This is a genomic window from Streptomyces fradiae ATCC 10745 = DSM 40063, assembly GCF_008704425.1.
In the GTDB taxonomy this organism is placed as follows: Bacteria; Actinomycetota; Actinomycetes; order Streptomycetales; family Streptomycetaceae; genus Streptomyces; species Streptomyces fradiae.
Map to the genome: position 1 here is coordinate 6,174,986 of NZ_CP023696.1, position 56,879 is coordinate 6,231,864.

The following is a 56,879-nucleotide window of genomic DNA, read 5'->3' on the forward strand; positions in this document are numbered from 1 at the left end:
GGGGCTGGCCGAGGCCGTCGCGGCGGTGGAGTCGGCCGTGCGCGGATGACCCGCCCCGACGCGGGTACGCGGACGTGGCGCCTGGCCTCGCCGGGCGGAATGTGCTCGGGTGGGCGTCGTGCGCGCTCCGTCCCCCCGCCACGCGTCACGGCGCGCCGCGTGCGGCGTTCCCGGCGGTGCGGCGGAGGGACGGCGGGCGGTGCGGTCGCCGCGCCCGCGCGCACGGCGACCGCACCCGCCTCCCGCTCGGCCCTCACCGGGGCCGGTGCCGAAGGAAGAGGACATGACCAGTCATCACCACGCCGCCCCCGACACGGTCGTCGTCGGAGCGGGACTCGCCGGACTCGCCTGCGCCCTGGACCTGTGCCGCGCCGGGCGGCGCGTCGCCCTGCTGGAGGCGTCCGACGGCGTGGGCGGCCGGATGCGGACCGACCGCCGGGACGGCTTCCTCCTGGACCGGGGCTTCCAGGTGTTCAACACCTCGTACCCGCAGGTCAAACGGCGGATCGACCTGAGGAGCCTGCGGCTGCGGCCGTTCACCCCGGGCCTGCTCGTCCACACCCCGGCGGGGCCCGTCCGCCTGGCCGACCCGACCCGGCGGCCCGGGGCCGCGGACTCGCTGCTGCCCGGCCGCGTCCTGTCCGCGCGCGACCTCGCCGCGCTGGCCGCGCTCACGGCCAGGGACGCCCTCCTCCCCGCCGGCCTGCTCAAGCGCGCACCGGACCGGACCACGGCCGCCGCCCTCGCGCGCGCCGGGGTGTCGTCCGACGCGGTCGACCGCCTCCTGCGGCCCTTCCTGGCCGGGGTCTTCCTGGAGGACCGGCTGGAGACCTCCGCCCGCTTCTTCCACCTGGTCTGGCGCAGCATGGTCAGGGGGACGCTCTGCCTGCCCGCCGCCGGAGTGGGCGCCGTGCCCGCCCAGCTCGCCGGGCGCCTCCCCGTGGGCGTCCTGCGGCTGGAGACGCCCGTCGACGCGCTCACCGCCGACGGGGTCCTCCTCGCGGACGGCGCCGAACTGCCCGCCCGCACCGTGGTGGTGGCCACCGACGCGGTCACGGCGGCCCGCCTGCTCCCGGGCCTGGCCGTCCCCGGCGGACGGACCGTCACCACCTACTACCACGCGGCCGAACGCCCGCCGCTGCACGAGCCGACCCTGGTGGTGGACGGCTCCGGCGCAGTCCTCAACACCTGCGTCCTCGACCAGGCGGCGCCCACGTACGCGCCGCCGGGCACCGCGCTGGTCTCCACCTCCGTGCTCGGCCCGGACCGGCCGGGCGCGGCCGAGGCGGTGACGCGGCGCCTGGCCGAGCTGTACGGCACCGACACGAGCGGCTGGCGGCAGGTCGCGGCGTACACCGTCGAAGGGGCCCTGCCCGCCATGGTGCCGCCGTGGCCGCTGAGCCGTACCACCCGGGTCGCGGCGGGCAGGTACGTCTGCGGGGACCACCGCGCGACCGGCAGCGTCCAGGGCGCGCTGGCCTCGGGCACCCGCGCGGCCCGCGAGGTCCTCGCCGCCCCGGCGCCCCGGTGACGGCCCGCCCGTGCGCGCCCCGGCGCCCGCGGTCGGGTGCCCGGGCCGCGCCCCGAGCTGGAGCGACGGCGCGGGGCCGCGCCCTTCCGGCCGTCACGGCGGTGCCCCGCCCCGGCCGCGCCGGTCCGCTCGCTCCGACGGCCGGACTGCGACCCGCCGGTCCGCACACCTCGGCGCGGCCGTGGGGAACGTGCCGGTCCGCGGGCCCCGGTGCGGCTGCGGTGACCGGTCCGCCGGTGCGTCCCGACGCCGGGGCCGCCCGCCGGCCCGTGCGCTCCGGCGTGCATGGGGGATCGCACCCGCTCGTACGGCCCGACGGCGGGGCCCTGCCGCCGGGCCGCGCGCCCCGGCGCCCCGGTGACGGCCCGCTCCGGCGCTCCGTCCGGCGCCAGGGCCCCCTCCGCCCGTGCGCGCCCCCGCGACCGGGCCCCGGTACGCCGGTCCGCGCCGCCCCGCGTCCGGGTGACGGCCGCCGCCCGGCGCGAGCCGCATCCGCGGACGCCCCGCACCCGGAACACACCATGGAAGCCAGGCGACCCGCCTGTGCGGACGACCACCCCCGACCGCTGGAGCGGACAGTGAGACTCGACGGCGCACGCGTGCTGGTGGCCGGAGCCACCGGCGTCCTCGGCGGTGCCCTCACCGCCGAGCTGGCCGGCCGGGGGGCGCGTCCCGCGCTCGCCGGACGCGACCCGGCCCGCCTCGCCCGCGCGGCCGAGGCCCATCCGGGCGCCCCGACCGCCGTGTTCGACGCGTACGACCCGGCCTCCTGCGCCCGCGCCGTCCACGACGCGGCGGCGGCGCTGGGCGGGCTGGACGCCGTGGTGACCGCCTTCGGGACGGTGGCGTTCGGCCGGGCCGCGGAGGTCGGCGACGAGGTCGCCGAGCACCTGTCGGCGGTCAACGCCCTCGCGCCCGCCGCCTTCCTCCGCGCCGCCCTCACCGTCATGGGCCCCGGTTCCGTCATCGCCGCCTTCACCGGCGTGGTCGCGGAGCACCCGCAGGCGGGCATGGCCGACTACAGCGCCTCCAAGGCCGCGCTGAGCGCCTGGCTGCGCGCGGTCCGCCGGGAGGCGCGCGGCAGCGGCATCCGCGTCCTGGAGGCCAGGCCCGGACACCTGGAGACCGGCTTCGCCGACCGCCCCGTCGCGGGCACGGCCCCGCCGCTCCCGCCCGGCGGCGACCCCCGCCGCGTGGTGGCGGCCCTCGCCGACGCCATGGAGGCAGACGCCGAACTGCTGCGCACCGCCCCGGACGGGACGCCCGTCGTCGAACGGCGCGCCCGGTGAGCCGCGACACCGCCGCCACGGCCGCCGACGTGGTCATCATCGGCGCCGGCGCGGCCGGACTCAGCCTCGCCCACCGGCTCGCGTCCCCCGCCGCCCCCACCGTCACCCTCGTGGAACCCCCCGACGGCCCGCTGCGCCCCGCCGAGCGCACCTGGTGCTACTGGGACCGCGGCGCCGGGGAGCTCGACGAGGCGGTCAGCGCCTCCTGGTCCCGGCTGCGCGTACACGGCGCCGACGGCCGCTCCGTCACCGTGGACCCGGCGCCGCTGACCTACCGCATGCTCCGCTCCGCCGACTTCGAGCGGCTGGTCCACACCCGGCTCGCCCGCTCCCCGAACGTCACCGTGCTGCGGGCCACCGCGCACACCGTGCGGGACACGGCCGGCGGCGCGGAGGTGCGCTGCACCGGTCCCGGCGGCCGGACGCTGGCCCTGCGCGCCCGCCACGTCTTCGACTCCCGCCCGCCGCGCGCCCTGCCCCCCGCCCGCACCCGCCTGCTCCAGCACTTCCGCGGCTGGTTCGTGCGCACCGCGACCGACCGGTTCGACCCGGCCGTCGCCGACCTGATGGACTTCCGGGTGCCGCAGCCGCGCCACGGGCTCGCCTTCGGCTACGTCCTGCCCCTGGCGCCGGACCGGGCCCTCGTCGAGTACACCCAGTTCTCCCGCACCCCGCTGACCACCGAGGCGTACGAGGCGGCGCTGGCCGGCTACTGCCGCGACGTCCTGCGGCTCGGCGCGTACACGGTCGAGTCGGCCGAGCAGGGCGTCATCCCCATGACCGACGGGCGCTTCCCGCGCCGCACCGGGGCCGCGGTCTTCCGCATCGGGACCGCGGGCGGCGCCTCCCGCCCGGCCACCGGGTACACCTTCGCCGCCGTGCAGCGGCAGAGCCGGGCCATCGCCGCCGCCCTGCGCGCCGGCCGCGCGGCCGTGCCCCCGCCCCACGGCCGGCGCGCCGCGGCCATGGACGCCGTGCTGCTGCGGGCCCTGGACACCGGGCGGATCGACGGCCCGGAATTCTTCACCGGGCTGTTCCGCCGCGTCCCGCCGGAGCGGCTGCTGCGCTTCCTCGACGGCGGCACGTCCCCCGCGGAGGAGTGGGGCGTCGGCCTGCGCACCCCCGTCGGGCCCATGCTCCGCACCGCGCTCGAACTGCCCTTCCTGCCCCGCCGCCCGGCACCCGCCGGCCCACCCACCGGAGAGAAGCACCGATGACACTCCTGCGCGACCACGACCTGGCACGCGCCTTCGACCACGCCTCCGACACCTACGACCGCCTCACCGCCCTGAACCCCGGCTACCGCGCCGACCTCCAGCGCTCGGCGCGCCGCCTCCTGCCGTCCGGTGACGGGGCCGGGCTCCACGTCCTGGACCTCGGCTGCGGCACCGGCGCCTCCACCGAGGCACTGCTGCGGGTCGCGCCCCGCGCCCGGATCACCGCGGTCGACGCCTCGGCGGGGATGCTGCGGCAGGCCCTGGCCAAGCCCTGGCCGCGGAACGTACGCTTCCGGCACCTGTCCGCCGAGCGCGCGGCGAGGGCGGGGGAGGGGCCGTACGACGCGGTGTTCGCCGCCTACCTCTTCCGCAACGTCGCCGACCCGGACGGCGTCCTCGGCACCGTCCGCTCGCTGCTGCGGCCCGGCGGCCGGCTCGCCGTCCACGAGTACAGCCTCAGCGGCTCCGCCCTCCACCGCGCCCTGTGGACGGCCGTCTGCCGCGCCGTGGTCGTCCCCGCGGGCACGCTCACCGGCGACGGGGCCCTCTACCGGCACCTGTGGCGCAGCGTCCTCGACTTCGACACCGCACCCGAGTTCACCGCGCGCTTGGCGGGCGCGGGCTTCACCGGCGCACGCGCCCTGCCCGTGGCCGGCTGGCAGACCGGGATCACCCACACCTTCCTCGCCCGCCGCGCCGCCGTCGCCGAGCGCGGCGCCGCCGCCGGCGGAGCCGGTGGCGTCGGGGGCGGCACGGCCGCGGACGGTGCCGCGGCCGCCGGGGGCACCGAGGGTGCCGCGACCGCCGGGGGCGCCCGGTGAGCGCCGCCCGGCAGGCGGCCCGGCGGGGCCGCGACCGCAGAGCCGAGATCATCATGCCGCCGCCGGGGCGGGACCGCTTCGCCCCCGGCGACACGCCCCGCGTCGCCGTGGCCGGCGGGGGCATCGCCGGTCTGGCCGCCGCCGTCCTGCTCGCCGAGCGCGGCGCCCGCGTCACCCTCTACGAACGCGAGGAGGCGCTCGGCGGACGGCTCGCCGGCTGGCGCACGCGCCTCGCCGACGGCTCCCCCGTGACCATGAGCCGGGGCTTCCACGCCTTCTTCCGCCAGTACTACAACCTGCGCGGCCTGCTGCGGCGGACCGACCCCGGACTCGACCGCCTCCGCCCCCTGCCGGACTACCCGCTCCGGCACAGCGGCGGACTCACCGACAGCTTCGCCCGCGTCCCGCGCACACCACCGCTCAGCGCGCTCGGCTTCGTCGCCCTCAGCCCCACCTTCGGCTGGCGCGACCTCGCCCGCATGGACGCCCGCGCGGCGCTGCCGCTCCTCGACGTCCGCGTGCCCGAGGTCTACGAGCGCTTCGACGGCGTGGGCGCCACCGCGTTCCTGGAGCGCGTCCGCTTCCCCGAGGCCGCGCACCACCTGGCCTTCGAGGTGTTCTCGCGCAGCTTCTTCGCCGACCCGCGCGAACTGTCCGCCGCCGAACTGCTCCTGATGTTCCACATCTACTTCCTGGGCTCCGCCGAGGGCCTGCTCTTCGACGTGCCGGACGAGCCCTACCCGCAGGCCCTGTGGGACCCGCTGGGCGACTACCTCCGGCGCCTGGGCGCCGACCTGCGCACCGGCACGCCCGTGCGCGAGGTCCGCCCCGGCGCCGACGGGCGGGTACGGGTGCGGACCGACGCCGCCGAGGACCTCCACGACGCCGCGGTGCTCGCCCTCGACCCCGGAGCGCTGCGCACGGTGGTCGCCGCGTCCCCGGACCTCGGCACCCCGCAGTGGCGCGACGACGTCGCCGCCCTGTCGACCGCCCCGCCGTTCCTCGTCTCCCGGCTGTGGCTCGACCGGCCGGTCCGCGCCGACCGCCCCGGCTTCCTGGGCACCAGCGGCTACGACGGCCTGGACAACGTCAGCGTCCTCGACCGCTACGAGGGGGAGGCCGCCCGCTGGGCCGCCCGCACCGGCGGCTCCGTGGTGGAGCTGCACGCCTACGCGGTCCCCGCGGGGGAGGAGCCCAAGGAGGTGCAGGACCGGCTGCTCGACGGCCTGCGCCGCGTCTACCCCGAGACGCGCGACGCCCGGATCGTGGACGCCCGGCACGAGTGGCGCGCCGACTGCCCGTTCTTCCCGGTCGGCTCCCACGGCCGGCGGCCCGCCGTGCGGACGCCCCACCCCGGCGTGGTGCTGGCCGGCGACGCGATCCGCTGCGACCTGCCCGTGGCGCTGATGGAACGCGCCGCCACCACCGGCTTCCTGGCGGCCGGGGCCCTGCTCGCCCGGTGGGGCGTGCGCGGGCAGGTGCTCTGGACCGTGCCGCGCTCGGGCCGGTCGGCCGCCCTGCGCGCCCTCGGCGGGCTCGCCCGCCGCTGAGCCCCCGCCGCGCCGTGCCGGGACACCCGGCACGGCGCGGCACTCCTCGGACGGACCGGCCGCACCGGTCGACCGCACCGGTGGATCGGACCGGCCGCACCGGTGGATCGGACCGGTGCGGCGGGCGCACAAGCGGCGGGGGCGTACGCCTTCTCGCGCACGCCCCCGCCGTACCGCCGTACCACCACGCGGTGTCCCCGCCGCGCCGCCGCCGGCCGTCCGCGCGACCCGGACGGGGCCGCGCGGCCCGTCCGGCGGACCGCCGCGGCCCCTACCCCGGGAAGCGGCCCGTGCCGCGCAGCTCCCAGCGCCGCTCCGCGTACGCCAGGTCGTCGCGCCACAGCCGGCCCGCGGTCCGCTTCATCAGCGGGCGCAGCACGGGCGCCGCCGCCCGCGCCAGCGCGAAGCCGCGCCGGTCCGAGGCGGCGACGACCGCCTCCACGACGGCGGTCCGCGGCCGCGTCGCGGACGGGCCGGTCAGAGGCGTGGCGTGGGTCTCCACCACGGACGTGACGCCCTCGCCCTCGGTGATGCGCATGACGACCGTCCGGGGCCCGGGCGCGGTGAACTCCGCCCGCACCGGCACCACCAGACGACCGGTCACCCGGAAGGACACGTCGACCACGAACGCGTCGTCGTCCTCCTCCCCGCCGGGCGGCCGGGCCACCGTCAGGTCGACGAACGAGTACGGGTGGAACCACGAGCCGTGCCACGGGTCGAGCCGGTTGGCGACCACGTCCTCCGGCTCGCACCGCCCGACGGCGGTGAAGACGGCGTCCACACCCTCGCCCGCCCGCGGGCGGACCGGCACCGCCGGGCGCTCCGACGGCTCCTCCCCGCCGACCGCGTCCAGCCGGACCCACAGCAGGACCCCGTCGTCGTGCACCGGGTACGGGTCCCACCCGGCGAAGGGCCGGCCGTCCAGGGCCAGACCGTGCCAGTGGCACACCAGGGTCCCGCACACCACCCGGCTCTCCCGCAGGGGCGCCCCCAGGTGCGGGCAGGCGCCGGGGCCGGCGTGCGGCTCACCGGTGTCCGACCGCCACAGCACCACCTCGACCCCGCCCACCGTCCTGCCGCGCGGGGGGCCGCCGGCGCGTACGTCGCGCGAGGCGCCGACCACGTACCAGTTGCCCGTCGGCCGCGCCGACGCCCGCTTGAGCGCGTCGGCGATCAGGGACGGCCGCGCCTCCCGCCACGTCGGCGCCTGCGCCGCCCAGTCGTGCCGGGGCCGCCGCCGCAGGGGCGGCGTCCAGCCGGTCCGGTCCGCTCGGTCACTCACGTGGCAGGTCCCTTCCCCTGGAGCGCGGGTCCGCCCGTGCGGGCCGGGCCGCGTTCGGTGCCGGAGCGCCGGCGCGCCCGGGCGATCTGTACGAGCCCGGCCGCCGCGACGGCCGCCCGGCGGCGGCGCGGCACCACCGCGCGGCGGTGCAGCACCGGGTAGTCCTGCTCCGCGATCGCGTCGAGGATGCCGCCGTAGAGGGCGTAGGCGGCGCGGATGCAGGGGCGCGTGCGCGGGTCGAGCATGGCGATGCCGGGCTCGGCCGTCCGGTACACCTCCCGCGTCAGGGCCTCCGCCGCGACGAGCGCCGAGCGGACCCGGGGGTCGGCGCGGCCCGTGCGGCGGCTCCACTCCAGCAGCGGCCGGTCCACGCCGTGGGCGGCCAGCAGGTCCGCCGGCAGGTAGACGCGCCCCCGGTCCAGGTCCTCGCCCACGTCCCGCAGGAAGTTGGTCAGCTGGAACGCCACCCCGAGGGCCGCCGCGTGCGGGGCCGCCTCCTCGCGGGGGACGACCGTGCCGAGGACCGGCAGCATCTGCAGCCCGATCACCGCCGCCGAGCCGTGCATGTACGCCCGCAGGTCGGCGTAGGTCGGGTAGTCCGTGACGTGCAGGTCGCTGCGCATCGACGCCATGAAGTCGGCGAACAGCCCGTGCTCGACGGCGTACCGCTCGGCGGTGTCCGCGACGGCCCGCACCACCGGCTCGCCGCTGCGCCCGGTGCGCAGCCCGTCCGCGAGGTCGCCCTCCAGGCGCCGCAGCAGGCGGTCGCGCTCCGCGGGGGTGAGGCGCCGGTCCAGGTCGTCCACGATGTCGTCCGCCCAGCGGGCGAAGCCGTACAGCGCGTGCACCGCGGACCGGCGCTCCACCGGCAGCAGCCGGGTGGCCAGGAAGTAGCTCTTGCCGTGGCGGGCGTTGAGCCGCCGGCACTCGGCGTAGGCGGCGCGCAGGGCGGGGTCGGTGATGCCCGCGGCGTCCAGTTCACGACGGCTCATGGGCGCCTTCCGCGGTCGGTGCGACGGGCCGGGTGGTGTCGCGCGGCACGGGCCGGGGGCGCGCAGGGCGCTCGCGTCCCGCGCGCCCGCCCGGCCCGCGGGCCGCGGAGGCCCCGCCGGTCACCCGGGCGGCGGCGAGCTTGCCGCTGATGAGCACGGTCGGCACCCCGACCCCCGGCGTGGTCCCGCACCCCGCCAGGACGACGTTCTCCACCCCGCGCACCAGGTTGCGCGGGCGGAACGGGCCGGTCTGGGCGAAGGTGTGGGCCACCGAGAAGGGACCGCCCGCCGCGTGCCCCTGCGCCGCCCAGTCCAGCGGCGTCACCAGCAGCTCCTCCTCGACGCTGTCCGCGAACCCGTCCAGCCCCCGGCGCTCCAGCTCGGCGACCAGGCTGTCGCGGTAGCGCGGGCCCAGGTCGCGCCACTGCGCTCCGGACGGGCCCACGTCGGTGTTCGGGCAGGGCGCCAGGACGTAGTGCAGGTGCCTGCCGGGCGGGGCCAGGCCGGGGTCGTGCGTGGTCGGCCGGGTGATCAGCAGGGAGGGGTCGCTCATCAGCCGCCCCGAGCGGGTCAGTTCGTCGAAGGTGCGCTCCCACGCGTCGCCGAAGGACAGGGTGTGGTGGGCGAGGCCGTCCCACGTGCGGTCGGTCCCGGCGTGCAGGATCACCGCCGACGGCGAGTGCCGCAGCCGCACCGGGCGCCTGGGGGCGCGCCCGAGCAGACGGTGCGCCGTGGGCAGCTCGCAGGTCAGCACCACCGCGTCGCAGGGGATCCGCTCGCCCGACGCCAGCCGCACGGCGCGGACCCGGCCCCCCGACCGCTCCAGCGCGGTCGCCTCGGCCGACCAGCGGAACGCGGCGCCGGCCCGCTCCGCCGCGTCCGCCATCCCGCGCGGCAGCGCGTGCATGCCGCCCTGCGGGAACCACACCCCGGCCACGGTGTCCATGTACGAGATCACCGCGTACGCCGCGAGGGCCCGGGCCGGGGCGACCCCGGCGTACAGGGCCTGGAACGAGAAGACCCGGCGCAGGCGCGGATCGGCGAGGAAGCGGCCGATGCGCCGGTCCAGCCGGCCGAAGCCGCCGAGCGCCGCCAGCCGGGCGAGGTCCGGATGGAGCAGCTGGAAGGGCGAGTCGAAGTTGGTGTCGATGAACCGCCGCATCTGCGCCCGGTACAGCCGCTCCAGCCACCGCCGCAGCTCCCGGTAGCCGTTCGCCTCGGCCGGCCCGGCGAACCGCCTGACCTCGTCCTCCATGGCGTCGCCGTCGGTGTGCACGTCGAGCGAGGTGCCGTCGGCGAAGCTCGCCCGGTAGGCGGGGTGCAGGGGCGTCAGCGTGACGTGCCGGGCCAGGCTGTCGCCCACCGCGGCGAACGCCTCGTCGGCCAGGTGCGGCATCGTCAGCACCGTGGGCCCCGTGTCGACCTCGTAGCCGCCCATGCGGACGCGGCCCGCCCGGCCGCCCGGCCCGGCGTCCCGCTCGACCACGGTCACCCGGCGGCCGGCGCCCAGCAGGTGCAGCGCGCACGCCAGCCCGGAGAGCCCGGCGCCCACCACGACCACGTGGTCGGTCGGTCCCTGGAGCGTCCTCACGCCGCCTCCCCGGTGCACTCGGGGCCCGCCCCGGAGGCCCGTTCGACGAGCGCCTCGAACTCCCGCCGGACGGCCTGCTCCGCGCCGGTCCGGTGGAAGTGGCGCAGGCTCGCCGCGGCCAGTTCCTCGATCTTCGACTCCACGACCGCCCGCGCCCCGGTGCGCTCCAGCACCGCGCGCATCCGCTGCACGCCGTCGTCGGACGCGGACGGGCCGCGCGGAGCCAGCACGTCCGCCGCCTCCCGGTCGCCGGACGCCTCGGCGAGCCGCAGCCCGACCGCCAGCAGGTAGGTGAGCTTGCGCGTGCGCAGGTCGTCGTCGGCGGGCTTGCCCGTCAGCGCGGGGTCGCCGAAGGTGCCCAGCAGGTCGTCGCGGAGCTGGAAGGCCAGCCCGGCGCACCGCCCGGCCGAGCGCAGCGCCTCCAGGACGGCGGGGTCGGCACCGGCCAGCCGCGCTCCCAGCGCCAGCGGGCGCTCGACCGTGTAGAGGGCGCTCTTGAGCGTGGCGACGACCACCGCGTCCTCGACGCCGGACGCGCCGGTCGCCTGCGCGCGGATGTCCCGGTACTGCCCGGCGACCATCTCGCCGCGCATCGCCTGCCACTCGCGGTGCAGCAGCTGACCGTGCGGCGAGCCGAGCGCCGTCTCGGTCAGCAGGTCGTCCGCCCACGCCAGGGCCAGGTCCCCGGCGAGCACGGCGGCGGACGTCGCGAACGCCTCGGCCGGGCCCGCCATGCGGGCGGCCTCGTGCATCCGGGCGAACTCCACGTGCACGGCCGGGGCGCCGCGCCGCAGCGGCGAGCCGTCCATCAGGTCGTCGTGCACGAGGGCGCACGCCTGGACCAGTTCGAGCGCGGCGCCCGTGCGCACGACCTGGGCCGCGCACCCCGATCCGCCGGCGGCCCGCCAGCCGCACCACGCGAACGCCGTCCGCAGCCGCTTCCCGCCGCGCCGGACCAGGGCGGCGACGCGCTCGGCGACGTCGCGGGCGAACACCGGGTCGGTGTCGCGGGCCCGGCGCAGGTTCTCGTCGAGGACGCGCAGCAGCTCCGTCTCGACGGCCCGTGCGGCGTCGCGGGCTGTGAGCGGACCGTCGACCGGCCTGACCGGTTCAGCCGCGGTGGGCCGCAGTCCCAGCATGCACAACCTCTTCTCCCTGTCGGTCACTCGCACAGCAGTGCTTCGGCCGTGTGCCCGTGAACGGATGCGCTGATTCCTGCCCGGTCCGCGGGCGATCCGAAGAACCGTCACCCCGACGGAGCAACGGCGGCACTGCCATGGCGGTGCGCCGCCCCCGGTGTGCGGGAGGGGCCGCGGACGGGTCCCGGGGGCCGGGGACCGGGGACCGGGTGGCCCGGAGCCGGGTGGGCGGGGAGCCCCGCGGGCCGGGCGGCGCGGCGGCGCGGCGGCGCGGAAGCGCCGGGAGCGCCCGGAGCGCCCGCGCCGCCGGGGGCGCCCGGCGTCAGTCGCGGCCCCGGGCGTGCTTGAAGCGCGCCAGCCCGTCGGAGAGCGCGATCAGCGGCTCGGGGTAGTCGAGACGGGCCCGCCGGTCTGCCGGAAGGCGCCACGGCTCGTGCACGCGCGCGTCCTCCACGTCCCGCAGCTCCGGCACCCACCGCCGTACGTAGACGCCCCGCGGGTCGAAGCGCTTGCCCTGCACGACCGGGTTGAGGACCCGGTGCGGCCGGGTGTCGGTGCCCGTACCGGCCACCCACTGCCAGTTGAGCTGGTTGTTGACGATGTCGCCGTCGACCAGGAGGTCGAGGAAGTGGCGGGCGCCGATCCGCCAGTCGACGTAGAGCGTCTTGGTCAGGAAGCTCGCCACCAGCAGGCGGGCCCGGTTGTGCATCCAGCCCTCGTGGCGCAGCTGGCGCATCGCCGCGTCGACGACCGGGTAGCCGGTGCGGCCCTCCCGCCAGGCGGCGATGTCCTCCGCCGCGTCCTCCTCGCCCCGCCACCGGTCGCCGCGGCTGCGGTAGTCGCGTACGGACGCCTCGGGGCGGGCCGCCAGCACCTGGTGGTGGAAGTCCCGCCAGCACAGCTGCCGCACGAACGCCTCCGCCCCGGGGCCGCCCCGCTCCCTGGCCAGCACCACCAGTTCGGCCGCCGACAGGGCGCCGAAGTGCAGGTAGGGCGAGAGCCGCGACGTCGCGTCGCCCCCCAGGTCGTCGTGCCGCTCCTCGTACGCCGGCATCCCGGACCGCGCCCAGCGCAGGAACCGCTCCCGGCCGGCCGTCTCGCCGCCCTCGGGGAGGTCCGGCGAGACCCCCGGCACGGCGTCGCGGGACGGCAGCGGCTCGCCGCGCACCCCACCGGGCACACGCACGGAGCGCGGCGGGGGCAGGGGGTCGCGCAGCCGCTCGGCCGACCAGCGGCGGAAGTACGGGGTGAAGACCGCGAAGTGGTCGGAGCCCGCCGGCGTCACCCGGCCGGGCGCCACCGCGGTGACCGTGCCGTCGTGCACGTGGAGGGCCACCCCGCCCGCGCCGAGGGCCTCGCGCAGCCGCTCCTCCCTGCGGTGGGCGTAGCCGCTCACCGGCGCCGCCATGTGCACCTCGGACGCCCCGCACTCGGCGGCCACCGCGGCCACCTCCCGCGCCACCGGGCCGTCGCGCACGACGAGCCGGCCGCCGCGCCGGCGCAGCGACGCGTCCAGGTCCGCCAGGCAGTCGGAGAGGAAGGCCCGCCGGTTCGGGGCGTCGAACCCCGCTCTGCGCACGCCCGGATCGCTGACGAAGAGCGGCACGACCTCGTCGGCCGCCGCGAGCGCGGCACGCAGCGGCGGGTGGTCGTGCAGCCGGAGGTCGGAGGTGAACAGGACGACCGCGCGGGTCATGTCGTCACTCCTGTCGGGAGAGGAGGGGAGGGGAGGGGACGGGGGCGGTGGCGGTGGCGGATTCCGGGCCCGGACCGCGCGGGACGCCGCGGCACGGGCCGTCCCGCCACGCGTGCGCCACCGGCGCGAGCGCGCCCGGCCGGTGCGCGCCGGGGGCGCGCGAGGCGCACGGGAGAGGTCCCGCGCCCGCGGCCGGTACGCCGGGCGGCGCCCAGGGGGCGCGTACCAGCACTACCCGGGACGGGCACCGCCCGGCGCCCGCGGCACACACGCGAGCACTTCACCGCCGCGCCGGCCCGCGGATGCACCGTCACCCGGACGGCCGCCGCCCGGACGGCCGCCGCCCGGACGGTCGCGGCGCGATCGGCGGGCACCGGCCCCGCACGCTCACCCGCGAGGGCGCGAGGCCGCCCGCCCGCCGGCGCCGAGCAGACCGGTGGGCTCGAAGGGGTGCACGGCCGCGAGGCGCGGCAGTTCGCGCCGGGACACCATCGTCACCACCGCGGGCAGCGCGGCGCGCACGAGCTGCGCCGACCGCAGCCAGCGCGGGACGTAGACCGTGGGGCGCCGCCGCTCGATCGCGGTGACCAGCCGCCCCGCCACGTACGCGGCGGGGAACACCCTGCGCGCCGGCGGGGGCATGTGGCCGCGCAGCTCGCGCAGCACCGCGTACCGGTCGACGTCGCGGACCATGTCGGTGTCCGTCCAGTTGATGTAGGCGATGCCGACGCCCACGCGCCGGTGCGCCACCTCGGCCCGCAGCGCGTGCGCGAACGACTCGACCCCCGCCTTCGAGGCGCAGTACGCGCTCATCATCGGCGCCGCGCCGATGGAGGCGAGCGACGCCACCTGGAGGAAGTAGCCGGAGGTGGCGAACAGGTCCCCGAGGAACGTCCGGGCGGTGGCGGCGCTGCCGACGAGGTTCACCTCGATGACCCGGCGCCACACCTCGGGGTCGGACTCGGCGAACGGGCCGCCCTCGGCCACGCCCGCGTTGGCGACCACCACGGAGGGGGCACCGAGGCGCACCCGGATGTCCTCGCCGACACGGGCCAGTCCGCGGTCGTCCGTGACGTCGACCTCCCAGCACGCGCAGTCGCCGGGCAGCGTTTCCGCGACCCGCGCGAGCGTCCGCTCCTCGCGCCCGAGCAGCGCCACCCGCGCGCCCCTGAGGGAGAGTTCCCGCGCCACCGCCGCGCCCAGGCCGCGGGCCGCCCCGGTGACGACGGCGGTCCGCCCGCGCAGCGGGCTCTCGACGACCGGCATGGGCGGCTCCTCTCCCCGGCGGCGATCTCCTCGCTCACCGTAGGCACGGCGGGCCGCCCCCGGCATGTCGAGGCCCCCGACGACACGGAGGCGGCAGTCAGGCGGCCCGGCGGCGGCCGGCGTCAGCGGGGCGACGGCCCGGCGACGGCCGCCCGCCGCGGGCGGCACGCGGCCGGAGCGCGCTATCGGGCGGCCGTGCGAGCCCTCATACCAGAGCGGGACGTTCTACGGGCGAGTTTGACGACAGCGCCGCACACAGGAACCGTGGACGACTACCGTGTGTTGCCGGTCATCAACGGTCGGCTGATCGGACGAGCGGCCCGGCCCCCTCCCTCCGATGCCGTACACCCGTTTGATACCGAAACACGCCGATTCCCTGGGCCCCACGTACCAAGGACACCGATGTCTCCACTTCGCGCCCCCGCCGCGCGGCCCGACCGCCGAGAGGGCGGCGGACGCCACGGCCGGACGGGCCCCCGTCCCCAGCCGCAGCACGGCAGGCCGCATCCCGTGCCGCCACCGCCCGACGCCCGCATACGACCGGGGCTCCGGCGCGTCGCGGTGCTGCCCGCCGCCGTGACCGCGCTCGGCGGCACCGGCGCGGTGCTGTTCACCCTGTACTCCACCGGCGCCCGGCCGACCCCCGCGCTCTGGACGGTGCTCACGTGCGCCGCCGCCCTCGCGGTGGCCGCCGTGACGGCCGCGGCCCTCGGCGCCGACCGCGCCGCCCGCTCCGTCCTGGACCGGTGCAGCGCCCTGCGCCGCAGCGCCGCGCGAGGCCAGAGCGAACTGCGCGACCTCGTCGAGCAGTTGCGCCGCGGCGAGCGCCCCCCGGCCCGGCAGGCCCCGCCGGCCGCGCCCGCCGGCGACGACCTCGACCTGCTCGCCCACGAGCTCGGCCGCGCCCAGGACGCCGCCGTCGCGACCGTCGTCCAGGCGTTCCGCCTCTCCAGCAGCGTCGGCAACGCCCAGAAGGTCGAGGTCTTCGTCAACCTCGCCCGGCGCCTGCAGTCCCTCGTCCACCGCGAGATCCAGCTCCTCGACGAGCTGGAGAACGCCGTCGAGGACCCCGAACTGCTCAAGGGCCTCTTCCACATCGACCACCTCGCGACCCGCATCCGCCGCCACGCCGAGAACCTCGCGGTCCTGGGCGGCGCCATCGCCCGCCGCCAGTGGTCGAACCCGGTCAGCATGACGGAGGTGCTTCGCTCCTCCATCGCGGAGGTCGAGCAGTACCCGCGCGTGAAGCTGGTCCCGCCCATCGACGGCACCCTGCGCGGCCACGCCGTCGCCGACGTCATCCACCTCCTGGCCGAGCTGGTCGAGAACGCCACCCTGTACTCGGCCCCGCACACCTCGGTCCTGCTGCGCACCCAGTACGTCACGGCCGGCCTCGCCGTCGAGGTCGAGGACCGGGGCCTGGGCATGGCGGTCGCCGAGCAGGAGAAGATGAACGCGCTGCTCTGCGACCCGGACCAGGTCAACGTGGCCCGCCTGCTCCAGGACGGCCGGATCGGGCTGTACGTCGTCTCCGCCCTGGCCCGCCGGCACGGCATCGCCGTGCGGCTCCAGTCCAACATCTACGGCGGGGTGCAGGCCGTCCTGGTCATCCCGCAGGGCCTGCTGGGCGCCGACCCGGCCAACCCGCACCAGTCCGGCCGTCCGGCGGCCACGGACGCCGCCGGCGCGCAGCCCGGCCCGGAAGCCGGGCCGGTACCGGGAGCCCCGGCTCCGGCCGCGATCCCGGCCCCGCACGAGGCCCCGGCCCCGCACGAGGCCCCGGCCCCGCACGAGGCCCCGGCCGCGTACGAGCCCGCCATCGCGCACGAGGCCCCGGCCGCGCACGGGCCCGCCGCCGCGCACGGGCCCTCCGCCCACCACCAGGCCCCCGACCCCGTACGGGCGCCGCTCACGGCGGGTCCGGGTGCCCGTCCCGCGGGAGGCCCGCGCCACGCCGCCCCCCGCCCGGCGCCCGAGCCCCTCCCGGTACGCGGAGGACGCACCGGACCCGCCGAACGGACCGGCCGCCCCGAGCCGCCCCGCGCCCCCGCCCCGGCCACCCCCGCCCCGGAGCCCCACCCCGCCGCGTCCGACCGGCCGGCCTCCGCGGACCGGGCGCCGCGGGCGGAAGCGGACCACCGGGACCGCACGCCCCCCGAGCCGACGCGGAGCACCCCGCGGCAGGCGGGCCCCGGCGCCCTCCCCGGCCCCCGGCAGCCGGACGGCCCCGACCACCCCGGCCCGGCCGCCGCCCACCCCGCGCACCACCCCGCGCACCACCCCTCCGGGCCGCCGCAGCCGCCGCCGCGGCACGCCGCCACCGACCACCCGCCGCTCCCCGGCGCGCACCCCCATGGCGACCCCGGCGCACCACCCCCCGCGGAGCCGAGCGCCCCGGGACCCGGCACACACGCCCCCGGCCCGCACACCCCCGCCGACCCGGCCGTCCCCGACCCGGTCGCCCACGACCCGGCCGTCCCCGACCCGGGCACCCTCGCTCCCGGCGCCCCGGACCCCGGCACGTACCACCGGGGAGCGCGGCCCGCCGGGCCATCCGTCGAGGACCCCGGCGCGGGCCGGGGCGCGCGCCCCCGGCTGCCCAAGCGGCGCGCCCAGGAGCACCTCGTGCCGCAGTTGCGCGGCGAACCGGTGCGGCGCCGCCACGACGACGACACCCTGCACGATCCGGGGCTGATGGCGGCCTTCCAGCGCGGCATCGGCCTGGCCGAGTCCATGCCGGAGCCGCCCCCGCCGCCCGCCGCCCTCGCGGACCCGCCCCCGCGGCCCTCCCCGGCCACCGCCCCGCAGCCCTTCCCCGCGGCCCTCCCGCTCACCTCCCCGGCGGCGGGCCGCGATCTGCCGCGGACCCCGGCGCCCAGCCCCGCCGCACCGCGGCGCCACCACGACGAAGCCCACAAGGAGTAGATGCACCATGGCGAGCGATGTGCCCAGCGGCCACGCCCCCGATCTCGACTGGCTGCTCACCGGCCTGGTCCAGCGGGTCCCGCACACCCGCAGCGCGGTTCTGCTCTCCTCGGACGGCCTGGTGAAGTCGGTGCACGGCCTCGACCCGGACAGCGCCGACCACATGGCCGCCCTGGCCTCGGGCCTCTACTCGCTCGGCCGCAGTGCCGGGGCCCGCTTCGGCGAGGGTGACGAGGTCCGCCAGGTGGTCGTGGAGCTCGACCGCACCCTGGTGTTCGTCTCCACCGCCGGCTCGGGCACCTGCCTCGCCGTCGTCGCCGGTCGCGAGGCCGACGCCGCGGTCCTCGGGTACGAGATGGCGATGCTGGTCAAGAGCGTACGGCCGTACCTCGTCACCCCCGCCCGGCACGCGGCGGCGCCCGGCCCGCTGGGGCGCTGAGCCATGCCGTACCGCCAGGACAGGCCGTGGCTCGACGACGCGGCCGGCCGCCTGATCCGCCCGTACACGGTCAGCGGCGGCCGGACGCGGCCCACCGCCGCGCTCGACCTGCTGTCCCTCGTCATGGCCACGGGAGCGCCGCCGCCGGCGCCCCTCGGGCCCGAGCACACCACGGCGCTCGGCCTCTGCCACGGACCCACGTCCGTCGCGGAGATCGCGGCCCACCTGCGGCTGCCCGCGGTCGTCACGAAGGTGCTGCTCTCGGACCTGGTCGACTGCGGCGCCCTGACCGCCCGCCAGCCCCGCCACCACCACGACTCGACCGACCGCTCCCTGCTGGAGGCAGTGCTCGATGGCCTACGACGACGGCTCTGAACGCCGGACCGCGGCCGGGGACGTCTTCCCTACCGCCCTGAAGGTCCTGGTCGCGGGCGGTTTCGGCGTCGGGAAGACGACGTTCGTCGGAGCCGTGAGCGAGATCGAACCGCTCAGCACCGAGGAGGTGCTCACTCAGGTCAGCGCCGCCACCGACAGCCTCGACGGGGTCGAGTCGAAGACCACCACCACCGTCGCCATGGACTTCGGCCGCATCACGCTCGACCCGCGGCACGTGCTGTACCTGTTCGGCACCCCCGGCCAGGAGCGCTTCTGGTTCATGTGGGACGAGCTGTCCGAGGGCGCTCTCGGCGCGGTCGTCCTGGCCGACACCCGCCGCCTCCAGGAGTCCTTCTCGGCGGTCGACTTCTTCGAGCGGCGCGGCATCCGCTTCGTCGTCGCCGTGAACGAGTTCGACGGCGCCCACCGCTACGACCCCGAAGAGGTCCGCGCCGCCGTCGACCTCAGACCGGAGGTGCCGGTCGTGCTGTGCGACGCCCGGATCGCCGTCTCCGGCGTCCAGACCCTCGTCACCCTCGTCCAGTACCTGCTGGCCACCAACCCGGCCCCGGCACCGGCGCCGAGCTACGGAGCATCCGCATGACGTACGACCCGACCGGACACCTCCTCCTGACGCCCGTCGACCGGGAGGCGCCCGCCCGAGTGCGGCGGCTGCGCGAACTGGGCCTGGGGGAGCACCCGGATCCCGCGTTCGACGCGTTCGCCGACCGGCTCGCCGAGGTCACCGGTGCGCCCTACTCGATGGTCAACTTCATCGACGAGAACCGGCAGTTCTTCGCCGGGCTGCACACCCCGACCGGCACCCACTCGGGCACCCGCTCCGGTGCGGACCTCGCCGCGCAGGGGGCGGTCGGCCGCTACATGGCCCGCGACCACGGCTACTGCCCGCACGTGGTGGTGCGCCGCAAGGCGCTCGTCCTGGAGGACGTCTGCGACTACCCGCGGTTCGCCGGGAACCCGGTCGTGGACGAGATCGGCATCCGCTCGTACATGGGCGCGCCGCTCATCGACCGCACGGGCACCACCCTCGGCACGGTCTGCGTCGTGGACACCGAGCCGCGCCCGTGGGGGCGCCCCGGCCTGGAGACCATCAAGTCGCTGGCGGCGGAGCTGGTGGAGCAGATCCACCGCAGGGAGGACGCCCGCCGCCTCTGAGCCCCAGCGCCGAGCCCCCACCGCCGAGCCCCCGCCTCCGGACCGCCCCCGCCTCGCGGCGGCGGTCCGGAGGCGGGGGCGGCCGCGTCCCGCTACGGCACGGACTCCAGGCGTACGGCGTCGGCGAGCCGTTCGGACCACTGGCCCTTCGCCGTGCCGAGCGCCGCCTCCGCGAGCCGCAGCAGCTGCACGTCGGAGGTCCCGGCGGGGGCGAACATGTGGTGGGCGTCCCGCAGATAGCGCTCGACCGGCCGGTCCGTGAAGAGGCCGGCCGCCGCGTGGATCTCCATCGCGTCGCGCGCCGAGTCCATCGCCCACTCGACGTTGACGAGCTTCGCGTTCATCAGCTCCGCGTCGCACGGCAGCCCCCGGTCCAGCAGGTGCACGGCGTGGTAGGCGGTGAGGCGGGCGGTCATCAGCCGCGACTGGAGCCTGCCCAGCTTGAGCCTGACCGACGGCAGCGCGTGCAGCGGCTCGCCGTACCGCGTGCGCTCCTCGCAGAAGCGGGTGGTCTCCTCCAGGATCGCCTGGTGCAGCCCGAGGGAGACGGCCGTCAGGTTGGCCCGCCCGTACAGCACGCTGGAGGAGTAGGCGACCGCCAGCCCGTCGCCCTCCTCCCCGAGCCGGTTGGCGGCCGGCACCCGGCAGTCCTCGAAGAACAGCTCCCCGAAGCCGAAGCCGTGCAGGCCCATCGTCGGCTGCTCGGGCCCGACCCGTAAGCCCGGCCGCCCGGCCTCCACGAGGAAGGCGCTCAGCCCCCTGGCGCCGGGTCCGGTACGGACGACGACGCCGTGCAGGTCGCCCACGTGGCTGTTGCCGACGAACACCTTGCGGCCGTTGAGCACGTAGTCGTCGCCGTCGCGTACGGCGGTGGCGGCCATGCCGAGGACATGGCCGCCGGACTCCGGCTCGGTCACGGCGATCGTGGGGAGGCACTCTCCGGCGGCTATCGGCGGCAGCCAGGTCTTCTTCTGCACCTCGCTCCCGAAGTGCAGGATCTTCGCCGCGCCGAGCTGGGACGCCTGCACCATGGCGCCCATGGCCGCGCTCACCCGCGACAGCTCCTCGATGATGACGGTCTTGCCGAGATGGCCGATGCCCATCCCGCCGAAGTCGGTGCCGATGGTCGCGCCCAGCCAGCCCTGGCGGGCGATGAGCCGGGACAGCTCGTGGTGCACGGAGCGGGACTCCTCCATGGCGGGGACGCGCGGTCTCACCTCCGCCTCCGCGAAGTCCCTCACGTGCTGCCTGAGTCGGTGGTGCGGCTGAGCGGCGAAGTAGCCGTCCATGCGAGCCCTCCTCTGCGGAACGCCTGCTCGGGCGGGTGTTCGAGCAGGTGGTGCATCGGTAGTGGTTGCGTCCCGAGTAGACGGACACCCCATGGTGTGGATCTCCCGGAAGCGGTTCAACACGGTTCTGTGACGTTGTCTCAAAGAGCGTTCAGGGGGTCTGCTGAGACTGTGCGGCGCCTCGCGCCGCCTGGCCAGCCCTCCGAAGCCGTTCCTCCCGTACAGCTGCGCTCCGCGTGCCGCGGGCGTGGTCCGGTGGCCGCGCGGGGCGGATCGGGCCCCGCACGCCGACCCCCCGTCCGACCAGCCGCAGGGCGGCAGGAGCGGGGGATCATGGCGTACGACGCGGACGGCGCCCGTCCGGATGCCGGATGGCCGAAGACGGGCCCGGCGCCCGGTTGCGCCGAGGGGTGCGAACGGTGAGGCAAGCGCCCGGGGCGCACGCCCCTGGCGCCCGGACACGCGCCCCGCAAAGCGGTTAGTGATCATCGCCGGGAGTGGGGTATTGTTCTCATGCACGCCGGGCCGGGGGAAACCCCAGGTCAGACGGGCAACGGGACGTGGCGCAGCTTGGTAGCGCACTTGACTGGGGGTCAAGGGGTCGCAGGTTCAAATCCTGTCGTCCCGACTTTTCGAAGTCGCAGGTCAAGGGGCCGTTTCAGAGCAATCTGGAACGGCCCCTTGATCATTCTTGGGGGCCAGTCTCCAGGTCCTGCGACGCTTCTCGGCCCAGTCAAGGCACGCCACAGGTCACAAGCCGGCAACGTGGAGGGAGCGCCTGCCGATGGTGGCCAGGTGGGTTCGGCCTTGTCCAGCCGGCGGCAGCACGGGATCCATGCCTTTCAGGGCGGCGGTGAGGAACGGCTGCGCGGTGTGGTCGGCCTCGGCGCGGGAGAGCCAGGGAGCAACCAGTGTGTTCCCTGCAGAGCGGTCGAACCCTTGCCAGGGCCGACTCGTCACCATCGTGAGCAGCGCCTGGCCGCCGTCGTCACCGGCGCCCGCCAAGAGGTGGCCGAGCGTATCCATGTGGGCCGTGAGCCAGGGCATGCTGCCTCCCGGTCGCCCGGGGTGCCCAGGCGGGCGGCTGCGCGCGTTCCGCCGGCGCGTGACGTCCCGCGAGTGAGCGGCCCCGTGTGACCTCCACGGTGCCCGGTCCCGGCTCAGCGGCCCCCTGCCGGCTGCTGAGCACCCCCATGGCCGTGAGCGCGCGGGGACGGCGCTTCCCACCGTGCGGCCCATGGAGGTGGCCCCCGCCGTACTCCGGTGCCGGCCGCCGTCTCCTCGCGGGCCGTGTGCGGCGTACGACGGGTCGACCGGATGGGCGGGGCACCGGAATCGAACAGATACGCTGCTCGGCGTGCGGGATCACCCTGAGGGAGGGCACCAGGTCATGGGGCATCAGAAGGCGGCGTGCAGAGCGGGTTTGGCGGCGGCCCTGTTGCTGCTGGCTGTGGCGGGATGCTCCACGGAGGGCGGTGCCACGTCCTCTGGCACCGGGGACGCGAAGCCCTCCCCGGCGCGCAGTGCCGCGTCCGGCGGTGCCTCGGCGTCGGACGGGACGCTGCCCGGAGTGCCTGCCGCCGGGCAGGCGCGTGCGCAGCTCGCGGGGCTGAAGGTCGCTGCGCACGGTTCGATGTCCGGGTACAGCCGTGACCGCTTCCCGCACTGGGTCTCTCAAGGGGAGAACTGCAACACCCGTGAGACGGTGCTGCACCGCGACGGCGCGGACGTCCGGCGAGACGGCCAGTGCCGGGCGGTGTCCGGGACCTGGACCAGTGCCTACGACGACCTGACGTTCAAGGACGCGGCGGACCTGGACATCGACCACGTCGTGCCCCTGGCCAACGCGTGGCGGTCCGGGGCGAACCGGTGGACGCAGGAGAAGCGCAAGGAGTTCGCCAACGACCTCACCCACCCGCAGCTCATCGCCGTCTCGGCCGGCTCCAACCGTTCCAAGGGGGACCAGGGCCCCGACGAGTGGCAGCCACCGTCCAGGACCTACTGGTGCACCTACGCCCGGGCCTGGACTTCGGTCAAGGCCACGTACGAGCTGTCGGTGACCGTGGCGGAGAAGGGCATGCTGGGGCGGATGCTGGACACTTGCTCCTCATGACCCACACTTCCCTCCCTGGCCCGGACGCCCACCTGGACGACGTGAAGGCCGGTCCCGGCGGCGCGATGACCGATGAGGTCGGCGTCATCACGGGTGAGCTGACGGTCGCCACCCGCCCTCTCGCGGACGGCCGGGCCGTCGTCCTGGTCCAGTACAAGGACGCGGACGAGTGGTACACCCTGACCGGAAGCCCCGTGTCCGTGGCACCGGGCGGCATCGCGCAGCTGCACGCCGCCGTACTCGAGCGCGTCCGCGCGGGCGGCGGGGCCCGCGTAACCGGCGGCGAGACGTCGGCGTAGCCGCCACGCGCTCTGGCCGTCCACGCCCGCGGCAGTGGGCGGGATCCCCTGCCCGCCGCCGCCCGTGCGGTCCCCGTCCGGCGTGCCCCCGGGTTCCCCGGCCCGCGGAGGAACCGGACGCGTTCACGAAGATCGCGGCTCCGTGCACGGTCCTCCCGCCGGGCGGCTGCCGTCACCCGATGCGTGCTCGGATGGGGACCACGCCCACTCGGGCGACTCCAACCGTGTTCTGCGAGGCAGTCAGCAACGAGCGAACCGGGTACGCGACGTCCGCTGCCGCACGACTTCCACCCGCCCGTCCCCGAACTGGTCGTCGGTAGCCAGGACCTGACGGACGGCGGGCCACTGCCGGACGAGCACGTGTACGCGAAGGGCAACTCCTCGCCCCACCTGAGCTGGTCGAAGGGGCCGGCGGGAACCCTTGGCTACGCGGTCACCTGCTACGACCCGGACGCTCCGACCGGCAGCGGGTTCTGGCACTGGACGGTCTTCGACATTCCGGCACACGTCACGGAACTGTCGTCCGGGGCTGGGACCGGGGACTCCGGCCGGCTGCCGAAGGGTGCCCTGACGGCACGGAACGACTACGGCAGCAGGGGCTTCGGCGGGGCGGCGCCGCCGCCGGGCGACGGTCCGCACCGCTATGTCTTCACGGTCTACGCCGTGGACCGGGAGAAGCTCGGACCGGACGCGGACGCGGCGCCGGCCCTCGTCGGCTTCCATCTCCGCTTCCACGCCATCGCCCGCGGTCAGCTGATCGCCGAGTACGAGGACCCCGGAGAATAGGAGGTGCCCGCGGTTCGCGGGCGTCCCTCACGCGCCACGGGGGCGTCCACACGATCTGCGCGGGCCCTTGCACGATCCTCTCTCCCGAGGGCGGGAGCGTGCCGGTCCGTGGTGAGGTGGGGGCATGTCCCTCGACGAGCTGCGCGACCTGCTGGATCGGCATGCGCAAACTGGAGCCGGCCGTCATCGCGGAGCTGATGCTGCGGGCCGGGCCGGGCGACCTGCCGCGGTCGAGTGGGCCGCCCCGGCCGGGGATCACGGTCAGCGAGGCATCGGCCGAGTTGATCGACGCCGTCGTCCGCCTGCTGCGTCTGCTGGACCGGCCGCGCGACCGCCGGGTGCTGGTCCCTTTGCTCAAGCGGGAGATCCTCTGGCTGCTGATGACGGGGGAACAGGGTGAGGCGGTCCGTCAGCTGGGCCTCGCCGACAGCGGCTTGAACCACGTGACCCGGGCGGTCGGCTGGATCAGGGACAACCACACCAAGGCCTTCCGGGTGGAGGACCTGGCGCGTGCCTCCGGGATGAGCGTCTCCGCGTTCCACCGGAACTTCCATGCGGTGACGGCGATGAGCCCGATCCAGTTCCAGAAGCAGATCCGGCTGCAGGCGGCGCGGCTGATGATGGCCAACCGGCCGCACGACGTGACCGGCGTCGGCCACCGGGTGGGGTACGACAGCCCCTCGCAGTTCAGCCGGGAGTACAAGCGCCAGTTCGGTGTCCCGCCCAGTGTCGACGCGGCACGCCTGCGCCGGCGCGTCGATCACGCAGCGGCCGCCTGCCAGGGCTTGTCCGGCCCCCGATCCGGCGTGCTCCGGCCGGGTGGTCGCCGGTCCGATGTCGCCGCCCCCGCCGCCCCCGCTCCGCGTCCGAGACGTGAAGCGCTTCGGGCGGCGCGGTCGGCTTCAGCAGGTCTTACCCGGCTCCACCGGCGTGAGGTCGACGAGGTACGCGTCCACGGCCGTGTCCACGCACGCGCCGGCGCGTCCGTACGCGGTGTGGCCGAGCCCTTCGTAGGTCAGCAGCATGCCGTGCGGGAGCTGCCGGGCGAGGCTCTGCGCCTCGTGATAGGGCGTGGACGGGTCGCCGGTGGTGCCCACGACCAGTACGGGAGGGAGCCCGTCGGCCCGCACTCGGTGGGGGCCGGGGCCGGCCTGCGGCCAGCCCTTGCAGCCGAGCGCGGCGACGACGGCGTCGGAGCCGTGGTCGCCCTCGGCGCGGTGGGCCTCGTCGAGCGCCTCCCAGTACTCCCGCGGGTCCTTCGGGTGGGGGATGTCCACGCAGTTGACGGCGGTCAGGGCGCTGTCGGCGTCGCCGGTGCTGTCGACGGTCTCGTCGTCGGTGGCGGGGCTCTCCTCCTCGGCGTTCTGCTCGTCCTCCGCGGGGGGTTCGCCGGCGGCGATCGCGGCGAGGCGGGACCCGTCGCCGCGGTCGGCCTCGCCGAGGGCGAGGGACAGGGGCTCCCACTGCTCCTCGGGGGTGTACATGGAGGTCGTGACGGCGCTGTGCAGGGTGGCGGTGTCCAGGCCCCACTCGCTGTCCTCGACGGGGAGGGGGCGGTCGGCCGTCGCCTCGTACAGCCGCTTGAGGAGTCCCCGGACGGCCTCGGGGGTGCCGGCGGGGCACGCCTCGCCGACGACGTCGGAGCAGTGCTCCGCGTAGTCGTCCACCGCCTCGCGGAAGCCTCTCGCCTGGCTGAGGGCCCGCTGGGACCAGGTGAGGGACGGGTCGATGGCCCCGTCGAGCACCATGGCGCGGACCTTCCGGGGGAACAGCTCCCCGTAGGCGGTGCCCAGGGAGGTGCCGTAGGACCAGCCCAGGTAGCTGAGCCCGGCGTCGCCGAGCGCGGCGCGGAGTACGTCCATGTCCCGGGCCGCGTCGGTGGTTCCGACGTGCGGCAGGATGGCGCCGCTGTGCTCGCGGCAGGCGGCGGCCGTCTGCTCCGCCGCGGTCAGCGCGGCCGCTCGCTGTCGGGCGGTCGCCGGGTGCAGGGTGTGGGGCCCGCTGTCCGCCTCGTCCGCCTCCCCGGTGGGCTCCGCCTCGTCGTCGGCGCCGCAGTCGATCGCCGGCCGGCTGCCCCCGACACCACGCGGGTCGAAGCCGACGATGTCGAACCGTTCGCGCAGACGTTCGCCGAACGTCTCGATCCCGCCGTCCCTCAGCATCGCGACACCGGATTCACCCGGCCCGCCAGGGTTGAAGACCAGTGAGCCGATCCGCCGGTCCCTGTTCCCGGCGGTGGCGCGGATGAGGGGGAGGGTGAAAGTCCTGCCGTTGCCGGGGGCGGTGTAGTCCATGGGGACGTCGAGCGTGGCGCACTGCTGCTCGCCGCACGGCTCCCACCGGAGTTCCTGTTCGTAGAAGGGGCGCAGGGCCGCGGGGACGGCGTCGTCCCGTTGCCGCCGGTCGCCGGGCCCGCAGCCGGAGAGTGGGATCGAGGCGAGGAGGGCCGCGGTGGCGGCGGCGATGGCGCGGCGGTGCCGCCGGGGGCCGGGGGTGATCAAGGGGGGAAGCTCCGGGTGGGGGAACGGACGGGGCCGCGCGGAGGGGCGGCGCAGTCGAGCGTATGCCGGGGTTCCGCCGAGCCGTGTCCTTCTGAGGGCTGGGCGGACTTCCTCCCGCAGGAGGACAACCGGAGCCGTCCTTTCCTCGTCCCGCGCCCGGGCGCGGGACGGCTGCCGCGCACGTGCGAACCAGATGCGCGCAGGGGTGTGCCGGTACGCTTCGGCCGCGGCGGGAGCCCGCCCGGTACGACCGCGGCGGCGGGAGGCGGGTGACCGGCACCGGCCGGCGGTCGCCCCTCGTCACAGGCCGGGGGCGCCCCACAGCGGGAACCAGCGGCTCGGGTCCGGCTCGATGCGCAGGTCCTCCTGGAGCACGGCCCTGACCTGGAGCTCCAGCGCGTTGTCCCGCCGGTCGCCGGGGAGCGGGGCGAACGGGTAGAAGCCGCCCCGCTTGTAGAGGTAGACCAGCGCGAGCCGGCGCGCCTCGGCGTCGTGGAAGGCCACCAGCGAGCAGAGCAGGTGCGGGCCGAAGCCGCCGTCCTCCAGCGAGGTGTTGACCGCGTGCAGGTCTCCCACCAGGGACGGCAGGTCGTCCGGTGGGCGGCGGGAGAGCAGCCACGAGTAGCCGTAGTCGTCGCGACTGAACTCCACCGGGGCGCCGCCGCGTTCCGCGTCGGCCTCCAGGAGCGCCCGTACCTCCTGCCGGATCCGGGCGAAGGCGCCGCCCTCGATCGCGGCGAAGCACACCGAGCCGGCTCCGGTCGGGGTGAAGCCGGTGGCGGCCTGCAGCGTGATCGCCGCCGAGGGCAGCGCGAACAGCTGGTCCAGGTCGGGCCGGACCGGTCTGCTCCGGCCCAGCAGCGCGTCCCAGAAACCCATCGGCCCGCCTCCTCACGCTCCGCCCGGTCCGCCCGGTCCGGCCGGCCCACCGCCTTCGCCCAGCTCCGCCGAGAGCCTGGCGAGCGCCTCCAGCCGGCGTTCCAGGGAGGGGTGGGTGGAGAACATCCGCGCCACCACCGTGCCGGGCCCGAGCGCCGGCGTGAAGAAGAACGCGTTGAACGCCTGCGCGGTCCGCAGGTCCTGGGTGGGGATGCGGGCGATGTCGCCGCTGACCTTGGTCAGGGCCGACGCCAGGACGGAGGGCTTGGCGGTCAGCAGCGCCGCCGCCCGGTCGGCGGCCAGCTCGCGGTAGCGCGACAGGGCGCGGATCAGCAGGAAGCTGACGGCGTAGACGAGGGCGGAGACCGCCATCACGGCCAGGAGGACGGCCGCGGCGTTCTGGTCCCGCTGGCCGCGCCCGCCGAACAGCTGGGAGTAGAAGGCGAAGCGGACGACCAGCCCGGCGATGACGCCCAGGAACGAGGCGACGGTGATCACCGCCACGTCGCGGTGGGCGACGTGGGACAGCTCGTGCGCGAGGACTGCTTCGAGCTCCTCGGTCTCCAGGCGGCGCATCAGGCCCGTCGTCACGCAGACCACGGCGTGGTCCGCGTCGCGGCCCGTGGCGAACGCGTTCGGCAGGTCCATGTCGGAGACCGCGACCCGCGGCTTGGGCATGTCCGCCGTCGCGCACAGCCGGTCGACGACCCCGTGCAGCAGCGGCTGCTCCTCGGCCGTGACGATCCGCCCGCGCATGGCGTACAGGGCGATCCGGTCGGAGCACCAGTACTGGGCCCCGAGCGCCGCGGCGGCGATGACGATCACCAGGACGAGGGAGTCGAGCAGCGCGATGAGCGCGGCGACGAACCCCACGTACACCAGACCGAGCAGGAACATCGTGACCACCATGCGGGTGGTCAGCTGCCGGTCGGGTTCGAAACGGCTGCGCATCGCCGTCACCCCGGCAGGCCGTGTCGGAATCCGGCGGGCGAACCCCCGCCCGGCAGCGGCCCGGGCACGGGCGACCGGTCCGCCGTCTGCCCCGACGGGGCCCGCGCCGGAGGAACGGCGCACCCGTCCGGCGCGCGCGTGGAGCGGGGGAGCGGCGCCCGGCCGGGCGGGCGCGGCTTCGCGGGTCCACGGCACCGGCACGCGGTCACGGGCACCTCACCGTCCGCCGGGGCGGCCGGAGGCGCGCAACGCGCGCAGCCGCTTCTGGTACTCCTCCTCGTCGATCTCGCCGCGGGCGAACCGCTCGGCGAGCACCTGCTCGGGCCAGGACCCGGCGGGGCCGGGCGGGCGATCGGAGGAGCGGCTGACCGTCCGCAGGGCCAGGACGGCGACGGTGATGATCAGAACCCAGAACGCGATCATGCCGAACGACATGGCGAACCAGCCCCAGCCGCTGACATCGTGGTCGTACCAGAACATCATCGCGATCACGTCCCCGGTGGTCCGGGACGGCTGTGCCCGGCCCCATCCGATCGGCTCCGTCCCTGCCATGGTCCCGGCCCGTCCGGTCACGGGGCAGGGGCCAGTGGTCCCGGGTCCCGGGCCGGTCGGCCCCGGCGGCGACGGCGGCGCCCCGCGCGACCGGCGGGGCGGGCGGGGCGGGCGGGGCCGGCGCCGCGGGGCGGTCCGCGGGCCCCGTGCGGAGCGGGCGACGCGGGCGACGGGGGCGACGGGGGCGGCGCGGGCTCGGGCGCGGGGCGGGGAGCCGCGCGGCGCCGGAGCCCGGCGGGCCGCCGGGACCGCCGCGCCCGGTGGTCCGAACAGGTGCCGGGCCGGGGGCTCCGGCCCGTGGAGGGAGCGCCGGGGGCGCGAGCGGGATACGTTCGGTCATCGGGCGGTCACCGCCCCGCCCGCGGTACGGGAGGTGCAGCTGTGTCGTCGTCGGGCGCGGAGCCGCCCTCCACCCTCGCGATGCTCCCGATCATCACGGGACTCGCCCTCGCCTTCACGATCACGGCCGTCGACCCGCTGGTCCTCAGCCTGAACATGCCGCGGATCAGCCGGGCCCTGGAGGTGCCGCCCGACGCCGTCGGGTTCCTGGGGGGCGCGGCGACGCTGGTGATCGCCGCCGCCGTGCTCGCCGTGGGCAGCCTCGGGGACGCCTTCGGGCTGCGGCGGACCCTGGTCGTGGGGCTGGTCGGCTGCACCCTCGTCAACCTGCTCTCCGCGTTGTCGCCCGGCTATCCGTTCCTGCTGGCGATGCGCCTGCTCGACGGGCTGGCGCTGGCCGCGGTCCTGGGCGTCTCCCTGGCGCTGCTGAAGAGCTCGGTGCCGGCGGCGCAGCGGCCGAAGGCCATCGGCATCTTCATGGCCGTCGAGACGGTGCTGTGCGGGGTGACCCCCTCCGTCGGGGGGTGGCTGGTGGACACCGTCGGCTGGCGCTGGCTGTTCCTGCTCGCGCCGCTGCTGGCGCTGACCTCGCTCGCGCTGACGCTCCGGTACGTCGCCGAGCCGCCCGTGCTGCGGCGCCGGCAGGTGGACGTGGCGGGCGTCAGCCTGGTCGGCCTCGCCCTGCTGACCCTGGTGTACGGCATCGCCGAGGCCGAGAACGGCTTCTCCCGGCCCGGCACCTGGGTGCCGCTCACGGTCAGCGCGGTCGCCGGCGTGCTGTTCGTGGTCCGCGAGCACCGGACGCCGCAACCGGTCCTGGACCCGGCGCTGTTCCGCAGCGCCCCGTTCACGCTGGCCGCGCTCGGCAGTCTCGTCCTCAACTTCATGGTCGCCGGCTTCAGCTTCGCCCTCGGGCAGTTCGGCAGTGTCGTCCTGACGCTGCCGCAGAGCACCATCGGCCTGCTCTACCTGCCGGGCACCCTGGCCATCGCGGGGATCGTCGTCCTCGCCGGGAACCTGATCGGCAGGTACACCCCGAGGCCCGTCCTCATCGCGGGCCTCCTCGGGCTGGTCGCCGGCGCGCTGCTGATGGCGGCCACCGCCTCGCCCACGATGCCCCTGTGGGTCCTCGTCCTGGCCACCTGGACCACCAACCTCGGCTCGCTGGTGGCCTCCGCCGCGGTGGCCGAGACGATCCTCTCCGCCGCCCCACCGGGCAAGTCCGGCGCGGTCTCCTCGGTCCAGCCGGCGTTCGGCATGAGCGGCTACGCCCTCGGCCCGGCCGTCTTCGTCCTCCTGCTCAACCTCTTCTTCCAGCGGCAGTGGCTGGACGACGCGCAGCAGCGCGGATTGTCCGCGGCAGAGGCCGAGGAGGCCGTGGACGCCACCCGCAGCGCGATGGCACGCAGTCCGGGCACGGCCGGGTACGACCCGAACCTGCTCCGGCAGTCCGGGCTCGACCTCGGCTGGGACTTCACGGACGGGCTGCGGCTCACCATGGTGGTCGTGAGCCTCCTGCCGCTCGCCCTCGCCGTGGCGGCGTGGCTGCTCATCCCCCGCCGCACCCGGAGCGGGACGTAGCGGCGCGTGCCCGGCCGGGGCCCACCGCGCCGGGCCCGCGCACACGCCTCCGGCCGGGCGCCCGGGGGCGGCCCGGCGGGGTCAGCCCGGGGCGAAGGTCGTCACCAGGACGTCCCGGTGGGCCGGGCGCGCGGGGTCGACCGGCCGGACCGGCGACACGCCGTGCAGGGTGCGGCGGTCGTCGGACAGGAGCAGGCTCGCCGGCTCGCGCAGCGTGACCGACAGGATCTCCCCGCCCTCGGGGGTGTAGACGGTGCTCTCGCCTCCGGTGGCGTTCCCCCGGCCGACGAGCAGCGACGACACCAGGGTGACGCCGTCGCGGTGCCGGCCCTCCGGAGTCGGCTCCCCTCCGCCGTCCGCCGTGGCGACGACGCGGAAGGGATGGACCTTGACGCTCCACCGTTCGGGGGAGTCCAGGGCGCCCGCGACCCGGCCCAGCAGACCGATGAGCCGCAGCAGCACCGGATCGGCGGCGAAGCCGTCGGTGAGCGGGTCGAAACGCCGGTCCACCGACGTGTAGAGCGGATTGGTGCCGTCGGGCTGGACGAAACCGGTGGGGGGCAGGAGCCGCAGCTCCCCGGTCCCGGTCGCGAGCGAGAAGTGCCCGTAGCGGCGGAGCCGGCGGGTGCCGCGCCGGGCCGCGTACGCGTCCTGCGTCAGGTCCGCCCAGTGCGCCGCGAAACCGGCCCAGGAGGCCGCGTCCGCGCCCAGGCAGGCCAGCGCGCCGCGCGGGGGCATGAGGTGCACGCCCGTCCCGGCCAGCGCGGCACGAGCGGCGCTCTCCGCGCCGGCGGGGGCGCCGTCCGCCGGGGGAGTGGATGCGGTGCCGGTGTCCACTGCTGCCACCGTCCCTCTCGTGAACCGGACAGGGGGGATCCACGGACATCATCGGCCCCCGCCGCGGCGGACGCACGTCCGCGAGACCGGGCTCGCCCCCTGCCGGTCACCCGCCGGGACACTCGTCGGAGTCGCCGCCGCTGCGGCAGCCGGAGAAGCCGCCGGTCGGCGCGGGCACGGGGCGGCCGCGCTCGTCCTCGTGCCGCTGGAGCGCCGTCCCGCCCAGCAGCACCGCCGCGATCAGCACCCCCATGGCGGTCTGGGACACGGCCGTCACCACGGCGCGCGCCCGCGCGGCGAGGACGGCCGCCACCAGGACCAGGCCGCCGAGTACCGCGACCGCCGGGAGGTAGCGCCAGAGGGTGAAGGGCTTGCGCGGCGCCTGCGGGTCCAGTTCGAAGTGGTCGAGGAAGGGCCAGGCCAGAAGGATGACCGCCAGGGCCGTCAGCTCCAGCAGGACCAGCACGCACCCGGCCGCGGCGTCGGGGCCCCGGCGGGCCCGCTCGCGGCGGCGCGGACCGGCGGAGCCGGGGTCGACGGGCGGTGAGGAGGGCAGAGGGCTCATGCCCGCACGGTGCCCGTACGGGCGCTCGGGCGCCTGAGTACGCGTACTCAGGCCGCGCCCGCGGCCGGGGCCGCGCCCGCCGTCCGGGCGGTGGCCTTGGGACGTCCGGACGGTGGCGGCGGGACGTCCGGACGGTGGCGGCGGGGCGGGCGGGCGGTGCCTGCGGGGGCTCAGCCCTCGAACGTCGCCACCGCGTCCGCGCCCGCCTCCCGCAGCGCCCGGCGGACGGCGCGGTGCGCCCCCCGCACGTGCAGGGCGGCCGGGGGGTCGCGGACGGTGGCCGCCCGCAGCAGGGCGAAGGCGCACGGCAGGTCGAGGCGGGTCAGGTCGCGCATCAGCAGCTCCCACACGGTGGCGTCCCGCAGCCGGGGATCGTCGAGCGCCTCCTCCAGCGCGCCCACCCGGTGCGCGTCCAGCTCGCCGGCGAACACCAGGACGGCCCGCCCGTCCCCCGCCGACTCGACCACCAGGGCAGGCGCCCCGTCCGGAGCGCCGGCGCGGGCGGCCGTCACGCGGGACCTCCGCGCCGTGCCCGGTCGTCCTCGTCGACGATCTCGGCGTCGACCACCTCGTCCTCGTCCCGGCCTCCCGCCTCGCCGCCCTCGGGGCCGGCCTGGGCGCCGCCCGCGGCCTGGGCGGCCTGGGCGTCGGCGTACACGGCCTGGCCGAGCTTCTGGGAGACGGCCGCGACCCGCTCCGCGGCCGTGCGGATCTGCGCCGTGTCGTCGCCCTTCAGCTTCTCCTTGAGCTCGGTCACCGCCGTCTCGACCTCGGTCCTGATCTCACCGGGGACCTTGCCCGTGCCGTCGGCGTGGTCGGCGAGGAACTTCTCGGTCTGGTAGACGAGCTGCTCGCCCTGGTTGCGGGCCTCGGCGGCCTCGCGGCGCCTGTGGTCCTCCTCCGCGTGGCGCTCCGCCTCGCGGACCATCCGGTCGATGTCGTCCTTCGGGAGCGAGGAGCCGCCGGTGACGGTCATCTTCTGCTCCTTGCCGGTGCCGAGGTCCTTCGCCGTGACGTGCATGATGCCGTTGGCGTCGATGTCGAAGGACACCTCGATCTGCGGGACGCCGCGCGGCGCCGGGGGCAGACCGGTCAGCTCGAACATGCCGAGCTTCTTGTTGTACGCGGCGATCTCGCGCTCGCCCTGGTAGACCTGGATCTGCACCGACGGCTGGTTGTCCTCCGCCGTCGTGAAGATCTCGGAGCGCTTCGTCGGGATCGTGGTGTTGCGCTCGATCAGCTTGGTCATGATGCCGCCCTTGGTCTCGATGCCGAGGGACAGCGGGGTGACGTCGAGCAGCAGGACGTCCTTGACCTCGCCCTTGAGCACACCGGCCTGGAGCGAGGCGCCGATCGCGACGACCTCGTCCGGGTTCACACCCTTGTGCGGGTCCTTGCCGGTCAGCTCCTTCACCAGGTCCGCCACGGCGGGCATGCGGGTGGAGCCGCCGACGAGGATGACGTGGTCGATCCCGGAGATCTCGATGCCGGCGTCCTTCACGGCGTTCCGGAAGGGGACCTGGCACCGCTCCAGCAGGTCGGAGGTCATCTGCTGGAACTGGGCGCGGGTGAGCTTCTCGTCCAGGTGCAGCGGGCCCTCCGCCGAGGCGCTCAGGTAGGGGAGGTTGACCGAGGTCTCGGTGGCGGCGGACAGCTCGATCTTCGCCTTCTCGGCGGCCTCGCGCAGGCGCTGCGTCGCCATGCGGTCCTTGGTGATGTCGATCCCGTACGCGTTCCTGAAGCGGCCCGCGAGGTGCTCCACGATCCGCTGGTCCCAGTCGTCGCCGCCCAGGTGGGTGTCGCCGTTGGTGGCCTTGACCTCGACGACGCCGTCGCCGATCTCCAGCAGCGACACGTCGAAGGTGCCGCCGCCGAGGTCGAAGACGAGGATCGTCTGGTCGCTCTCCTTGTCGAGGCCGTACGCCAGGGCGGCGGCGGTCGGCTCGTTGACGATGCGCAGGACGTTCAGCCCCGCGATCTCGCCGGCCTCCTTGGTCGCGGTGCGCTCGGCGTCGTTGAAGTACGCCGGGACGGTGATCACGGCGTCCCTGACGTCCTCGCCGAGGTAGCCCTCGGCGTCGCGCTTCAGCTTCTGCAGGATGCGCGCCGAGATCTCCTGCGCGGTGTACCGCCTGCCGTCGATGTCGCCGTTCTCGGGGAAGCGCCAGCCCGTGTCGCCCATGTGCCGCTTCACGGAGCGGACGGTGCGGTCCACGTTGGTGACGGCCTGCCGCTTGGCCACCTCGCCCACCAGCACGTCGCCGTTCTTGGCGAAGCCCACGACGGACGGCGTGGTCCTCGCGCCCTCCGTGTTCGTGACGACCGCGGGCTCACCGCCCTCCAGGACGCTCACCACCGAGTTGGTCGTACCGAGGTCGATACCCACTGCGCGTGCCATCGGGAGACTCCTCAGCTCGGCTCCGCGGGACATAGCGAGGTCTATTTCAGGATATGCCGGGTTCGCGGTTCCGGACTGCCCGTGGCGGACGGTGCGGGGGACGCGTGCGGACGGCGGGGGGCGGTGGGGGAAGCGGCGCGGGCCGGTGGGGGAAGCGGCGCGGGCCGCGCCGGACGGGAGGTCCGGCGCGGCCCGCGCGGGTGGCTCGACGCCGCCGTCGGAGCGGCGACGTCAGGCCAGGGTCCCCAGCGCCTGGTTGAAGGTGCGGGACGGGCGCATGACCGCCGCCGCCTTCTCCGGGTCGGGCTGGTAGTAGCCGCCGATGTCGGCCGGCTCGCCCTGCACCGCGTTCAGCTCCTCGACGATCGCGCCCTCCTGCTCGGTGAGGGTCTTCGCGAGCGGCCCGAACGCCTCGGCGAGCGCGGCGTCGTCCGTCTGCCGCGCCAGCTCCTGCGCCCAGTACAGGGCGAGGTAGAAGTGGCTGCCGCGGTTGTCGATGCCGCCGACGCGGCGGGTCGGCGACTTGTCCTCGTTGAGGAAGGTGGCCGTGGCGCGGTCCAGGGTGTCCGCGAGGACCTTGGCACGGGCGTTGCCCGTGACCTGCGAGAGGTGCTCGAAGCTGACCGCCAGCGCGAGGAACTCGCCGAGGCTGTCCCAGCGCAGGTAGTTCTCCTTGACGAGCTGCTGGACGTGCTTCGGGGCGGAGCCGCCCGCACCCGTCTCGAAGAGGCCGCCGCCGTTCATCAGCGGGACGACCGACAGCATCTTGGCGCTGGTGCCGAGCTCCAGGATCGGGAACAGGTCGGTCAGGTAGTCGCGCAGCACGTTGCCGGTGACGGAGATGGTGTTCTCGCCGCGGCGGATGCGCTCCAGGGAGAACTTCGTCGCCTCGACCGGCGGCATGATCTCGATCCGGAGGCCCTCGGTGTCGTGCTCCGGCAGGTACGCCTTGACCTTCTCGATGAGCCGGGCGTCGTGGGCGCGGCCCTCGTCCAGCCAGAAGACGGCCGGGTCGCCGGTGGCGCGGGCGCGGGTGACGGCGAGCTTCACCCAGTCCCTGATCGGGGCGTCCTTCGTCTGGCACATGCGGAAGATGTCGCCGCGGCCGACCGGCTGCTCCAGGACGACCTCGCCGGCCTGGTCGACCACGCGGACGGTGCCGGGTTGCGCGATCTCGAAGGTCTTGTCGTGGCTGCCGTACTCCTCGGCCTTCTGCGCCATGAGGCCGACGTTCGGCACGGAGCCCATGGTCGCCGGGTCGAGGGCGCCGTGGGCGCGGCAGTCCTCGATGACGGCCTGGTACACGCCGGAGTAGCTGCTGTCGGGCAGGACCGCGAGGGTGTCGGCCTCCTTGCCGTCCGGGCCCCACATGTGGCCGGAGGTGCGGATCATGGCCGGCATCGACGCGTCGACGATGACGTCGCTCGGTACGTGCAGGTTGGTGATGCCGCGGTCGGAGTCGACCATGGCCAGGGCCGGGCCCTCGGCCAGCTCGGCGTCGAAGGACGCCTTGATCTCCTCGCCCTGCGGCAGGGAGTCCAGGCCCTTCAGGATGCCGCCGAGGCCGTCGTTCGGGCTCAGGCCGGCGCCGGCCAGCACGTCGCCGTAGGCGGCGAAGGTCTTCGGGAAGAACGCGCGGACCACGTGGCCGAAGATGATCGGGTCCGAGACCTTCATCATCGTCGCCTTCAGGTGGACGGAGAACAGCACGCCCTCGGCCTTGGCGCGGGCGACCTGCTCGGAGAGGAAGGCGCGCAGCGCCTCGGCGCGCATCACCGACGCGTCCACGACCTCGCCCGCCAGCACGGGCACGGACTCGCGCAGCACGGTCGTCGAGCCGTCCTCGCCGGCCAGCTCGATGCGCAGCGAGCCGTCCTCGGCGACGACCGCCGACTTCTCGGTGGACCGGAAGTCGTCGGCGCCCATCGTCGCCACGTTCGTCTTGGAGTCGGCCGTCCAGGCGCCCATGCGGTGCGGGTGCGCCTTGGCGTAGTTCTTGACCGACGCGGGGGCGCGGCGGTCCGAGTTGCCCTCGCGCAGGACCGGGTTGACGGCGCTGCCCTTGACCTTGTCGTAGCGGGCGCGGATCTCGCGCTCCTCGTCCGTCTTCGGGTCGTCCGGGTAGTCCGGCAGCGCGTAGCCCTGCTCCTGCAGCTCCGCGACGGCGGCCTTCAGCTGCGGGATCGACGCCGAGATGTTCGGCAGCTTGATGATGTTGGCGCCGGGCGTCTTCGCCAGCTCGCCCAGCTCGGCGAGGGCGTCGTCGATGCGCTGCCCCTCCTGGAGGTACTCCGGGAAGGAGGCGATGATCCGCCCGGCCAGCGAGATGTCGCGGGTCTCGACGCTGACGCCGGCCGCCGAGGCGTACGCCTGGACCACGGGCAGGAACGAGTACGTCGCCAGGGCCGGGGCCTCGTCAGTGTGGGTGTAGATGATGGTCGAGTCAGTCACCGGGTGCTCCGCTCCACGTCTGTAACATTGCTCGACATCAAGATATCTCGTGAGCGCCCCCCGCTCGACAGACCCCCGCCCCGGATTCCGCCACGGCCTTCCCGGAGCCGCCCCCGAGCCCCGCCGCAGCCGTGCCCCCCGCCCCGCCCAGGCCGCCGCGCGAGTCTGCGGAGGCCCGACCTTCCGCCCCGCCCAGGCCGCCGCGCGGCCCCGCGGAGGCCGTACCCGTCACCCCGAGCAGGCCGCCGCACGGCACCGCGGGAGCCGCGCGACAGGTCTGGACCAGAGTCTTGCCCTGCCGGGTCGGGACCGCGAAGCTCCCCTCATGGAACTGGAGTTGCGGCATCTGAGGACGGTGCGGGCCATCGCCGACGCGGGCAGTCTCACCAAGGCCGCCACCGCGCTCGGCCTGGCCCAGCCCGCGCTGAGCACCCAGCTCAAACGGATCGAGCGGGTCCTGGGCGGGGCCCTGTTCGAGCGGGGGCGGCACGGCGTGCGGGCCACACCGCTGGGCGAGCTCGTCCTGGAGCGGGCCCGGATCGTGCTGCCCGCCGTCAGCGACCTCCAGCGCGACGCCGTGCGGTTCGCGCGGGGCGCCGCCGGCGCCGAGGGCCCCCGCTTCCGCCTCGGCGGCACCCACGGCCCGCTGCTCGGCGCCCTCGTCGACCGGCTCGCCGCCCGCCACCCGTGCGCCGCCGTCACCACCCACACCTCCTGGTCCGAGCGGGAGATCGCCGCCGCCGTCACCGAGGGCCGCCTCGACTACGCCCTCATCGGCACCTGCGGCAGCAGCACCCCGCCCGAGGGCGACCGGCTCGCCTGGCGGGAGATCGCCACCGACCCCGTTTTTGTGATGCTCCCGACCGGCCACCGGCTCGCCTCCCGCGACCGCGTGGACCTCGCCGACCTGGCCGGCGCCGCCTGGGCGGACGTCCCCGGCGACGGCTGCTTCGCCGACTGCTTCCACGCCGCCTGCGCCCGCGCGGGCTTCACCCCGGCGCGCGTCTACGAGACCGACACGGCGTCCTGCGTCCACCTCGTCCAGGTCGGCCGCGCCGTCGGGCTGTGCCGCGCCACGTTCCCCGACACGGCCGGGCTCGTCACCCGCCCGCTCGCCGGGGACCCCCTCGTGTGGCGGCACCTGATCGGCTGGCACCCGGACACGCCCGCCGCGCTCACCGCCCCCTCCGTCCTCGCCCAGGCGCGCGCCGCGCACGCCGAGGCGGCGGCCCGCAGCCGCAGTTACGCCGCCTGGAGGGCTTCCGGGCTCCCATAACGCCGAAGAGAGGGAAAAGCGACATCTTCTGAGGGTCTTTCGGCAACACCTACGGTTTCGGAACCCCCCACTCGACCCCATCCGAAACCGAGGAGAACACCGGATGCTCCACAGACACGCCGGAGCCGCGTTCGCCGCCGCGGCAGCGGTCGGCGCCCTCGTGCTCACCGCGCTCCCCGGCGCGGCGGCCGCCGCGCCGGCCCCGCCCGCCACCACCCCCTCGGCCGCGGTGAGCATGGGCGCCGACAAGACGTCCCCCGAGGTCCTGGCCGCCATGCAGCGGGACCTGGGGCTCAGCGAGCCGCAGGCCCAGCGGCGCCTGGTGAACGAGGCCGAGGCCGGAGCGGTCGCCGGGCGCCTCGGCGGCGTCCTCGGCGCCGACTACGCCGGCGCCTGGGTGCGGGGTGCCGAGTCCGCGACCCTGACGGTCGCCACCACCGACCCCGCCGACGCGCTCGCGATCCGCGCCGCCGGTGCCGAGGCCCGCGTGGTCCGCCACACGCTGGCCCGCCTCGACGCCGCCAAGGCCGCCCTCGACCGGGCCGCCGCCCGCACCGACACCCGCGACGTGCCCGTCTGGTACGTCGACGTCCGCACCAACTCCGTCACCGTCCACGCCGCCAAGCGGGGCGCGGCCGAGGCGTTCCTGAAGGCCGCCGCCGTCAACCGGTCCCTCGTCCGGGTCGAGACGTCCGCCGAGCGGCCCCGCGCCCTGTACGACATCCGGGGCGGCGACGCGTACCACATGGGCGGCGGCGGGCGCTGCTCGGTCGGCTTCGCCGTCACCAAGGGCACCCAGCACGGCTTCGCCACGGCCGGCCACTGCGGCCGCGTCGGCACCTCCACCAGCGGCTACAACCAGGTCGCGCAGGGCACCTTCCAGGGCTCCACCTTCCCCGGCCGCGACATGGCCTGGGTGGCGGCCAACACCAACTGGCGCTCCACCCCGTACGTGAAGGGCGCGGGCGGGCAGAACGTCCAGGTCACCGGTTCCACGCAGGCCGTCGTCGGCGCGTCGGTCTGCCGCTCGGGGTCCACCACCGGCTGGCACTGCGGCACGATCCAGCAGCACAACACGAGCGTCACCTACCCGGAGGGCACGATCAGCGGCGTCACCCGCACGACCGTGTGCGCCGAGCCGGGCGACTCGGGCGGCTCGTACATCTCCGGCAGCCAGGCGCAGGGCGTCACCTCGGGCGGCTCCGGCGACTGCCGGACGGGCGGTACGACGTACCACCAGCCGCTCAACCCGCTCCTCCAGGCGTACGCCCTGACCCTCACCACCACGACCGACCCCGGGCCGGGGCCGGGCGAGCCCCCGGAGGGCGGCACGTGGGCGGCGGGCACCGTCTACAACGCGGGCGCCCAGGTCACCTACGGCGGAGCCACCTACCGGTGCCTCCAGACCCACCAGGCGCAGGCGGGCTGGGAGCCGCCGAACGTGCCGGCGCTCTGGCAGCGCGTGTAGGAGGAACCGTCCGCGCCGTGGAGCCTGCCCAGCAGAAACGTCACGTCTGAGGGCGCGTACGGGTCCCGGTCCGCCGGGCCCGTACGCCCCCGCCTCCTCGGGGACGCCCTCCGCCCGCGTCCCCGCCGTCCGCGCCCCCGCCTCCGCCTCCGCGGGACGCCCCCCGGCCGCCGGACTGCCCCGGAGCCGGGGGCGCGCCGTTCCCCGACCCACCCGGTCGGCCGGTGGGCGTTGCGGGGGCGCACGGGGCGGGGCAGGGTCGAAGCGTGAACCCCTCCGCGCACCGCGTCCGGCTCCGGCGGGTGTACGACCCGCCCGAACCCGCCGACGGGACGCGCGTGCTCGTGGACCGGCTGTGGCCGCGCGGCCTGGCCAAGGCGGACGCGCACATCGACGAGTGGCCCAAGTCCGCCACGCCCTCGACGGAGCTGCGCCGCTGGTTCCACGCGGCGGACGGGGCGCCGGACGAGGTGTTCGAGGAGTTCCGCCGGCGGTACGCGGCCGAGCTCGCCGAGCCGGAGGCGGCCGGGGCCCTCGACCGCGTCCGGGACCTCGCCCGCGAGGGGCCGCTCACGCTCCTGACGGCCGCCAGGGACCCGGAGCGCAGCCACGCCGCCGTGCTGCGCGAGCGGCTGAGCGGCGGCTGAGGGCGGCGCCCTCGGAGCGGCACCGTTCCGTTTCCGGCCACATCGCCGCGTCGCCCCCCCGCAGACCGCACGGCCCGGGGGCGGGTACGCCCCGCGCGGGCGTCGTACGCCCTGCCGGGCCCGCCCGCCGGGCCGGTGCGCCCCGCCGCGCTCTCGCGGGTGTCGTGCGCCCTGCGGGCCCGTGCGCCCCGCCCGGCGCGGTCAGCGTCCCCTCAGGCGGGGTGCCTCCGCCGCCGGGTCCACCGGGCCGCCGTCCCGGTCCAGCCGCTCCGCCAGGCCGCGCGCCCAGGCCGCGAGGGCGGACACCTCGATCCCGTGCGGCCCCGGCCCCGTCCCGTGCGGTCCCGGCCCCGTCCCGTACGGGGTGATCCGGTCCGCGCCGCGCAGGAGCAGCCGCGCGCCGCCCACGGCGTTGCCGCGCGCCGCGTGCGTCAGGCCCACCGCGAGCTGGGCCAGGCCCCGCCACAGCTCGCGCTCCTCGGGGCGCCCCGCCCCGGCGCACCCCTTCCAGGCGTCCTCCAGCACCTCGTGGGCGTGGAACGGCAGCCCCGCGTCCAGCAGCCGCTGCGCCTCCCGCAGGGACCCGCCGGGCGTGCGCTCCACGCCCTCCGGCTGCCGTCGGACGCCCGGCGCCCCGTACGGCAGCGGCCGCCCCAGCCCGTCGCGGGGCCGTGCGCTGCGGGCGCGCCCCTCCGTGTCCCGGTCCCTGCGAGCCTCGTCCATCCGCCCATTGTCCCGCCCGCGCCACCGGCGTGCGCCGCGCACCGGGCGGGCCCCGTCCGGCCCGGTGCCAAGCCCCGTCAGCCCGGGTCCGGAGTCCCGCCCCGCTCCCCGCCGGCCCCCGCCCCCCGGTCCGCCGCCCGGTCCGCCGCCACCCGGTCCGCCGCCGACCGCCCGCGCCGGACCCCGCCGAAGCGGCCCGCACCGCCCGCGCGGCACCGCCGCCCCGCACCCCGCCCCGCGACGGCCCGAATCATCCCCCGCACCCAGCACCCCCCACTAGGCTCTCCTCGAACGTACATGCGAGCAACAGGGGAAAGGGAGAAGAGGATGCTGCCGTCCAGGGCCGAACACCGGCCGCCCGCACCGCTGCTGGAGCGGGAGCCGGAGCTGGCCGCCGCGGCCCACGCCGTCGAGGCGCTCACCGGCCCCGGCGCCACCGGCGGCCTGCTGGTCTTCCGGGGCGAGGCCGGCATCGGCAAGACGACCCTGCTCGCCGAGATCGGCCGCCGCGCCGCGGGCCGCTGCACCGTCCTGTCCGGCAAGGGCGGTGAGACCGTCACCTCCGTGCCGTTCCACGTCCTGCGCCAGCTCCTCGTACCGGCGCTCCTCCCCCTCCCCGAGGCCCGGCTGCGGGAGCTGTTCGGCGACCGCTTCGACCTCACGGCGCCCGCCCTCGGCCTCGCCGCGCCCAGCGCCCCGCTCGCCGACCCCCGGGGCGTGCGCGACGGCCTCGACCGGGTCGTCGCCCGCCTCGCCGAGGAGCGGCGCGCGCAGCCCCTCCTCGTCCTCGTCGACGACGCGCACTGGGCGGACACCGAGTCGCTGCACTGGCTCGCCGAGTTCGCCGACCGCCTGCCCGGCCTGCCGCTGCTCATCGTCCTCGCCCACCGCGCCGACGCCGCCGCCGAGCGCCCCGAACCCGCCCCCGCCCTGCTGCGCCGCCTCGACCGGCAGGCCAGGCTCACCAGCACCCTGCGCGCGCTCACCGAGGACGCCACCGCCGACCTGGCCCGCGCCGCGCTCGGCGACCGCACCGACGGCCCGTTCTGCCGCGAGGTCTGGGCGGTCACCGGCGGCAACCCGTACGAGACGGTCGAACTCCTGGCGACCGTCCGGGACCGCATGCTGGAGCCCGTCGCCCGCTCCGCGGGGCGGCTGCGCGACCTGGGCGCCTCCGCGCGCGGCAGCGGCCTCGTCGCCCGTCTGGAGGGGCTCGGCACGGCCGCCACCCGGTTCGCCTGGGCGGCGGCGGTCCTGGGCACCGACATCCCGCTGAAGCTGGCCGCGTCCCTCGCCGGCCTGCCCGCCGACGAGGCCGCGGTCTGCGCCGCCCGCCTCCGCGAGGCCCGCATCGTCACCGGCTCCGACCCGCTGGAGTTCGCCCACCCGCTGGTCGCCACCGCCGTCTACCGCTCCATCCCGCCCGCCGCCCGCACCGCCCTGCACGGCCGCGCCGCCTGGGCCGTCACCCAGGAGGGCCTCGGCCCGGCCGCCGCCGCCCGCCACCTGCTGGAGGTCCACCCCGACGACGACCCCGAGCTGGTCGGGCAGCTCCGGGAGGCCGCCCGCGAGCACCTCGCCGTCGGCGCCCCCGACGCGGCCCGCCGCTGCCTCGAACGCGCCCTCCAGGAACCGCCGCCGCCCGACGCCTACGCCGAGGTCCTGTACGAACTGGGCTGCGCCGCCCTCCTCACCTCCCCGGCCGCGACCGTCCGCCACCTGCGCTCCGCCCTCGACCTGCCCGGCCTCGCCCCGGACCTGCGCACCGACGCCACGTACCGCCTCGGCCAGGCCCTCGCCCACAGCAACGAACTCGGGGAGGCCTCCGCCACCGTCGCCGCCGAGGCCGCCCGCATCCCGCCCGGCCGCGCCCGCACCCGCCTCGAGGCCGCCCACCTCATGTACGAGTCGTTCCGCGCCACCGAGGACGACCCGCACGGCCGCTCCCGCCGCCTCGCCGCCCGCGCCGACCACCTGGCAGGCGACGGCGACGCCGAACGCGCCCTGCTGTCGCTGCGCGCCTTCGACGCGATGCTGCGCGGCGAGGACGCGGCCCTCGTGCTCGACCTGTGCGACCGCGCCCTCCTCGACGGCCGCCCCGCCCCCGGCGTGAGCTGGACCGACACCGAGTGGGGGTTCGAGACCCCCGCCATGATCGGCATCGCGTACGCCTTCACCGACCGGCCCGACCGGGCGCGCGACCTCTTCGAGGAAGCGGTCCGCGCGTACGAGATATCCGGCTGGAGCGGCGCCCACCTCGCCTTCGCGCACACCCTGCTCGGCCTCGCCCACCGCCGGGCCGGCGACCTGACCCGTGCCGAGGCGTTCCTCCGCGAGGGCCTGCGCCTCGCCGACCGCGCGGGCCGCGGCCTCGCCGTCCAGTGGGACGCCGTCTGCCTCCTGGTGGACACCCTCCTGGCGCGCGGCAGGCCCGGCGAGGCCCGCGAACTGGCCGACGCGTACGCCTTCGGGCCGCCCTGGCCCAGCGCCATGGTGCTCCCCGACGGGCCCTGCGTGCGGGGCCGGCTGCTCCTCGCCGAGGGCAGGACCCGCGAGGCCGCCGACGAGCTGGAGGCGGCGGGGCGGGCGTCCGAGGCGCGCGGCCGGCACAACGGGATCTGGGCGCCCTGGGCCTGCGACCTCGCCCGGGCCCTCGCCCCGGACGATCCCGGCCGGGCCGCCGCCCTCGCGGGCCTGGCTGGCACCCACGCGGAGCGCTTCGGCACCGCCACCGCCCGCGGGGAGGCGCTGCGCTGCGCCGCCCTGTTCGCCGCGCCCGGCGAGGCGGCCGGGCTCCTGGCCGAGGCGGTGCGGCTGCTGGAGTCGTCCCCGTCCGCGTACGAGCACGCCCTCGCCCGGCACGACCACGGCGTCGCCACCGGCTCCCGCGCCGAGCTCTCGCGGGCCGCCGCCCTCGCCGCCGCCTGCGGCGCCGACGCCCTGGCCGCCCGCGCCCACCGGGCGCTTTCGGAGCTGCCCGCCCGGTGAGGTAATGTTCTCTTGCGCGCTCACCCGGCGAGACCGGGACGACGCGCATCGGGACGTGGCGCAGCTTGGTAGCGCACTTGACTGGGGGTCAAGGGGTCGCAGGTTCAAATCCTGTCGTCCCGACTTGTGAAAGTCGCAGGTCGAAGGCTGTTCCGGAGTGATCCGGAGCAGCCTTTCGGCCGTTCTGGCGGTGGTGTGGGTCGCCGGGGCCGCCGGTTTCGCCGGGCCGGGCCTTCCGGGGACGCCGGTGGGACCCCGTGCGGCCGGTGCGGGCGGTGTGGGCGGACGCGGAGCGCCGAAAAGCCGCCCCGGCGGCCGGCCGGCCGAAAAGCCGCCCCGGTCCCGGCGGGCCCCGTGCACGCGCCGCTAGGTTCGGTCCGTGGACGAGAAGGAACTGATCGAGCGCGCCGGCGGCCCCGTCACCCGCGGCCGGCTCGTGCGCGACCTCGAGGCACTCGGCGTCGGCGCCGGCGACACCGTCATGGTGCACACCCGCATGTCGGCGATCGGCTACGTCGTGGGCGGCCCGCAGACCGTGATCGACGCGCTCCGCGACGCCGTCGGCGCCGACGGCACCCTCATGGCCTACTGCGGCTGGAACGACGCCCCGCCCTACGACCTCGCCGAGTGGCCCCCCGCGTGGCGGGAGGCCGCACGCGCCGAGTGGCCCGCCTACGACCCGCTGCTCAGCGAGGCCGACCGGGGCAACGGCCGGGTCCCCGAGGCCCTGCGCCACCAGCCCGGCGCGGTCCGCAGCCGGCACCCCGACGCGAGCTTCGTCGCGGTCGGGCCGGCCGCCCACCCGCTCATGGACGACCACCCCTGGGACGACCCGCACGGACCGGACAGCCCGCTCGCCCGGCTCGCCGGGGCCGGCGGACGGGTACTGCTGCTCGGCGCCCCGCTGGACACCCTGACGCTGCTGCACCACGCGGAGGCACTGGCCGAGGCCCCCGGCAAGCGGTTCGTCGCGTACGAGCAGCCCGTGACCGTCGGCGGGCGACGGGTCTGGCGGCGCTTCCGCGACGTCGACACCGAGACCGAGGCGTTCCCCTACGGGCGGGTGGTGCCCGAGGGGGTCTGGCCGTTCACCGTCATCGCCCAGGACATGCTCGCCGCCGGGATCGGCCGGACCGGCCGGGTCGCCGCCGCCCCCTGCCACCTCTTCGAGGCCGCCGACGTGGTCCGCTTCGGCGTCGAGTGGATCGAGAGCCGGATGGGGGGCGCGGCCGGCGGCGCGTGAGCCACCGGCCCCGGCCGGGCGCGGCCCCGCCCGCCCCGGCCGGGCGGGCCGGGGCGGGGCCGGCCGGGTCCCTCATCGGCCGGGTCCCGCGCGGCTCCGGCGGCCGGGCGCCGGTCCGGCCGCGTACCGGTCCGGCCCCGCGTCCGCCGCGCCCGCTGCCGTCAGGCGGGCGCCGGGCCCGCGCCGGGCCTCGCGCGGATGTCGCGGCGCAGCCGCCCGCCCGCCGCGGCCACCGCCGCCGCCACCGCCTCCTCGCCGGACGGCCCGGCCCCGTACGGCACGACCTCCAGGTCCGCCACGAGCCCGGCCAGCAGTCCCTCGTCCGCCAGCAGCCGCGCGTACCGGTGCACGAGGAACTGCTTGCAGCGCCGGTACGCCCCCGGCGCCGCGGCCACCCGACGGGCGGCGTCCGCCGCGCTCGCCTCCGTCACGACCAGCCACGGGGCCCGCCGAAGCAGCGGCAGGTCGCCGCCGGGCCGTCCGGCGAGCGCCCGCACCACGTCGTCGCGCACGTCCGCGCGGGGCAGCAGCGCCGCACCCAGCACGTCCGCCCAGCCCGGCGGGTCCGCCGCCGTGAACGCGGCCACCGCCGCGCCGGGGAAGCGGGCCGCCACCAGCAGCGCGAGCTGCTGCACCGCGTTGTGCCCGGCGATCCACCCGGCCGGGTCGCCCTCCCGGTCGGCCAGCCGCCGCCACGCCGCGTCGAGCCGCGCCAGCGCGCCCTCCGGACCCTCGGTGGAGGCGGCCAGCACCTCGGCCCGGATGGCGGCGTCCGTGCAGAGCATGCCGACGGCGGTGCCCAGCGGCAGCGTCTCCAGCGTCTCGAACAGCTCGGCGTCGTCGTAGACGAGGCGGTAGCCGACGAGGGCCCGGAACACCTCGGCCCACCCCGGCTCCCGGAACGCCCCCGGCAGGTCGGCGACATCCCCGGCCGGGACGTACGAGAAGTCGTACGAGCCGTCGAAGAGCGTGCGGAACACCCCGAGCGCCAGCCGCATCCCGTCGAGCGTGAACCGCTCGCGCCCGGCCGCCGGGCGGGCCTCCACCCGGAGCGTCCACGTCCCCGCCATCAGCACCCGCTCGCCGCGGAAGACCAGTTCGGGGAACCACGTGCCGCAGCGCTCCAGCAGGACCGACAGTCCGGTGAGCCGTCCGGCGTCCGCCTCCGTGACGTCCGGCGGCTCCGTCCACTCGCCCTCGACCCGGTCGGGGCGGAACATCAGGCTCGCCTTGTGGATGCCCAGCGGTACGTCCAGCTCCACCGCGTCCCGCGTGAAGCGCAGCACCTTGTTGCCGCCCGGCCCGAACCGGTCCGACACGCGCTGGAGCTCCCGCACCCCCGAGGGGGCCCGCTCGGCGGGGTGGCGGGGGGTGCGGGCGAGCAGCCACTGGTGGAGCGCGTTGTGGAGCTGGTGCGGGTTGTCCGGGCCCTCCCCGCCGCCGTCCGGGCCGTCCGTGCCCTCCACCGGCGTGTCCGGGCCGTCCGCGGAGCCCTCCGCCCGCGCTTCCGCGGCCGCCAGCTCCAGCAGCCGGCTCCAGGTCAGCTCCTCCTCCAGGGCGAAGCCGTCCGGCACGGGCTCCTCCCGCCACCGCGCGAGCCACCCGCCGAACCCCTCGACCGAGCGCCGCTCACGCTCCGACAGGCCGAACGCGCCCACCAGGTCCAGCCACTGCTCCAGCAGGTCGAGGTAGGCGCGGTACGGGCCCGGCTCCGGGCGGTCCACCAGCTCCAGCAGCAGCCGCTTCAGGGTGCTGTCGTACGCCTCGACGAGATCGCTCCTCGTCAGGTCGAGCAGCACCGCGTCCCCGGCCGCCTGCCACGCCCCGGCCCCCGCGTAGGCGCGGTACGCGTCGTTCAGGGCACGGCCGCGCCGCGCCGCGTCGCCCGGATCGGCGGCCGACAGGTCGACCCGGCAGCGCTCCACGGCCAGGTACCGCTCGGCGAAGTCGCCGTCGCGCGCGGCGAGGGCGAGCAGCCGGTACGTCTCCGTGGGCGGCGCCGACGAGCGGGCGGCGAACCGGCACAGCGCCTCCGTGCGCGCCGCGTCGTCCAGCGGGAGAGCGGCCACGGTCCGGGCGAGGACCTCCTCGCGCTCCGCGTCCGTGTACACGTCCAGCGCCCGCAGCGCCGACGCCAGCGACGCCACCGCGCCCAGCAGGGCCAGCGCGGCCTCGGTGCCGCCGCCCCCGGCCGCCGCGAGGGCGCGGACGGCCGCGAGCACGGCCGGGAGGGCCCCGCCCGGCACGTCCCCGGCCGCCTCCAGGCGGGCGACCGCGACCGGGACCCGCACGTCGGCGGCGCCCGACGCGCGGGCCGAGGCCACCCCCCGCACGTACGCCCGCGCGGCCTCGGGCACCACGGCCGCGACCCGCTCCGGCGGCATGCCGCCGTCGAGCAGCGCCTCCGCGGCGCGGGCCGCGAACGCGGGCGACGCCACGCGCGACCCGGTCCGGACGTACACCTCGGGGTCCGGCAGGTAGCTGTCCCGCACGATCCGGTCCCTGACCCGCGACGGCAGGTGGGGCACCCGGTCCAGGAGGGCGGCGCCCGGCATCGCCTCCGGTGCGGGCAGCGGCCCGCCGGACCGGACCGCGTCCGCGGCCCGGTCCGCGGACGCGAACAGCAGCCGGCAGCCCTGCGGCACGGCGGCCGTGCGCCGGGTCTCGGTCTCCACCGCGGGCGGCCGGCCGGTGCCGAAGTGGCACTCCCGCCGCCAGGGGTCCGCCAGCGCGTACGACGCCGTCTCCGGGACGTCCTCGGGGCGGCCCCGCAGCACGGCGACGCCCTCCTGGCGGAACATCACCGCCGCGTGCTCGGCCGGGCCGCCCCGCTCCACGAGCACGTGACCGATCCGCTCCCGCTGCCCGGGGTCGAGGCGCAGATAGCGGCTCCACGCGTCCTCCAGCCGCACGGAGGTGAGGAACGACGAGGCGCGCACCCGCGGCGGCGGCACGAGGATGTCGACCGGGGCGGCGGCGCACGCGGCGCGCCAGGCGTCGCGGCAGGCGTCGGTGAGGGTGCCCAGCTCCGGCTCCGGGTCGAACGCGGCGGCCGGGCGGACCTGCACCAGCCGCGTCCGCACGGCGGACACCTCGCGCAGCAGGGCCCCGCGCCACAGCGTCGTGCCGGGGACGCCGGTCAGCCACGCCAGGCTGTTGTCGCCGTCGCCCGGGCGCTGGGCGGACGCGAAGCCGAAGCCCAGCGAGAGCTGCCCGATCAGCCGCCCGTCCGGGGTGAGTTCGGTGAGCCCGGTGACGGAGACGGGCCCCGCCCCGGTCTCCAGGACCCACTCGGAGTCCACGCGGGGCATGCCGAAGGCGCGGTGCGCCCGCGCCAGCAGATCGGCGAGCCGGGCCGTGTCCTCCTCGCCGAGCAGCGGGGTCTCGCCCGCGGCGGCCGGGTCCGCCGCGCCGGCCGCGTCGACGAGGGGCTGGACGAACGCGGCGATGGGGGAGGGGCGGTGGCCCGGGTCGGCCAGCCGCTGCTGGGCGAGGGCGTGCTCGCCGTACCCGCTGAAGACCACCGCCGCGACCGTCGCGTACAGGTCGCCGGGGCGCGGGCACACCAGGCTCTCGTAGCCGCCCGCGTTGACGTCGTCCTCCTGGTCCTCCGCGCCCGAACTGCGGACGATCCAGGGTGCCTCGCCGCACACCTCGCGCACCCGGGCGGCGAGGTCGGGCCGCCTGCGGCGCAGGAACTCCGCGTACCCCGCGACCAGTTCCTCGTGGGCCGGCTCCGCCCGGGGGGCCGGTGCGGTCGTCTCCGCCGGCTCGGCGGCCTCCCCCGGCTCCGGCGCTTCCGGCGTCCCCGGCGTCCCCGGTGTTCCCGAGGTTCCCGGCGGGACCGCGCCGTGCGCCCGCGCGGCGAACCCGCGGGCGTCGGCCGGGTCGAGGGGGTGCACCGGCAGCGCCACCCCGGTGAATTCCGGGTCGCGGTACAGGCGCAGGAGCCGGGCGCATTTCGCACCGTACCTCGCGGTCTCCTCCGCCGATTCCCGGCCGGTCCTTTCTTCGGTGCCGGCAGCGGTTGGACTCTCCATGGAAAGGCGCCTCAATCTCTCGGTTCCTTCTGGGATCCTGAATTCCTGGTCATTCCTGGTCATCCCCGGATTCCTGGTGAATTCCCGCGTGGGGTGCGCGGGGGAGGGCCGGACCCGGAGGCGGTGCGCCCCCGGGTCCGGGGCGGGCTCAGTCGTCCAGCAGCCGCGCCAGCAGGCCGGTGGTCTCCTCGCGGTCGCGCGGGGCCTGGCGCAGTCCGTCCATCACGTTCCAGGCGACCCGGTAGCGGGCCGCGTCGCCGACCGGCTCCCCGCCCGCGTACGGCGCCAGCCGTTCGCACACGCGGGCGAACCGCCGCTCGGCCTCGCCGAGCACGGCCTCGTCGAAGGCGGCCGACACGCCCTGGTTGTCGCCCGCGTAGAAGAGCAGGCCCTCGGCGTTCGCCGCCCCGTAGAGCGCCTCCTCCAGCTCCTCGGTCGCCGGTACGAACTGGAAGAACGTGCCGTCGCCGGCGATCTCGACCGGCAGGGACGCGTCGTCCAGCGCCTTGCGGGCGTGGCGCAGGAAGCGGTCCCCGGCCTCCCGGACCGCCCGCTGCGGCTCCCCGGTGGCGACCCGGGCGAGCGCGGCGTCCGCCGCGGCCAGGATCGTGGGCTCGAAGAACGAGGTGAACGACACCTCCTTCAGCGGCTTCAGCAGCCGGCGGGACCCGCCGACCGCGGAGACCGCGTGCCCGTTGGCCATGCCCTTGGCGACCACCCACACGTCGGGCGCGAGCAGCTCGGCCGTGGACAGGCCCGGTGCGTAGCGCAGTCCCACCTTCACCTCGTCCGCGACCAGCACCACCCCGGCCGCCGAGCACAGCCGGCGCAGCTCGCGGTACCAGCCGGGCGACAGGTGCATGTGGTCGGGCGACACGACGACGGCGGCGACCCGCTCGGGGGCCCGAAGCAGCTCCCGCAGCAGGCCGAGGTCGAAGAAGAAGTCCACCACCCCGTCCGCGTTGGGCTCCAGCGGCGCCTCGGACGGGTACCACATCGGGTCGTAGCCGTGGTAGCCGGCGCTCAGCAGCAGCGGCCGCCCCGTCGCCTCCCGCACGGCCAGCACGGCGGCCCGGACCGCGGCCGTACCCGACCGGAAGAGCCCCACGACCTCGCCGCCGCACAGGGCGTGCAGCCGCTCCAGCACCGCGTCGACCCGCCGGCTCCACCCGGTCGCGGTGCCGTCCGCGCCGGTCGCCGCCCGCGCGACGGCCTCGGCGACCACCGGGTCGCCGTGCCCGAGCAGAATCGACCCCCGCGCATTGTCGAAATCGATCCAGCGGAAACCGGACTCGTCCGTCAGCCAGGCGCCGGACGCGGCGGTGAAAACCCGCGGGCGGTCTTTCTCGTCGCGCGGGCAGGTGGGGAATTCGGCCAGCAGGGAAGAGTTTTTCGTCATTGTTCACCCCAGGGGAAAGTCGGGCATTGAACGGGAATTCGGATCGGGCGCACAGTGGGGGCGGGATCCGGGCGACGAGCACCGGGACCGGTGACTTCCCACCAGGAGGAGCGGACGTGGTGACGACCGGCGTGGCACTGCCAGCCCTGCACCGTGCTTTCGTGGAGACCGTCCGGCGGGACGGCGGCGCGGCCGCCCTGCACGCCTGCGCCTGCTTCGCGGAGCAGTTGCTCGCCGACGCCGCCGCGGCGCACCGGGAGGCCGCGCCCGGACCGGACGAGGACGGGACCGGCGCCCGACTCGCCGCATCCGTGGTCCGGCTGAGGGAGCTGTGCACCGGACTCGCCCGCGAGATGGCCGCTTCCGCCGATGCCGCCGAGCCCGCGTGGAGCGGCCGGGCCGCCGCTGCCGCCGCTCCCGACGGCGCCGAGCGGCGGATCGCCGTCGTGGAGGACGCGCTCGTGCTCGCCACCGCCGTGACGGGCGCGCTGTGGGGATCGGCCGCGGCCCGCCGGGACGAGCGCACCGCCGCCCTGCTGCGCCACGCCGCCGACTGGAAGACCCCGGAGTGCTACGGCTACGACCTGGCCGATCCCGAGCTCTGCTACGGCCAGGCCGCCGAACGCCTCTCCGCCCGGTCCCGGCGGGCGCCCGTGCTCGTCGTGGGCATACGGACGGGCGGCTCGTACCTGGCGCCGTTCTGGCAGGCCGCCGCCGAGGACGCCGGGGTCGCGGCGGGGCCCTGGCACAGCGTCCGCCCCGTACGCGGCGGCGCCGGCATCACCCTGCCGGGCTCCGAGATCGAGGCCCTGCCGCGCCGCCTGCCGCCCGGTGCGGCGCTGGTCCTGGTGGACGACCAGCCGGACACCGGTGCCACCGCCCTCGCCGTGCGCGACCGGGTCGCCCGGCGCTATCCGGGCGTGCGGGACGTCGTCCTGGCCGCGCCGGGTCGGCTCTACGACCTGAGCGGCCCGGCCGTCCGCCCGCTGGCCGAGCGGCCGGTCGTCCGCCCGGCGGCCCGCCTGTGGCAGCTCGCCGGCACGGGCGGCGCCGCCGCGCTCGCGGCCCGCGCACGGGCGGCGGGCGTGCCCCTCGCACCGGGCGCCGCCCACCGCGTGGAGCCGTTCCGGGGCCCCTTCCTCGCGGAGTACGGGCCGGGCACCGCCCCGCGCGGGGGCGCCGCCGGCGCGCGCGGGAGCGGCGCGGCCCGCCGCCTCGATCCCCGCAACCGGCCCTTCTCCCTGGTCGCCGGTGCGACGGGCGCGGGCACGAGCGGCGGTACGGGCGCCCCGGAGACGTACCACTTCCGCTTCATCGGCACCGGACCGCACGGCCTCCACTGCCACCAGGCCCTGCGCGCCCTGGGGGACCTGCTCCCGCCCGGCCACGTCTTCGCCGACGGCTACCTGGTGACCCGCCACGAGCACGGGCTGCGCCCGCTGCGCGCGGTACTGCCGGAGCTGGAGGAGCCGCGGCGGCGCCGCGTACTGCTCGCGGTCGCCGAGTCCTGGGCCGCGCTGCGCCGCGTCGGCGAGCTGGGCCGTCCGGGCGCGGGCGCCGGGTACGAGCCGCGGGCCCGGCTCGACGGGGCGCTGCGGCGACTGCGCGAGCGCATGGGCCGGCCCCTGCCCGTCGACGGCGCCTGGACGGCCCGGCACGTGCCGGAGCGGATGCCCCTCGGGGGCGCCGACGGGGTGCTGCTGCGCACCCCGCTTCCATACGGGCACGGGTACTGGCACTGGCAGCTCGCGGACACCGGCCAGGGGGGCGCGGGTCCCGCGGGCGGCGGCGCCCCGGTTCTGCGGCGGTTCGGGCTGGACTGGATCTGGGGCGGCGGCGGCTGCCTGGAGAGCGAGATCGCCTCCTTCGTCGTCGAGAACCGGCTCGGCGCCCATGACCGGGACCTGCTGCGGGAGGCCGTCGCCGCGGCCTGCGGCGGTACGCGCGCCTTCGACGCCGGGCTGCGGCTGGCGGGCGAGGCGCTGTTCTGGAACGCCAAGACGTGGCTGCGGCGCTGCCCGGTCGTCACGCCGCCCACCGCCGACCGGATCGAGGCGGAGCTGGCCGCCCAGGCCGCGTACGTCGCCGCACTGGCCTGACACACCCCGCCGGCGGCCGGCCCGGCGACCCGGCGGGGCCCCGCCGAGGCGGGCCGCCGGGGCCTGGCCGGGCACGTCCACCGGGGCCCCGCCGGGTCGGCCGCCCGCCGGGTCCCGGCCCGCCGGGTCCCCGCCCGGCCGGATCGCCGTGCCTCCACGAGGCCGGGTCACCGGCGCCGTGCCTCCACGAGGCCGGGTCACCGGGCACCCGCCGGGGCGGGCGTCCACACCCGCTCGGTGTGCGGCGCGCCCCGGCGGCCCGCCGCATGCCCTGCCCCCGCCGTCCCGCCCGTCCACCGGCGCGGCGCGCCGCGCCGGGCGTGCCGCAGCGTCTCGCGCACGCACTCGTCGTCCGTCTGGCTGCCGTACACGTACATGCCGCGCACCTTCTGCTGCACGACACCGGAGATGTCGACGCTCGCGAACGGCACCAGGCCGCGCGCCTCCCGCAGCGTCCGCTCGACGTCCACCGCGTCGCGCTGCCCCGCGTACGGCAGGTCCTCGTAGAACAGGGTCAGCGGGCCGCCGGGGCCCACCGCGCCGCGCACCGCGCCGTGCACCAGGAGGTGGTCGACGTGCCCGCCGACGGCGGCCGGGGCCAGCACCGTGTCGGCGCCCGCGTCGCGTATCGCCTCGGCGACGGCCTCCTCCACCGCGCCGCGCACGCCGTCCGCCTCGGCCGGGGACGACAGCTCGGTCTCGTCGTCGTAGCCGCGCAGCCCCGCGTCGGCGAAGCCGAGCGGCCGGTACTCCGCGAGGCCCCGCAGCCGGCAGTACCGCAGCTCCTCCTCCCTGCGCCGCTCGCTGACCACCCGCGCCCCGGCCCGCCGCAGCCGTCTGGGCAGCGCCCACGCGGACCGGGTGAACACCGTCAGGAGCGTCGCGTGCGCGGGGCGGCCGACCGCGGCCAGCAGCCCGCCGCAGGAGTACGCCACGTCGTCCGGGTGCGGTGAGACCAGCAGCGTCCGGCCCCGCCGCAGCCGCTCCCGCAGCGTCCGGTCGGGGTCCTCCGCCGCCTCCCACGTCGGCTCACCCACCGTGCTCCTCCTCCCGTCCGCCCCGCCCCTCGCCGGCGCCCGCGGGGACCGCCGGACCGGCACCGGCGGCCGGGTGCTCCCGGATGACCTCCGCGTACCGGGCGGCGACGTCCCGCCAGCCCGCCGCCGGGCGGGGACGCGGCGCCACCGCCCCGCCCCCCGCCAGCAGCCGGTCCACCAGGGCGTCGGGCGTCGGCGCGGTCAGCGACGCGAAGCGCGGCAGGTTGCCGCCCTCGCCGAGGGCCGCCACCGGCACACCGAGCTGGACGGCCTCCGCCGCGGCGAAGTTGTAGGTCTCGTGGAACACGGACGGCAGCAGGAACAGCGACGCGCCGCCGAAGACCCGCTCCCAGTCCGTACGGATGTCGTAGGCGTCCAGCACCTCGACGCGCCGCCCCGCCCCCTGGTGCGCGCGCACCAGCTCGCGGGCCTCCCGGCCCCGGCGCGACCACGTGGCGAAGACGACCCGCAGGGCCACCCCGGCCCCGGTGAGCCGGCGCAGGCAGCGCTCCGCGTCCACCGTGTCGATCTTGCCGAGCTGGAGCACCACCGGCCCGGACGGGTCGCACAGGTCCTTCGCCGGCACGTGGTCGGCGGCCCAGGGGATCACCGACCGGCGCGGGAAGCAGCGCGTCCAGGGCCACTCGCCCAGGAACACCTCGCGCATCGGCCCCTCGGGGTGCGCGCCCCGCGCCGGGCAGCCCTCCGCGACCGGAGCCCCCGGCAGCGCGGGTACCCGCGCGTGCACGGGGCAGGGCGGCGGCGCCGACAGGTCGGCCGAGAGCCGGCTGACGTCATGCCAGACGCGGACCGTCCGGGCGTGCAGCGCGGGCAGCCGCCGCCATGCCGCGCCCTCGAACAGGTCGCTCTCCACCAGCGGGAAGACCGCGTCCACCCGGTCCCGCTCCACACGCGCGGCCAGCGCGTCCAGGTCGGCGCCCTCCGAGGACCGGTAGAACTCCGCCTCGGTGCCCGCCTCGCGCAGGGAGCGCGACAGGTGCCACAGGGCGGTCTCCACACCGCCCCACGACGGCGAGTCGAAGCCCTCGTCGTAGATCTCGAACAGGGCCCGCCCGGCAGGCGCCTCAGCCACGGCGCACCTCCGGCGGGCCGCCGGGGGCCGTCACCGCGGCGACCCGCTCCACCAGGTCGCCGACGGCGAAGCGCCGGGCCGGCTCCGACCGCATCCACAGCGTGCAGTCGAAGTAGCCCTCCAGCCGGTTGAGGATGTTGACGAACTCGCGGTCGTCCACGTCCACGCACCCCCGGGCGACGATGTCCCCGGCGTCGTCGCCGGTCTCGTCGCTCAGGCACTTCACGACGAGCATGCGGGTCATGCCGTCCTGGCCAGGTGCGTCTTGCTGTTCGCCACCACCAGGGAAGCGCATCCGTCCTCCGTCCTGTCCACGATGAACACACCGGTGTTGCTGATCTTGAAACGGGTGCGGTGCAGCAGCGCGTCCTCCAGCCCCAGCAGCTCGAAGAGGACGGCCTGCAGCGTCTCGGAGTGCGACACGAGCACCCACCGCGCCCCGTCGGCGCCGACCGGGCAGCGGGAGTCCAGGAACTCCCGGACGCGCCGCCGCTGCGCCGCCCAGCTCTCCACCCCCGCCGGCTCGGCCGCCGGGCGCCGCAGCCGGTCCTCCAGCACGGCGTCCCACTGGCGGACCGTCATGGGCCGGGGGAAGGCGCGCGGCGCCCGGAGCTCCGCCAGCCGGCCGTCCGCCAGGACGGGCACGCCCAGCGCGGCGGCCAGCACCTCGGCGGTGCGGGCGGCCCGCCGCTGCGGGCTGGAGTACACCCGCACGGCAGGGCGGGGCCCCGAGCCCGGACCGGGCCGCGGGGCCGGGGCGGGACCCGGCGGGCCTACCGCCGGGTCGCCGGGCAGGTGCTCGGCGAGCGCCCGCGCCTGCCGCTCGCCGAGCGGCGTCAGCCCGGCATGCGGGTCGAAGCCCGGCATGACGTCGTCGTCGCGCAGCACGTTCAGGCTCGCCTCGGCGTGCCGGACCAGCACGAACCGCTGGGCGGCCGTCATACGAGCGGCAGCGGGATCCGCCCCTGCGGGACGCGCATCCGCTCGCGCGAGTTGTTGAACTCCTGGTTGGCGATGCAGGTCCCGCACGGCCAGTCGTCGAACTCCCGGATCGGGCCGAAGCCGTGCACCAGGTGCTTGGGCACCGAGTAGCAGTCGCACTTGACCATCCGGATCTCGTCGCCGGACACCTGGTAGTTGTAGCCGTTGGTGATCTGGTCGCAGACCGCGTCCCGCCTGCCGGTCTCGAAGATGTGGTTCCAGCGGCGGAAGTACTCCGGCGGCGCCAGGAAGTCCGCCGGGTGCAGGTCCTGGTAGCGCAGGTTCACGGTCAGCGGCCGGCCCTTGAAGGCCAGCAGCGGCATGAAGTGGAGCAGTCCCCGGTAGCCGCGGGACTCCAGCAGGTCGATGTAGGCGTTGACCTCCTCCACCGGCTGGCCCCAGTACACGGTCTGGAGCTCCGCCCCCAGCTCGACGGCGGCGTCGAGGATGCGGTCGATCTGCGGCTGCTTCAGGCCGCGCTTGGCGTTCATGGCCTCGGTGTGCCCGTCGACCGAGAACACCCACAGCAGGTCGGGGCGCCCCTCCAGGGCCCTGGGCAGCTTGGTGCCGTTGCTCAGCACCTCGACGCGGTACCCCTCGGCGGCCCGCTTCTGCAGATGGTCGACGATCTTCGGGTAGAGGGTGATCTCGCCGTCGGACTCCACCCGGAACAGCACCGCGTCCGGCTCGTACTCGGCGAAGATCCGGTCCAGGGAACGGATGGTGGCGGGCTGGTCCACCTTGGTCTTCTTGACCTCGCAGTAGGTGCACCGGATGTTGCAGGCGCCGTCCACGACGATGTTGCGGTAGGCGCGGACCTGCCGCACCGGGGGCGGCCACACGATGTCGGTGGTCATGGCGTGTCTCCTCGTTCGGGACGCTGGGTCGGTCGCGTCGCGTCGCGTCGCGTGCTGGGCGTGGTGCGTGTGCGTGTGTGTGGTGCGTGGCGTGTGGGTGTGGGACGTGGTGCGGGGGTGGTGCGGGGGTGGTGCGTGGTGCGGGCCGCCGCGGCCGTGCGGCGCGGCGGGGCTCAGACGTGCGCGGTGTGCCGGGAC

The 56,879-nt window shown here is 76.7% G+C and carries 47 protein-coding genes, 2 tRNA genes and 1 pseudogene (2 of these 50 running past the window's edge); 24 read left to right on the plus strand and 26 right to left on the minus strand.

Features of this window, described 5'->3' with window-relative positions; translation table 11 throughout:
* The 6 genes from CP974_RS27005 to CP974_RS27030 form a co-directional block, all read left to right on the plus strand.
* A protein-coding gene (locus CP974_RS27005) for a MerR family transcriptional regulator (protein WP_051839745.1) crosses the window boundary here: on the plus strand, positions 1-49 show its final stretch. It extends 1,118 nt beyond the left edge of the window; the window shows 49 of its 1,167 coding nt (coding positions 1,119-1,167); the start codon falls outside the window, past its left edge; the stop codon is at positions 47-49.
* A gap of 234 nt (positions 50-283) precedes the next feature.
* A complete protein-coding gene (locus CP974_RS27010) occupies positions 284-1,531 on the plus strand; it encodes an NAD(P)/FAD-dependent oxidoreductase (RefSeq protein ID WP_031134232.1) in 1,248 nt (415 codons plus the stop codon).
* A 521-nt stretch (positions 1,532-2,052) separates the two neighbouring features.
* Positions 2,053-2,820 carry an SDR family NAD(P)-dependent oxidoreductase gene (locus tag CP974_RS27015; protein WP_223844544.1) on the plus strand — a complete coding sequence of 256 codons (768 nt, stop codon included), beginning with the start codon at positions 2,053-2,055 and terminating at the stop codon, positions 2,818-2,820.
* Positions 2,817-4,037, plus strand: coding sequence for a lycopene cyclase family protein (locus CP974_RS27020; protein WP_031134235.1), 1,221 nt, complete (start codon positions 2,817-2,819; stop codon positions 4,035-4,037). The genes CP974_RS27015 and CP974_RS27020 overlap by 4 nt, the downstream gene beginning before the upstream one ends.
* Positions 4,034-4,858, plus strand: coding sequence for a methyltransferase (locus tag CP974_RS27025; RefSeq protein ID WP_078915766.1), 825 nt, complete (start codon positions 4,034-4,036; stop codon positions 4,856-4,858). Before CP974_RS27020 ends, CP974_RS27025 begins: the two co-directional genes overlap by 4 nt.
* Positions 4,859-4,911: 53 nt before the next feature.
* Complete coding sequence (locus CP974_RS27030; RefSeq protein WP_174887788.1) at positions 4,912-6,408, plus strand: FAD-dependent oxidoreductase; 1,497 nt, start codon at positions 4,912-4,914, stop codon at positions 6,406-6,408.
* Between the two features lie 271 nt (positions 6,409-6,679).
* Here the strand turns inward: CP974_RS27030 and CP974_RS27035 are convergent, their stop codons facing one another.
* The 6 genes from CP974_RS27035 to CP974_RS27060 form a co-directional block, all read right to left on the minus strand.
* The gene (locus CP974_RS27035; RefSeq protein WP_223146957.1) at positions 6,680-7,690 is read right to left on the minus strand and encodes a DUF5914 domain-containing protein; all 1,011 of its coding nucleotides are present in this window, start codon (positions 7,688-7,690) and stop codon (positions 6,680-6,682) included.
* The gene (locus CP974_RS27040) at positions 7,687-8,682 is read right to left on the minus strand and encodes a phytoene/squalene synthase family protein (RefSeq protein WP_031134240.1); all 996 of its coding nucleotides are present in this window, start codon (positions 8,680-8,682) and stop codon (positions 7,687-7,689) included. Before CP974_RS27040 ends, CP974_RS27035 begins: the two co-directional genes overlap by 4 nt.
* Entirely contained in the window at positions 8,669-10,273 is a 1,605-nt protein-coding gene (locus tag CP974_RS27045) for a phytoene desaturase (RefSeq protein WP_031134242.1), read from the minus strand. The genes CP974_RS27040 and CP974_RS27045 overlap by 14 nt, the downstream gene beginning before the upstream one ends.
* Positions 10,270-11,412: a polyprenyl synthetase family protein gene (locus tag CP974_RS27050; RefSeq protein WP_031134245.1), complete on the minus strand. Its 1,143-nt coding sequence runs from the start codon at positions 11,410-11,412 to the stop codon at positions 10,270-10,272. Before CP974_RS27050 ends, CP974_RS27045 begins: the two co-directional genes overlap by 4 nt.
* A 322-nt stretch (positions 11,413-11,734) precedes the next feature.
* A complete protein-coding gene (locus tag CP974_RS27055) occupies positions 11,735-13,108 on the minus strand; it encodes a cryptochrome/photolyase family protein (protein ID WP_031134247.1) in 1,374 nt (457 codons plus the stop codon).
* 387 nt (positions 13,109-13,495) lie between these two features.
* Complete coding sequence (locus tag CP974_RS27060) at positions 13,496-14,374, minus strand: SDR family oxidoreductase (protein ID WP_031134249.1); 879 nt, start codon at positions 14,372-14,374, stop codon at positions 13,496-13,498.
* 510 nt (positions 14,375-14,884) lie between these two features.
* Here CP974_RS27060 and CP974_RS30540 point away from each other — a divergent pair.
* The 5 genes from CP974_RS30540 to CP974_RS27085 are packed head-to-tail and all read left to right on the plus strand — an operon-like array spanning position 14,885 to position 19,289.
* Complete coding sequence (locus tag CP974_RS30540) at positions 14,885-17,299, plus strand: sensor histidine kinase (RefSeq protein ID WP_337250556.1); 2,415 nt, start codon at positions 14,885-14,887, stop codon at positions 17,297-17,299.
* 7 nt (positions 17,300-17,306) lie between these two features.
* Positions 17,307-17,738 carry a roadblock/LC7 domain-containing protein gene (locus CP974_RS27070; RefSeq protein ID WP_031133682.1) on the plus strand — a complete coding sequence of 144 codons (432 nt, stop codon included), beginning with the start codon at positions 17,307-17,309 and terminating at the stop codon, positions 17,736-17,738.
* A 3-nt stretch (positions 17,739-17,741) separates the two neighbouring features.
* A complete protein-coding gene (locus tag CP974_RS27075; RefSeq protein ID WP_031133684.1) occupies positions 17,742-18,113 on the plus strand; it encodes a DUF742 domain-containing protein in 372 nt (123 codons plus the stop codon).
* On the plus strand, positions 18,091-18,717 hold the full coding sequence (locus CP974_RS27080) for a GTP-binding protein (RefSeq protein WP_031133686.1): 627 nt from the start codon (positions 18,091-18,093) through the stop codon (positions 18,715-18,717). The genes CP974_RS27075 and CP974_RS27080 overlap by 23 nt, the downstream gene beginning before the upstream one ends.
* Positions 18,714-19,289, plus strand: coding sequence for a GAF domain-containing protein (locus tag CP974_RS27085; RefSeq protein WP_031133688.1), 576 nt, complete (start codon positions 18,714-18,716; stop codon positions 19,287-19,289). The genes CP974_RS27080 and CP974_RS27085 overlap by 4 nt, the downstream gene beginning before the upstream one ends.
* Before the next feature lie 92 nt (positions 19,290-19,381).
* Here CP974_RS27085 and CP974_RS27090 read toward each other — a convergent pair whose 3' ends face one another.
* Positions 19,382-20,578: an acyl-CoA dehydrogenase family protein gene (locus CP974_RS27090; RefSeq protein WP_031133690.1), complete on the minus strand. Its 1,197-nt coding sequence runs from the start codon at positions 20,576-20,578 to the stop codon at positions 19,382-19,384.
* 554 nt (positions 20,579-21,132) lie between these two features.
* On the opposite strand from CP974_RS27090, the gene CP974_RS27095 reads away from it, so the two are divergent.
* Positions 21,133-21,206: transfer RNA gene (locus CP974_RS27095), tRNA-Pro, on the plus strand.
* 122 nt (positions 21,207-21,328) lie between these two features.
* Here the strand turns inward: CP974_RS27095 and CP974_RS27100 are convergent.
* Complete coding sequence (locus CP974_RS27100; RefSeq protein WP_031133692.1) at positions 21,329-21,625, minus strand: hypothetical protein; 297 nt, start codon at positions 21,623-21,625, stop codon at positions 21,329-21,331.
* A 343-nt stretch (positions 21,626-21,968) separates the two neighbouring features.
* Between CP974_RS27100 and CP974_RS27105 the strand changes: the two genes are divergently transcribed.
* The 4 genes and pseudogenes from CP974_RS27105 to CP974_RS27120 form a co-directional block, all read left to right on the plus strand.
* Positions 21,969-22,691: an HNH endonuclease family protein gene (locus CP974_RS27105; protein ID WP_031133694.1), complete on the plus strand. Its 723-nt coding sequence runs from the start codon at positions 21,969-21,971 to the stop codon at positions 22,689-22,691.
* A complete protein-coding gene (locus CP974_RS27110) occupies positions 22,688-22,990 on the plus strand; it encodes a hypothetical protein (protein ID WP_031133696.1) in 303 nt (100 codons plus the stop codon). Before CP974_RS27105 ends, CP974_RS27110 begins: the two co-directional genes overlap by 4 nt.
* 273 nt (positions 22,991-23,263) lie before the next feature.
* Positions 23,264-23,776, plus strand: coding sequence for a YbhB/YbcL family Raf kinase inhibitor-like protein (locus tag CP974_RS27115; RefSeq protein WP_031133698.1), 513 nt, complete (start codon positions 23,264-23,266; stop codon positions 23,774-23,776).
* A 170-nt stretch (positions 23,777-23,946) separates the two neighbouring features.
* Positions 23,947-24,534, plus strand: a pseudogene (locus CP974_RS27120) (helix-turn-helix transcriptional regulator); the annotation flags it as partial.
* Positions 24,535-24,678: 144 nt separating this feature from the next.
* Here the strand turns inward: CP974_RS27120 and CP974_RS27125 are convergent.
* The 4 genes from CP974_RS27125 to CP974_RS27140 form a co-directional block, all read right to left on the minus strand.
* Positions 24,679-26,277 carry an alpha/beta hydrolase gene (locus CP974_RS27125; protein WP_261344846.1) on the minus strand — a complete coding sequence of 533 codons (1,599 nt, stop codon included), beginning with the start codon at positions 26,275-26,277 and terminating at the stop codon, positions 24,679-24,681.
* 300 nt (positions 26,278-26,577) lie between these two features.
* Entirely contained in the window at positions 26,578-27,156 is a 579-nt protein-coding gene (pspAB, locus tag CP974_RS27130) for a PspA-associated protein PspAB (RefSeq protein WP_031133703.1), read from the minus strand.
* 12 nt (positions 27,157-27,168) lie between these two features.
* Positions 27,169-28,107, minus strand: a complete 939-nt coding sequence (gene htpX / locus CP974_RS27135) for a zinc metalloprotease HtpX (protein WP_031133705.1) — start codon at positions 28,105-28,107, stop codon at positions 27,169-27,171.
* A gap of 216 nt (positions 28,108-28,323) precedes the next feature.
* On the minus strand, positions 28,324-28,590 hold the full coding sequence (locus CP974_RS27140; protein WP_174887787.1) for an SHOCT domain-containing protein: 267 nt from the start codon (positions 28,588-28,590) through the stop codon (positions 28,324-28,326).
* 450 nt (positions 28,591-29,040) lie between these two features.
* On the opposite strand from CP974_RS27140, the gene CP974_RS27145 reads away from it, so the two are divergent.
* On the plus strand, positions 29,041-30,579 hold the full coding sequence (locus CP974_RS27145) for an MFS transporter (RefSeq protein ID WP_196786108.1): 1,539 nt from the start codon (positions 29,041-29,043) through the stop codon (positions 30,577-30,579).
* An 81-nt stretch (positions 30,580-30,660) separates the two neighbouring features.
* Here CP974_RS27145 and CP974_RS27150 read toward each other — a convergent pair whose 3' ends face one another.
* The 5 genes from CP974_RS27150 to CP974_RS27170 all read right to left on the minus strand — a co-directional run bounded on the left by CP974_RS27150 (position 30,661) and on the right by CP974_RS27170 (position 36,830).
* Positions 30,661-31,425 carry a 2OG-Fe dioxygenase family protein gene (locus tag CP974_RS27150; RefSeq protein ID WP_223844631.1) on the minus strand — a complete coding sequence of 255 codons (765 nt, stop codon included), beginning with the start codon at positions 31,423-31,425 and terminating at the stop codon, positions 30,661-30,663.
* A gap of 97 nt (positions 31,426-31,522) precedes the next feature.
* Positions 31,523-31,981, minus strand: a complete 459-nt coding sequence (locus tag CP974_RS27155) for a DUF6234 family protein (RefSeq protein WP_051840057.1) — start codon at positions 31,979-31,981, stop codon at positions 31,523-31,525.
* A 170-nt stretch (positions 31,982-32,151) separates the two neighbouring features.
* Complete coding sequence (locus CP974_RS27160) at positions 32,152-32,493, minus strand: STAS domain-containing protein (protein WP_031136549.1); 342 nt, start codon at positions 32,491-32,493, stop codon at positions 32,152-32,154.
* On the minus strand, positions 32,490-34,379 hold the full coding sequence (gene dnaK / locus CP974_RS27165) for a molecular chaperone DnaK (protein ID WP_150485866.1): 1,890 nt from the start codon (positions 34,377-34,379) through the stop codon (positions 32,490-32,492). The genes CP974_RS27160 and dnaK overlap by 4 nt, the downstream gene beginning before the upstream one ends.
* A 231-nt stretch (positions 34,380-34,610) precedes the next feature.
* Positions 34,611-36,830 (minus strand): NADP-dependent isocitrate dehydrogenase, encoded by a 2,220-nt coding sequence (locus CP974_RS27170; protein WP_031135568.1) that lies wholly within the window; start codon positions 36,828-36,830, stop codon positions 34,611-34,613.
* Positions 36,831-37,155: 325 nt separating this feature from the next.
* Between CP974_RS27170 and CP974_RS27175 the strand changes: the two genes are divergently transcribed.
* From CP974_RS27175 to CP974_RS27185, 3 genes are all read left to right on the plus strand, one after another.
* Positions 37,156-38,106 (plus strand): LysR family transcriptional regulator, encoded by a 951-nt coding sequence (locus tag CP974_RS27175; protein WP_031135570.1) that lies wholly within the window; start codon positions 37,156-37,158, stop codon positions 38,104-38,106.
* 103 nt (positions 38,107-38,209) lie between these two features.
* Positions 38,210-39,574, plus strand: coding sequence for a carbohydrate-binding protein (locus CP974_RS27180; protein ID WP_031135572.1), 1,365 nt, complete (start codon positions 38,210-38,212; stop codon positions 39,572-39,574).
* 266 nt (positions 39,575-39,840) lie between these two features.
* Positions 39,841-40,221 (plus strand): DUF488 domain-containing protein, encoded by a 381-nt coding sequence (locus CP974_RS27185; RefSeq protein ID WP_031135573.1) that lies wholly within the window; start codon positions 39,841-39,843, stop codon positions 40,219-40,221.
* Between the two features lie 201 nt (positions 40,222-40,422).
* On the opposite strand, the gene CP974_RS27190 is transcribed toward CP974_RS27185, so the two are convergent.
* A complete protein-coding gene (locus tag CP974_RS27190; protein WP_031135575.1) occupies positions 40,423-40,944 on the minus strand; it encodes a DUF309 domain-containing protein in 522 nt (173 codons plus the stop codon).
* A gap of 327 nt (positions 40,945-41,271) precedes the next feature.
* Between CP974_RS27190 and CP974_RS27195 the strand changes: the two genes are divergently transcribed.
* The 3 genes from CP974_RS27195 (at position 41,272) to aac(3)-VIII (ending at position 45,175) form a co-directional block, all read left to right on the plus strand.
* Positions 41,272-43,932, plus strand: a complete 2,661-nt coding sequence (locus CP974_RS27195) for an ATP-binding protein (RefSeq protein ID WP_031136589.1) — start codon at positions 41,272-41,274, stop codon at positions 43,930-43,932.
* Positions 43,933-43,981: 49 nt separating this feature from the next.
* Positions 43,982-44,055: transfer RNA gene (locus tag CP974_RS27200), tRNA-Pro, on the plus strand.
* 256 nt (positions 44,056-44,311) lie between these two features.
* The gene (gene aac(3)-VIII, locus CP974_RS27205) at positions 44,312-45,175 is read left to right on the plus strand and encodes an aminoglycoside N-acetyltransferase AAC(3)-VIII (protein WP_031136588.1); all 864 of its coding nucleotides are present in this window, start codon (positions 44,312-44,314) and stop codon (positions 45,173-45,175) included.
* Positions 45,176-45,336: 161 nt separating this feature from the next.
* Here aac(3)-VIII and CP974_RS27210 read toward each other — a convergent pair whose 3' ends face one another.
* Together CP974_RS27210 and CP974_RS27215 are read right to left on the minus strand one after the other, a co-directional pair.
* A complete protein-coding gene (locus CP974_RS27210; RefSeq protein ID WP_150485867.1) occupies positions 45,337-49,215 on the minus strand; it encodes a hypothetical protein in 3,879 nt (1,292 codons plus the stop codon).
* 148 nt (positions 49,216-49,363) lie between these two features.
* A complete protein-coding gene (locus tag CP974_RS27215) occupies positions 49,364-50,614 on the minus strand; it encodes an aminotransferase class III-fold pyridoxal phosphate-dependent enzyme (RefSeq protein WP_031132478.1) in 1,251 nt (416 codons plus the stop codon).
* 116 nt (positions 50,615-50,730) lie between these two features.
* Between CP974_RS27215 and CP974_RS27220 the strand changes: the two genes are divergently transcribed.
* The gene (locus tag CP974_RS27220) at positions 50,731-52,713 is read left to right on the plus strand and encodes a hypothetical protein (RefSeq protein WP_031132480.1); all 1,983 of its coding nucleotides are present in this window, start codon (positions 50,731-50,733) and stop codon (positions 52,711-52,713) included.
* A 197-nt stretch (positions 52,714-52,910) separates the two neighbouring features.
* Here CP974_RS27220 and CP974_RS27225 read toward each other — a convergent pair whose 3' ends face one another.
* The 6 genes from CP974_RS27225 to CP974_RS27250 all read right to left on the minus strand — a co-directional run.
* Positions 52,911-53,750 carry a PIG-L deacetylase family protein gene (locus tag CP974_RS27225; protein WP_051839528.1) on the minus strand — a complete coding sequence of 280 codons (840 nt, stop codon included), beginning with the start codon at positions 53,748-53,750 and terminating at the stop codon, positions 52,911-52,913.
* The gene (locus CP974_RS27230) at positions 53,743-54,843 is read right to left on the minus strand and encodes a glycosyltransferase family protein (RefSeq protein WP_031132485.1); all 1,101 of its coding nucleotides are present in this window, start codon (positions 54,841-54,843) and stop codon (positions 53,743-53,745) included. The genes CP974_RS27225 and CP974_RS27230 overlap by 8 nt, the downstream gene beginning before the upstream one ends.
* Positions 54,836-55,087: a DUF6137 domain-containing protein gene (locus tag CP974_RS27235; RefSeq protein ID WP_031132486.1), complete on the minus strand. Its 252-nt coding sequence runs from the start codon at positions 55,085-55,087 to the stop codon at positions 54,836-54,838. Before CP974_RS27235 ends, CP974_RS27230 begins: the two co-directional genes overlap by 8 nt.
* The gene (locus tag CP974_RS27240) at positions 55,084-55,785 is read right to left on the minus strand and encodes a histidine phosphatase family protein (RefSeq protein WP_031132488.1); all 702 of its coding nucleotides are present in this window, start codon (positions 55,783-55,785) and stop codon (positions 55,084-55,086) included. Before CP974_RS27240 ends, CP974_RS27235 begins: the two co-directional genes overlap by 4 nt.
* Complete coding sequence (locus tag CP974_RS27245) at positions 55,782-56,681, minus strand: radical SAM family protein (protein ID WP_031132490.1); 900 nt, start codon at positions 56,679-56,681, stop codon at positions 55,782-55,784. Before CP974_RS27245 ends, CP974_RS27240 begins: the two co-directional genes overlap by 4 nt.
* A gap of 173 nt (positions 56,682-56,854) precedes the next feature.
* On the minus strand, positions 56,855-56,879 hold the end of the coding sequence (locus tag CP974_RS27250; RefSeq protein WP_140160867.1) for a GMC oxidoreductase. 1,601 nt of this gene lie beyond the right edge of the window; 25 of the gene's 1,626 nt are visible here — the last part of the coding sequence; its start codon lies off the right edge, out of view — the gene reads right to left on this strand; its stop codon occupies positions 56,855-56,857.

Excerpts from the sequence above, each read along its gene's own strand:
- CP974_RS27010 (WP_031134232.1), top strand. The coding sequence starts at position 284 with ATGACCAGTCATCACCACGCCGCCCCCGACACGGTCGTCGTCGGAGCG.
- CP974_RS27015 (WP_223844544.1), top strand. The coding sequence starts at position 2,053 with ATGGAAGCCAGGCGACCCGCCTGTGCGGACGACCACCCCCGACCGCTG.
- CP974_RS27025 (WP_078915766.1), top strand. The coding sequence starts at position 4,034 with ATGACACTCCTGCGCGACCACGACCTGGCACGCGCCTTCGACCACGCC.
- CP974_RS27030 (WP_174887788.1), top strand. The coding sequence starts at position 4,912 with ATGCCGCCGCCGGGGCGGGACCGCTTCGCCCCCGGCGACACGCCCCGC.
- CP974_RS27040 (WP_031134240.1), bottom strand. The coding sequence starts at position 8,682 with ATGAGCCGTCGTGAACTGGACGCCGCGGGCATCACCGACCCCGCCCTG.
- CP974_RS27050 (WP_031134245.1), bottom strand. The coding sequence starts at position 11,412 with ATGCTGGGACTGCGGCCCACCGCGGCTGAACCGGTCAGGCCGGTCGAC.
- CP974_RS27055 (WP_031134247.1), bottom strand. The coding sequence starts at position 13,108 with ATGACCCGCGCGGTCGTCCTGTTCACCTCCGACCTCCGGCTGCACGAC.
- CP974_RS27060 (WP_031134249.1), bottom strand. The coding sequence starts at position 14,374 with ATGCCGGTCGTCGAGAGCCCGCTGCGCGGGCGGACCGCCGTCGTCACC.
- CP974_RS27070 (WP_031133682.1), top strand. The coding sequence starts at position 17,307 with ATGGCGAGCGATGTGCCCAGCGGCCACGCCCCCGATCTCGACTGGCTG.
- CP974_RS27075 (WP_031133684.1), top strand. The coding sequence starts at position 17,742 with ATGCCGTACCGCCAGGACAGGCCGTGGCTCGACGACGCGGCCGGCCGC.
- CP974_RS27080 (WP_031133686.1), top strand. The coding sequence starts at position 18,091 with ATGGCCTACGACGACGGCTCTGAACGCCGGACCGCGGCCGGGGACGTC.
- CP974_RS27085 (WP_031133688.1), top strand. The coding sequence starts at position 18,714 with ATGACGTACGACCCGACCGGACACCTCCTCCTGACGCCCGTCGACCGG.
- CP974_RS27090 (WP_031133690.1), bottom strand. The coding sequence starts at position 20,578 with ATGGACGGCTACTTCGCCGCTCAGCCGCACCACCGACTCAGGCAGCAC.
- CP974_RS27100 (WP_031133692.1), bottom strand. The coding sequence starts at position 21,625 with ATGCCCTGGCTCACGGCCCACATGGATACGCTCGGCCACCTCTTGGCG.
- CP974_RS27105 (WP_031133694.1), top strand. The coding sequence starts at position 21,969 with ATGGGGCATCAGAAGGCGGCGTGCAGAGCGGGTTTGGCGGCGGCCCTG.
- CP974_RS27110 (WP_031133696.1), top strand. The coding sequence starts at position 22,688 with ATGACCCACACTTCCCTCCCTGGCCCGGACGCCCACCTGGACGACGTG.
- pspAB (WP_031133703.1), bottom strand. The coding sequence starts at position 27,156 with ATGGGTTTCTGGGACGCGCTGCTGGGCCGGAGCAGACCGGTCCGGCCC.
- htpX (WP_031133705.1), bottom strand. The coding sequence starts at position 28,107 with ATGCGCAGCCGTTTCGAACCCGACCGGCAGCTGACCACCCGCATGGTG.
- CP974_RS27140 (WP_174887787.1), bottom strand. The coding sequence starts at position 28,590 with ATGATGTTCTGGTACGACCACGATGTCAGCGGCTGGGGCTGGTTCGCC.
- CP974_RS27155 (WP_051840057.1), bottom strand. The coding sequence starts at position 31,981 with ATGAGCCCTCTGCCCTCCTCACCGCCCGTCGACCCCGGCTCCGCCGGT.
- dnaK (WP_150485866.1), bottom strand. The coding sequence starts at position 34,379 with ATGGCACGCGCAGTGGGTATCGACCTCGGTACGACCAACTCGGTGGTG.
- CP974_RS27175 (WP_031135570.1), top strand. The coding sequence starts at position 37,156 with ATGGAACTGGAGTTGCGGCATCTGAGGACGGTGCGGGCCATCGCCGAC.
- CP974_RS27180 (WP_031135572.1), top strand. The coding sequence starts at position 38,210 with ATGCTCCACAGACACGCCGGAGCCGCGTTCGCCGCCGCGGCAGCGGTC.
- CP974_RS27190 (WP_031135575.1), bottom strand. The coding sequence starts at position 40,944 with ATGGACGAGGCTCGCAGGGACCGGGACACGGAGGGGCGCGCCCGCAGC.
- CP974_RS27195 (WP_031136589.1), top strand. The coding sequence starts at position 41,272 with ATGCTGCCGTCCAGGGCCGAACACCGGCCGCCCGCACCGCTGCTGGAG.
- CP974_RS27210 (WP_150485867.1), bottom strand. The coding sequence starts at position 49,215 with ATGGAGAGTCCAACCGCTGCCGGCACCGAAGAAAGGACCGGCCGGGAA.
- CP974_RS27215 (WP_031132478.1), bottom strand. The coding sequence starts at position 50,614 with ATGACGAAAAACTCTTCCCTGCTGGCCGAATTCCCCACCTGCCCGCGC.
- CP974_RS27235 (WP_031132486.1), bottom strand. The coding sequence starts at position 55,087 with ATGACCCGCATGCTCGTCGTGAAGTGCCTGAGCGACGAGACCGGCGAC.
- CP974_RS27240 (WP_031132488.1), bottom strand. The coding sequence starts at position 55,785 with ATGACGGCCGCCCAGCGGTTCGTGCTGGTCCGGCACGCCGAGGCGAGC.
- CP974_RS27245 (WP_031132490.1), bottom strand. The coding sequence starts at position 56,681 with ATGACCACCGACATCGTGTGGCCGCCCCCGGTGCGGCAGGTCCGCGCC.